The organism is Microbacterium azadirachtae (assembly GCF_000956505.1).
Lineage (GTDB): Bacteria > Actinomycetota > Actinomycetes > Actinomycetales > Microbacteriaceae > Microbacterium > Microbacterium azadirachtae_A.
Window position 1 is genome coordinate 1 of record NZ_JYIX01000028.1, and the last position, 56000, is coordinate 56000.

Below are 56000 nucleotides of genomic sequence, written 5' to 3' on the forward strand. Positions count from 1 at the left end.
CCCCGCGACCGCGCCGCGCGTGCGCCGGCCCGCGACCGCGGCGCCCGCCCGGGGCCCCTTCTACTTCCGGGTCGTCCCCGTGGGCGGACCCCCTGGCGTGCGCTCACGGGGACGACTCGAAGGTGGAAGGGCCGCTGTGCCTCGGGCGCTGGCGCGGGCGGCCCTCCACTTTCGGGTCGTCCCTGTTCTCGCGGCGCCCGCCCGGGGCCCCTTCTACTTCCGGGTCGTCCCTGTGAGCGGACCCCCTGGCGTGCGCTCACGGGGACGACTCGAAGGTGGAAAGGCGGCCGGGGGGCGGGCGCACGCGGGCGCGTTCGCAGACGCGGCGGCAGCATCGGAGCGGATCCGATGAAGCCGATCGATCCGCGGCTGCTGCGGTGGGCGCCCGCCGCGCGGACCTACCTCGCGGTCTCGGCGGGCATCGCGCTCGTGCAGACGGCGGTCACGATCGCGTTCGCGGGGCTGCTCGCCGCGGGGATCACGGACGTGGCGGAAGGGCGCTCGCCACTCGGCCACGTGCCGTGGCTGGCGCTCGTGGTGCTCGTGCGCGCCGTGCTGCTCTGGGTGTCCGAGGCGTGGGGCGCCCGCGCCGCCGCGCAGGCCGGGCGCGAGCTGCGGACGGCCCTGCTCGATGCGATCTCCCGCCGCGGCCCGGCCTGGCTCGGCACGCGCAACCGCGCCGCGCTCGCGGTCACCGCGGGGCATGGGCTCGACGCCCTGGATCCGTATTTCTCCCGGTACATCCCGCAGCTCGTGCTCACCGCGATCGCGACGCCCGTCATCGTCGCCGTCATGTGGTGGCAGGACTGGCCGAGCGGACTCGCCGCGATCGTCACGCTGCCGCTCATCCCGCTGTTCCTCATCCTCATCGGCATCGCGACCCGCAGTGTGCAGCGCAAGCAGCTGCAGGTGCTGCACGCGCTCGCGGCGCGGTTCGCCGACACCGTGCAGGGCCTCGCCACGCTGCGCGTGTTCGGGCGGGAGCGCCGCGCGGCCGCCCGCATGCGCGAGACCGCCGACCAGTACCGCCGCGAGACCATGCGCGTGCTGCGGTACTCGTTCCTCTCCGGCTTCGCTCTCGAACTGCTCTCGTCGCTCGCGGTCGCGATCATCGCCGTCTCGGTGGGCCTGCGCCTGCTGGGCGGCGAGCTGAGCCTCGGCGTCGGCCTGTTCGTGCTGCTGCTGGCTCCCGAGGCGTTCCTGCCACTGCGGCAGGTCGGGGTGCAGTTCCACGCCGCGTCCGAGGGCGTCGCCGCGACGGAGGACGTCTTCGAGGTCCTGGAGTCGGATCCGGCGGCCGAGTCCGGCGTTCACGGTGCGCACCTTGCTGCATATCGGCCCGGAATCCAGCCATTTGCGCGCTTCGAAACAGGACGTGGGATCCGGCTGGTCGTCGACGGGGTCTCGGTGCGGCACGAGGAGCAGCGGCTGCCGGGGGTGTCGTTCACGGCGGAGCCGGGGACGGTCACGCTCATCGAGGGGCGGAGCGGATCCGGCAAGTCGAGTCTGCTCGCGGCCCTGCGCGGGGCGGCGGCGCACGACGGAGCCGTCGCGGCCGAGGGCGCAGCGGATCCGGATCCCACCACGTGGCTCGCCTGGGCGGGCCAGCGCCCCGGGCTCATCCGCGGCACGGTCGATGCGAACGTCGCGCTCGGCGACCCCGCGCCCGACCTCGAGCGCGTCCGCACGGCGCTCGTCGAGGCGGCCGCGCCCGACCTGGATCCGGCGCAGGAGCTCGGCGTGCAGGGGGCGGGACTCTCGGGAGGCCAGGCCCAGCGCGTCGCCGTGGCGCGTGCCCTGTACCGACTCGGATCCGGAGCGAGGGTGCTCGCGCTCGATGAGCCGTCGAGCGCCCTCGACGCCGTGACCGAGCAGCGGCTGTGGGCGTCGCTGCGCCGCGCCGCAGATGACGGGGCGACGGTGCTGCTCGTCTCGCACCGGGAGTCGGCCCGCGCGATCGCCGACCAGGTGGTCCGCCTGGGCGGCCCACCCGTTCCCGCTCAGGTCGCACTTTCGGCTGCACCGGGGCGTCCGGAAGCGCCAAAAGTGCGACCCGAACCGGGGTCCGACCCGGAATCGCGACCCCACCCCGGGGAGGATCCGGATCCGATCCCGGGTCTCCCGGCCTCCGTCGGCGGCATCCTCCGCCTCGCGATGCCCCGCACCCGCCGGTTCCTGCCCGCGATCCTGGCCGGGATCGTCTCGGCGGCGGCCGCGGTCGGCCTGCTGCTCGTGAGCGGCTGGCTCATCGTCACCGCGTCGCTCGTCGACAACCTCGTGCCGCTCTCGGTCGCGATCGTCGGGGTGCGGTTCTTCGCCGTGACCCGCGCCGTCACCCGGTACCTCGAGCGCCTCGTGGGGCACGACGCCGCCCTCGGCCGCCTCGCGGACCTGCGGGCCGCGGTCGTGCGCCGGCTCACTCCTCTGGCCCCGGCGGGACTCGGATCCACGGACCGCGGCTCGGTGCTCGCCGCCCTCGTCGACGACGTGGAGAACCTGCAGAACCTGCCCCTCCGCGTGGTGCAGCCGCTGCTGACCGGGGGCGTCGTGGCCCTCGTCTCGATCGGTGTCCTCGCCGTCATCGCCCCCTCGGCTGCCCTCGCGCTCGCGGTCTGCCTCGTGGTCGCGGTCGCCGGTGCTGTCGTGCTCGGCGGCATCGCCGGAGGCCGGGCCGAACGCGCGCTCAGCCGCGACCGCGCCGAACTCGCCGGAGCCCTCGTCGACGAGCTCACCGCGCTCGACGTGCTGCAGGCGTACGGCGCGGAGCCGGTCGCACGCGGACGGATCCGCGCCGCCGACGAGGCGCTGCGCCGCACGACCACCCGGGCGGCGGTCGCGCAGGCGCTGTCGTCCGCGGTCGTGTCGCTCGCGGCCGGTGCCGCGTCGATCTGGGCGCTCTCCGTCGCGGCGCCAGGGCAGGCAGGAGGCGCCGTCGATGCGCCCTGGTTCGCGGTCGCCGTACTCCTGCCGATGGCGGTGTTCGACGTGTTCTCCGCCGTGCCTCAGGCCGCCTCCGCCTGGCGCGGTGTGCGCGCCGGCGCCGAGCGGATCCACGCGCTGCTGCCCTCCGCTCTGCCGGCGGAGGTGCGCGGCGACGAGGGCGAGGGCCGCATCGAGGACGGCGCTCTTCGCCTCCGCGGCGTGACCGCCTCGTGGCCCGGCGCCCGCACCCCTGCCCTCAGTGACCTCGACCTGGACGTCGCGCCGGGCGAGCGGATCCTCGTCACCGGATCCAGCGGCGCGGGCAAGTCGTCGCTCGCCGCCGTCCTCGTCGGTTTCCTGCGCTTCGGGGGCTCGTATCGCATCGGCGACGGCGACGCGGCCCTGGTGCCGGGACCGGAGCTGCGCCGCCACATCGGACTGTGCGAGCAGGATCCGATGCTCTTCGACGAGGACATCCGGCAGAACCTGCTGTTCGCGCGCGAGACGGCGACCGATGCCGAGCTGTTCGCGGTGCTCGACCGGGTCGGCCTCGGCCCCTGGGTGCAGGAGCGCGGCGGGCTCAACACGCGGGTGGGGGAGCGGGGCGCCCTCGTGTCCGGTGGCCAGGCGCAGCGCATCGCGCTCGCCAGGGCGATCCTGCGCGGATTCCCCGTGCTCGTGCTCGATGAGCCGACAGCGGGGGTGGATCCGGACGCGTCCGATGCGCTGCTGCGCGATCTGCTGGGCGCGGCCGGATCCCAGACCGTCGTCCTGGTCTCGCACGTGGAGCCGCCCGCCGGCACGATCGACCGGACCGTCCGGATCGACGCGGGGCGGATCCGGGCCGTCGAGGCCTGAGCCCTCGCGCTCGAGCCGCCGGGCGCGGCGGGGCTTCGCCGCCGGCCCGTGCGGCCGGGCCCGAACCGTCGGGCCCGGCTGCCGACGCGTGGGTCAGGCGGCGATCCCCGGCACCTCCTCGAGGCTGCGGTAGACCGGGATCCCGCGACCCTCGGCGATCGCGACGTCCTGATCGGCCCCGCGGGATTCTCCGGGCAGGCGCAGCACCGCGTCGCAGTGCTGCAGCAGGCGCTCGGCCGTCGGGTACATCACCTCCGTCGCGAGGGGATCTCCCGGGCCGGTCGCGCCGGCGCTGGACAACACGGGAAGCGCGACCCACTCGCCGATCATCGGGATGTGCCCTGCACGGAAGATCGGCCAGGCCGCCTCTTCGAGTCGGGCCAGGTTCTGCGCCATGAGCGCGGGGTCGCCGCCGGTGCCCGACGCATAGGGGCCGGCGATGAGGATCATGAGTGGCTTCGTCATATCGGGTACAATACAGCAGAAACGTGCATAAATCGGAAGGACTCGGAATGCTTGCTGCCGCGCGCAAGGACATGCTGCTCGAACGACTGCGCCGTGACGGCCGCCTCGTCGCGAAGGACATCGCCGCCGAGCTGGGCCTGTCGGAGGACAGCATTCGCCGCGATCTGCGCGAGCTCGATGCGGCGGGACTCGCGGTGCGCGTCTACGGCGGTGCGCTCCCGGCATCGCCCGCCGTGGTCGACTACGCGCGGCGCACGGCCGTGGCCCCGGACAGCAAGGCGCGGGTCGCTGCCGCGGCCGCAGCCCTCATCGAGCCGGGCGCCACCGTGATCCTCGACGGCGGCACCACGGCGCTCGCGATGGTCGCCGAGATCCCGCTCGCGCTGCCGTGCACGGTCATCACGCACAGTCCTACGGTCGCCGCCGCGCTGCTCGATCATGCCGCCGACGTCTTCCTCATCGGAGGGCAGCTGTTCAAGCACTCCGCCGTGGCGTGCGGGGCGGCGGCCGTCGAGGCTGCACAGCGGATCAGCGCCGACCTGTTCTTCCTCGGGGTCACGGGCGTGCATCCGACGGCGGGGCTGACCACCGGGGATCCGGAGGAGGCGGCCATGAAGCGCGTCCTCTCCTCCCGTGCTGCCGAGACCTACGTGCTCGCGAGCGAGGAGAAGATCGGCACGGCCTCGCGGTTCGGCGTCGTGGCGCTGGACGAGGTGGCCGGCATCGTCACGGACGCGGATCCCGCCGATCCGACGCTCCGCGAACTCGTGGCGGCGGGTGTTCGGCTGATCGCGGCCGACTGATCCGGATCCCGCGGTCCGGATGCCGAGGCCCGGATCCCGAGACCCGGCCCGGATCCAGACGCGCCGTCAGGGCCAGAGTGGAGCGGTGGGCTCGAGCACCTCGCCGAGCGCTTCGAAGGCGTGGCGGCGCTCCTCGATGCGGCGGTGGAGCTCCTGCTGCGCGTCGTCCACGACGTCCGGATCCAGCGGCACCGACGTCACGTCGGAGCGCGCGTGCTCGGCGGCGAGGTGCGCGTCGAGCTCGGGACCCGAGGTCCAGGACGTGATGAGCGCGTAGCGCGGCGCCGTGCCGCGATGCCAGACCGCATGCCAGAAGCGCTGGGTGTCGACGACGATCCGCGAGCCGGCGGGCAGCGGCAGGCGCACTTCGGTGGCCGGATCGAAGCGGTCCTGCCGCAGGATCAGCAGCGACTCCGGGTCGTCGGTGAGGTTGTAGAAGCCGCGCACGACCCAGCCCGTGCCGTCGGGGTTGAGGCGGTTGTTGTCGTCCTGGTGCAGGTTGTAGATCGCGTCGGCGTAGGTGTTCGGCTGAAGCTCGACCACGCGGCAGCGCCCGATGGTCGCGCCGGCCTCCTTCGCGCGCCGCACGAGCGTCGGCGCCAGGGCGGACTGCGCCGCGACCCAGACGCCGTCCTTGTCGGCGCGCGGCGGGGTGCGGTTCCAGAAGCCGTCGCAGTCCGCGTCGCCGGAGTGGCTCGCGAGCGCGGCGAACCGGGTCACGCCCGAGGAGCGCCACGGCGTGTACGCGAGGTCGAGCCATTCGGCCGGGTCCGCGGTCTGGTCGTAAGGGTCCAGCACCACGTATCCGGTCTTCTCCAGTGCGGGCGAGTGGATGTGCGACATGGCGGGGACCTCCGATCCGTCTTCGCAGCCTACTTAGGGCATCCTAACTCGTCGGCGTGCGACGGATGCGGGACGCAACCGTGCAAAACCGGCTCCGGGAACCGTCTTACGCTGTCAGGCATGACCAACCCCCGCGGAGCGCTGCTGGTCGGCAGCGTGAACTACGACGACGCCGAGACCACGATGCGCACCGCCGCCGAGATCCTCGGGCCGCGGTTGCGGCGCATCCCCGACGGCGAGGTCGGCGTCCGCTTCCACTGGATCATGTTCCAGCCCGATGTGCTCGGGCAGGCGCAGGGGATCGAGCGGGTCGGCGCCGAGCGGATCCCCTTCGGCGCGGGTCTCGACGCCCGGCCCCTCCGGATCGCCGATGGCGTGGAGGCGTCCGGGATCGCGCTGCCGCCGCTCGGCTATGTGTCCGCGGCGCTCGAGTCGTACGAGGTCTTCCGCCGCCTGCGCGCGGAGGGTGCGATCGCCGAGGGGGTGCGCTTCCAGGTGTCGCTGCCCACGCCGCTCGCGGTGATCTCTTCGTTCTTCGCGGGCGACGACCGTGCCGCGATCGAGCCGGTCTACACGGCGGCGCTCCTCGGCGAGCTCGACGAGGTCCTGGGCGGGATCCCGCACGCCGACCTCGCGATCCAGTGGGACGTCGCGAGCGAACTGGGCATCATCGAGCGCGCCGCCGGCTACGGCAAGGTCATGGAGGCGTGGTGGCCCGGGGATCCGTTCGACGGCCTCGTCGCGCGCCTGGCGGCGCTCGTCGACGCGGTGCCCTCGGGCGTCGAGGTCGGCGTGCACCTCTGCTACGGCGACGCCGCCGAGAGGCACTTCATCGAGCCGGTCGATGCCGGCACCCTGGTCCGCTACGCGAACGCCGTGGTCGCGGCGGCCGGGCGCCCGCTGACCTGGCTGCATCTGCCCGTCCCGATCGAGCGCGACGACGACGCGTACTTCGCCCCGCTCGACACGCTCGCGCTGGGCGACGGCGTCGAGCTGTACCTGGGCCTCGTGCACCGCGAAGACGGAGCCGAGGGTGCGGAGCGCCGCATCGCCGCGGCCTCCCCGCACGTCGCCGAGTTCGGCGTGGGCACCGAGTGCGGCATCGGACGCGCCCCCGCCGGATCCACGGAGGGCATCCTGCGCACCCACGCCGAGGTCGCCGCGGCCTGGTGACGACGGCGGGGCGCGTCTGTCGTCGCCGAGCGCACGGGATCCCGTCGAGTGCACGGGACGTCGGCGTCGACAAGCCGTGCGCTCGACAGGATCCGGTGGACTCGGCGGGCGGCGCGCCCGTGCGGCATCGCTCGATTCGCGATCGATCCCGCCGTCGCGTAAGCTATTCCGCGGTGACGTGTCCGAGCGGCCGAAGGTGCAACTCTCGAAAAGTTGTGTAGGGTAACCCCCTACCGTGGGTTCAAATCCCACCGTCACCGCCACCAGTAAGGCCCCGACTCTCCTAGAAAACACTGGGAAGTCGGGGCCTATCTCTTTGTCTGGCTCGCGGCGCGGTAACCAAGCGGTAACGGAAGATCGTCGGTTCCGCTGGCGCTCTGTCATCCCGTTGGGTCGACCGCGTCAGCCGCTGGAGATTGCGTTACGCCGGAGGATGTCGTCAAGGGGGGTCGGAGCTGAGCTCGCGAGAGTCACTTGCTGCAGTTCGCTTTCCGAGAGCACGAATGTCCAGGACCAAGGCGTGGAGCATGAGCTGGCGCGGGAGCACAGCGACGCTAGCGGCCTTTCTGATGGCGGCCGTGGAGATACGGGACCACCCACGACACCGACTCATCAGAGTGGTGGCCACGCCCGATCAATCCCGGCCGATTCGCTGTCTTCCGCGGAACATCGGCTTCGCGCCGATAGTGCGGATAACTGTGAATATCGATGGTTTGGATTCGACCCCTTGAAGTGAGATGGGGCTGAGTTGAAGGTTAACGCGGTCAATACTCGAATACGAGTGGATTCGTCGTTCTTACTCGTCTAGAAATCGACGGAGCTTGTCGCAGGCGCGGGAACCGAAAGCATCGGCATCCCGGCCGCCATCGGGGGTAACGCAACGGGGAAACTGTCGTCGCGGCCGCCGGGCGCAGACGACCGAACATGAGGTGGGGCCATCGTCCCGACGGCGACGTGAAGAGCGAAATCTCGTGGCGCGCGCAGAGACTCCAGTGGCGGGAGCAGCTTCAGCAAGTCGCCCGCTTGGCTCGAAGTGATCCAGCGCGTGGCCGTTGCCCCGCGCGCGAGCCTAAGCCACTGAGCGACTCGTGTCTGTAGGCCGAAGTGGGGACAGCGAACGCGTACAGCTTGACCATAGGTTCGAGGTGCGGGCATCGACTCCCGATGCCTGGAGCATCAATTTGGGGGGTACCAAATGAAGTTTCTGAAGAGCCGGTCTGGTCGGGTGGTCGCTGTCGCGGCGCTTGCGACGGCTGCTGTGATCGGCACCGCCTTGCCGGCATCGTCCGCCACGTATGTCTGGATGGACCAGAGCATCGCTCCGAACGGCACGACGTACACCGAAACCGCTATGGCCGGCAATTTCTCTCGTACGGGAATCAGCGCGTCGATCGACAAGGCCGCCGGCTACACGTGGGAGACCACGGTCTGGTACAACGGCTACTCGAACGTCGGCAATTCCACTGCTACGCAGAGCGGTCCTCGCGGGTGGGGCATCACCAAGGCGAAGTTCGTGTACGGGTGGTACGCCCCCGGCGACACGATCAACGTCAGGGCGTGGTTGCTGGACGCGAAGATGAACGGCACGATGAAGGCGTCGTCGGTCGGAATGATTGACGACCAGGCCGCGCCGCCGCCTGCGGCTGCATCAGTCACGGCCGAAGATCTTCGGTCTGGCAGTGCCGATGGCTTCACGTTCACGTCATACGGCCCAACCGCCGGCGGTGAGGTGTGGACGGCCACCGGAAACGGAGCGAACTGCATCTTCGTTGCACAAGGCGAGTACGTCGCGTCGAGCTGCAACCCGACGGAGGTGGCAGCCCAGCATGGCGTCGCCATTCACGCCGTGAGCGCGGATGGCAGTCAGAGTGTTCAGGCTGTGTTCTCGCCGAATGGCGGCGTCACCACCGAGAATGCTGGGATCTCCGGCCTGACGGCGCTGTCTGACCAGGTCGCGGTCAACACCTCCGCGCCTGTCACGGGTGACTTCAGCACGTCTTCCTCCGTCGCGCGAGGAGCCCAGGCTGGGGTTGTGATCCCTCTCCTCAAGGTGGAAGGCTGAAACTCAGAGGCAGGTGAGCCAATGGATCCGGACCGCAACGACGACATGAAGCCCATGCAGCAGGAATTCGGGCAGATGCCGGGAATCAACAACAACCTGATCGGGCCGTCGTTTCGTGAGATGGCACCGGCGGATACCACCAAACGTGGGATGTTGTGGTCTTCGATCGGTGTAGCAGCACTGCTGGTCGGAACCGGGATCTACTTCCTCGGGAGCTGGCTGCATTGGTTCTAGAGCAGTCGTAACCGAAACCGCCCCGCTTCTCATCGAGAGGCGGGGCGGTCATATTGTCTGTCAGTATCTGCGCAGGCTGGCGATCATGCCCATCCGCGCCAGCATGGGCTGTTTCGGCGCGAGGGTCTAGTCCGTGGTGCCCGGCATGAAGAAGGAGCCTGCCCAGGATTTGTTCCTGAGCGGCTCGTGGTTCGAGAGCAGGGCTACTTGCGCACGAGCGAGACCGTCTTGGTGACGCCCATCATGGTGACCTCGTAGGAGACCTTGTCGCCGGCGACAGAGAAGTCCTTGGTCGGGTCGGTCGACGTGAGCAGGGCGTTGTTCGTGGCTTCCTCGTTGCGGGTGGACGTCCAGGTGAAGTCGCCTGGTGCGGTCGGCGCCTGGTAGGTCCCGACCCAGTAGATGGCCGTGGTGTCATCCTTCATGCTCACCCAGTTGATCGAGATCGCGTCGGCGGTGATCGTGGCGGCCATGAACGAGTCGCCGGCGTTCTCCTGGACCCAATCACCAGAGAGGTCGGCGGGCTTGGGCTGCTCCTTCGGCTTGGCCTGCTCCTGGGTGGCGACAGGCTTGCCTTCGGTCGCTGTCGGCGCTGAAGCCGGCGCGGAGCACCCGGCGAGAGCGAGCGCCGCGACGAGCGTGACAGTGGCGGGAGCGAGCTTGCGGATCATGTAACTTGTGCCTTGTCTGAGTGTTGTATGTGTAGTGACTGAATGACAGTATCCGATTGCGATCGGTTCCTGGGCGGCCGCGAGCACAGCAGCATTCGACGGAAACCCGCTCTCTCGAACGATTGGCTCTCCCGTGACCCTGAAGAAGAAGCTGGGCGTTGCCGCCCTGGCCGCCACCCTGATGCTCACCGGTTGCAGCGGCGCGGCCGCCACCAGCACGCAGCCCAAGCCCAACGAGACCGCAGTCGTCGAGGCACCGAAGACGGACATGGCCGTTACGACGTTCAAGGACAAAACCCTCACCACGAAGGACGTCGTGATCAAGATCACCGACGTGAAGACGATCCCGGTGGGGGAGAAGGGCAACGAGTACGGGGAAACCCCTGTGATCGCGTTCTGGTACAACACGACGAACGTGTCCGGCCGCGAGATGGATGCGATGGAGTGGCTGGTCTTGTTCTCCGCGTATCAGGACAACGATCCGAACGTGGAGAACGAACTTCGGGTGGGATTGCTCCCTGATGATGCCTTCCGGCAGTCGCAAACGGCGAAGATCAAGAAGGGGGGCACCGTCCAGAACGCCGTGGCCTACAAGCTCTCCGACACGACGACGCCTGTGAAGCTGGTCGCCGCAACCGGACTCGGCAGCAACGAGATCGGGTCGATGACCTTCGAGCTGAAGTAACGAGTCGTGGCGCGGCAGCCGTCTGGGCCTCGCCTGGACGGCTGCCCTTCAAGACGAAAGCGCTCGCGCGGCGCCGTGATGATCCCGGTCAGGCCGAAGTCGAGGGGGCGACGTTCGCAGCCTCCCTGTTCACGGCTACGATGACCGCATGAGACTTGCCTATGAGGCTGCTGTGGCTGCCGGAGCTGTTCTGGTCCTTCTGCTGACAGGCTGCTCAGCGTCGACCGGGAACGCCGAGTCTGGTGCTGGCTCAAAGCCGACGTCGACGCCGAAGCCGACACCGACGATCGAGGCTGGCCCAGTGGTGCTCAGCAAGGAGCAGGCGGCAGACCGTTATCTCGGGCTCGTCTGCCAGCGCAACGCGGCCAACGCGCGCATCGGCAACGCATTCGACGCCCAACTGGGCGCGTTCCAGTCAGGCGGTACCGCTGACGTCACCGACGTGAAGGCGGCCGCGGTCGAAGCACAGCGGGTGAACCGACTCGCCATCGAACTCATCGACGACGAGTACTTCACCTGGCCAGACAAGGTCCGGCCGCAGCTGCAGATCCTTCGACAGAGCCTCATGGCCTTCCTCAGCTACGAGGACGGTCTCGTCAATTCGTCCGACTTCGCGAGTGCCGCAAGCCAGCAGGTCCCTGACGCCGAAGCAGGTGCTGCGGCCGCGCAGGAGATTCGCTACCAGCTCGGTCTGCCTGCAGACACCACGGCGAGCTGCGTCGGCAAGGAGACGTACACCGACACGCTCCACGCGGCGATGGTCGAGCGAAACGAGTACCTCGCCTCGTTCAAGGACAAGCCCAGCAAATAGGCGTTCTTCGGGAGGGCCCTCATGATCACGTTCGAAAGCTTTCTTACGGTCCCGGAGCCGCAGCTCACGAAGGTGAAGTTCAACATGCGCTCCGGCGACGGCAGCGGTGAGGCCTTGGACTTCCTCATGGACGACCACGAGCGCTGGCTCAATTTTGGTCGTTGGCGCACCAAGCAGACGAACAACAACATGGGCGGCGCTCGCTACCTGCTGTCGTTCGCGCAGTACTACCCCTATGGGCCGCAGTACTTCATCTTCGGCGGCGCGTACGAGGTGACCGAGATCAAGCCCGATCGGATCGACGATCACGGCTACGACCTGACACCGCTACCGCTGCACGAGGACTTCATCAAGCGCCTCATCATCAAGCTCGACAGGCCCATCGGTCGGACCCCATACCTGCGTCACTACGTGGGACTGCAGGACAGCCTGCTCAATCCGGAGGTCTATGAGCTCGCACCGGACGTCAAGCTCGGCACGTTCCCCGGATACCAGAACGTCCGGCTGCGGCACCACGAGCTGCAGAGGATCATCGCCGGCGACGAGCCCAGCTGGAGGGACGCGCTCTCCAGCGTGAAGGGCGTCTACGTCATCACCGATCTCAGTTGCGGGCGGCTGTACGTCGGGTCCGCGTCGGGGGAGGCCAACGGGCTGTGGCAGCGCTGGTCCAACTACGCGCACCTGAAGAACCTCACCGGCGGCAACCGCGAGCTCGAGCAGCTCCGTCAGGACCTCGGCGATGCGCACATCGTGGAGAACTTCCAGTACTCGATCCTGGAGATCTTCGACCCCAAGACCCGGGCCGACTCGATCCTGGCGCGCGAGTCGTTCTGGAAGAACGCGCTGGACAGCCGCGTGCACGGGATGAACCGGAACTGAGCCCGGCTGGGGCAGGGGCGAGCCGGTTGCGCCAGAGCAACCGTATAGGGCATGGTGGGTGCCACCAGACGGGAGCGCACCCGAGCGCGACCCCGCTGGTCGCTGGGGAAGAGGTTCTGGGGAGCCTCACGCGGGATGCTGCGCGTTATGCCTCGGCGTCCTGCCGCGGCATCCCGCGCACCACGGGCACGTTCACACCGCAGAAACAGTATGTGACTCGTCCCAATGGGGATCTGCGGGGCATGCTGTGGGATCCTCAGTCAACGCTCACCAACACATTGCTGGCTCCGACTGCGCGACCGGCGTGCCCGAACGCACCGGGCCTACCGGTCACGTACGCGACAAATCTCACCGACCACCATCACCTTTGTGGCGAGCAGCACGAGCTACTCACTGCAGGCGATGTTCTACGCCCGCGCCAATACCCCGGGGCAGATCAACGACGACATCGGAGTGACGGTTCCGACTCTCGCCTGCTCGGGCCGACCGGACACCGTGGAGCTAGGCGACAGCAGTTCCCGGCGGCCATCGCATGGCTCGGGCGGGTATGAACGGCCTGAAGGTGTTGGCGACCCTGTGTAGCTGGGTTTTGTCAGCGGCCCGTGTCGTTTGGCGGCGGAAAAGCCGAGTACTCGTCAGCTGACCTCATGATGGGCGCTGAGTCGACGCGTCCCAGATAGACATCGTTGATCGTTTCACCAGCGCCGCTGAGATCCTCAGGACGCGGACCGGATTGCTTTCTCGGCAGAATGGCTCTCACCAGGAAGGCCAGTGCAATGACTGCGGCGGGCAGCCAGGACATCACGATGCCGATTGTGGTTCCGATCGAAGACCAGTCGAGCACCTTTGCCAGCACGAAGGTCACAACGCCCGCCACGATGAGAATGATCGCCACAATGGCGAGGATCCGACTGAGCAGATATCGGTTCATCTTCTTCCCCTCCCGTATGCACCGGGCAACTCCAGTGTGCGTGTCAGCTGCTCGATTTCTCAAGGGGCAGCGGATCCGAAACCTGCCCGAAGTGCCGTAACCACTTCGGGTGGTACCCGGGCGACGAGTGCCGGCGGCCGTGGGTGTTCCCGGCGATGACGATGTCGGAGTAGTGCGAAAGCAGGCCGTCCCATCGAGCGTCGCCGGAAGCAGGTTGACGCACGGCGGGGAGTCCGTCGGCGGTGAGGCTCGACTTCCGGGTGTTGCACATCGCGTGCATCGTCGTGAGGTTCTCGATCCCGCTGGAGCCGCCGTTGGCGTGGGCGAGCGTGTGGTCGGCTTCGGGGGCGAGCGCCCAGTACGCGGGGTGCATCGTGCCGCGGCGGTAGTGCGCGTAGTACGGAAATGCTTCGGGGGAATACGTCGCTGATCGCGACGAGGATGCTGCGGGGGATGGTCGGGCCACCGCAGTATGAACACGCAAATCCATCGCGGACGAAGACCTGCGCCCGGATGTGATCAGGTACCGCGCGGGACGAGCGCTCGGCGGTGCCGGGGGCGGTCTTGCCGTGCAGGGTCAGCGAGCCCATCCAGACCTCGCCGGCGACCGGCTCGAGCAGCTGCTCGGCGACGTCGAACGACGTGGGGAGGGCCTTCGCGACGGTCGCGAGGATCGTGCTGTAGTGCACCGCCGCGCCCTCAGGCAGAGCGTGGATCTCGGTGGTCATGCGTGGGGCTCCATCCCGCGGCTCACCGCCGGTAGGGGTGGTAGATGTCCAGCAGGATGACTCCCACGGCCATCACGATCATCAAGATCCCGACGACACGGATCCTGCGGGGACCCGCGTACGGCGGGAAGAAGAAGTCGGCTTCGTCGCCGAACATCCTGCGGGCTGCTGCGTAGAGGAAGCGGTAGATCCAGGGCGCGAAGACGATGCTCAGCGGGCCCGCGATGATGAGCACGATCGCGGAGATGAGACTCTTGGCCGCGAGAACCTGGTCGATCACCCTCCGACGAACCCTCGGGCCCAGTAGGGAAGTCCTTCGGCTTCGCACGCATCGGCCAGCGCCTTCGAGGCATCACCCCAGGCGATGGCTGTCGGATCGGTCGAGTCGCCCCCCAGCGGAGGCTGGATCCCCTTCAAGGTCGCCAGCGCCTTCGCGACCGGTCCTTCACCGCCGGACGGTGCGCGGCCTATGACTCGAAAAGCCAGGTCGTACCAGCCGGTCCGCTCCTGATCGCCGATCGCCTCGTGGTGGAACGAGTAGTCGGTGTTGTGCATGATCGTCAGCATGTCCGAGTAGGTCTCGCAGGTCACCTTGTCGATCGCGGCTGCGGAGGCTGTCGGATCGGCAGCGGGAGGCGTGGTCGTGAGGGACGGCTTCGCAGACGACGTGGGCTCCGCCTTGACGGTCCCCGCTGCGCATCCCGAGATTCCCATGAGCACGAGAGCAGCTCCCGCGGCGACCAGAACGCGTCGTGAATGGATCCTGGCTCGCTCCGTCGTCATGCGCTCATCGTATGTGCACGGGAGCCTCGGGGTTCTTGCCGGCGGCTGCACGCAGGTCGTTCACCGCGGGGAGCATCGGCTGCGGCTCGTGGAGAACCCATTCGAGCTCCGTGCAGCCATCGGGCAGCGCCACATCCCGCCGTGATGGGTTGACGGGCCAGGCGCCCGGGGGCATGGTCGGAGATGAGCTCGAGGAGCCAGCGGGGTCTTCATGGAGGTCGGGCAACGGCTTATTGCCCGAACTCGCGGAGGCCGGGCGGGATCACTCAAATGCCGGGGTCTCCCGCGCGAAGCAGACGAGGTGGGCAGTTCATGACGACCGCTGTCGCAATCCTCTTCCTCATCCTGGCTGTCCTAGGCGTCATCACGATCGCTCTCGCCGCTGCGGGGATTCTGGGACGGAATCGCATCATCGGGATCCGCACCGCGGCGACGTTGAGCAGTGATCAGGCCTGGAAGCGCGCGCATCGCGCAGGCCTGCTGCCGGCAGGGGCGGGCGCGTCCGTCTGTGCGCTCTTCGCGATCACCGCGATCGTGCTTGTCGAGACCCAGAGGTCAGAGATCGTCGCGGAAGTGATGGTGGGCTGTTCCATTGCCGCGATCCTCGCAGGAGGCGTGTGGAGCACGATTCGAGCGAGCCGTCATGCGGCGCCCTGAACTGACGAGGTCGGAACGTCAGACGCAGTGCCGAGGAGACGGCGTGCGAGCCTGGGATCTATCGCGCCCGCCACGTGGGCTTCGCGCCGTTTACCGCGTTCGATGCTGAAGCTGACGCGGTCTACATCCACCTGGTGCCCTAGATCGAGCCCGGTCGCTCTGTGCACGATCGAGGCCCGGACTCCGATGACGAGTGCGGCGATGAGCGGCCCCGGGATCCCTCTTGAAGGGATCAACGGTGTTGATCGTGGTCGGCGGGCTCGTTGCGTCCTCGGTCGCGCTTGGCAACCATTGCTAGCGCTGCCGAGCCGCCGACGACGACCACGAGCGTCGCGACCTTCAACAACGGGAGGTCCGCACTGATCGCGACGGCGAGCCCGGCGGCAAGAACCACGATGAGCGCGACCTGAATTACTGCCCAGTGCCAGAGCTTCATGCGGGAGTCCGTTCTAATAACTTACGCAGCGATTGCCGGCCCCGAGGCCGCTGATCGGATAGGTCTTCAGATTCTGTCGACACAGACCTTTCTGAACGCCGGATGCCGCAGGATCTCGCGATTTTTTGTCGCCGATCGAGCATCGTCCGCCGCACTGCGCATGCTTCGAGGTTATCGGGACCGCTTCGTCGGGCGCTCCGGACTCCCGGCGCGTCATTCGCCTCCTCGGTCAGGGCTCCCAGCACCATGGCCGGGCGGCGCGCGATGCACCCGCCGCGACGTCGCCTCGCCGACCCCGTTCACCACAGTGATGCGATCATCGCCCCGAGCACGGTCAGCAAGAGGGCGAGATAGGTCCCCGCGTGCACACTTTCGGGGATCGGAAGCGGTCGACGGCGTAGAAGGACGATGACGGGGATCGACCCCGCCAGCAATAGCGCCGCGGCTCCGATGTCGACGATCCCCACGGAGAGGAAAGGTGCGTGGACGGGCGCCGCATGCGGGAGCACCATGAACGCAAGGCTCGCAGGAAGGCTGATCGCGAGAGTCAGCGGGTTCGCGAGGGCGGTCGCCTCGCTCATGGGCAGGCCGGAGCGGCGCAGCAGAGGCACCGTCATCACACTGCCGCCGACGCCGAGCAACGAGGCCACGGCGCCGATGGGCAGCCCGAAAGAGGAGGGAATCCGCACCGTCCCCCTCGGTGAACCGTCCTGAGTCGCGCGGCTGAAGAAGCCTGGGCGCACGGACACGTCGACGATCGTCACCGCCAGATAGGCGACGAAACCCCACGAGACCACCGCCGCGGGCACCGCGGTCGCGACAACGGCACCGCACAACCCTCCCAGGGTCAGCAGGAGAAGGAGCACCCCGCGGCCTCGCAGCCGCTCGAGTACGGCGACCGGGGTGGCAGCTGTGGCGATCGCCGCATTGACGACCATGACCAGCGCGGAGGTGGCCACGGCGATCATGACGGCATCGGAACCGACCGCGGCATCTGCCCAGACGATTACCGGAACGGTGACGAAGCCGCCGCCGAAGCCGAACAGAACGGTGGTGAGCCCGGCGAAGGCTCCGATCAGGAGAAGCGTGAAGACTGTCATCCCAACCAGCCCAGCACTGGGCCGCTCGTCCCGCAGTCGAGGATCGGGCATCTTCTTTCGAATCTCGGCCATACGATCGGTTCATGCGCAACGTCTCCCTGGACCGCGTCGATCGACTGCCGGTGTCGGTCCTGCCGATCGCGACCGACTACGCCCCAAGGCACCTGCTGGCGTGGCACGAGCATCGGCGTGCACAGTTCCTGTACGCCGCCTCGGGCACCATGCTCGTCGAGACACGCGACGGCGCGTGGACGGTGCCGGGAGAGCGCGCGGTCTTGATCCCGCCGCGGACCCGCCACCAGGTCCGGATGCTGGATGTGCAGACCAACAGTCTCTACATCGATCCCCGCAGCGCTCCCTGGTGGCCGGATCGGTGCGAGGTGGTCGTGGTCCCGGATCTCCTGCGAGAACTTCTCCGGGCAGCAGCAGATGTCGATGTCGAGGCGTTGACCGAAAGCCGCAGTCAGGCCGTGTTCGCGCTGCTCCTGCACGAGTTGTCCGCGCTCGTCGAAGTGCCGATGTCGATCCCCTTTCCCGAGGACGTCGTGCTGGCGGGTCTGTGCCGCCGCTACATGTCCGCACCGGACCTACGCGTGGACAACAAGGCCTGGGCACATGAGGCCCGCATGAGCGAGCGGAGCCTGACGCGCCGCTTCCGCGCACAGACGGGGATGAGCCCCGCCGCCTGGCGCGCCAAGGCTCTGTTGCTCGCGGCGATCCCACTGCTGGCCCACCGCGCCGTTACTGATGTCGCCGGCGCGCTGGGCTATTCCTCACCTGCCGCGTTCTCCTACGCCTTTCACCGCGCATTCGATGTGACCCCGATGTCGCTGCGTCAGTGACCCCACGGCCTTTCCACCTTCGAGTCGTCCCTATCAGCGGACTCCATAGCGTGCGCTGACGGGGACGACTCGGAAGTGGGGTGTCGGTCGACGGCGGCGGAGGCGACGGCGCCCCATGCTCGCGCCGGCGCACGGGGGCGCACGGGCGCACGCCGCGGCAGCCGGCGCGGACTGCGGTCGCGGCTTCCCGGCGGAGCGCGTTGCGGATTCAGCAAGCGCATTTCGCGGATCGATGCGGCTGCCGATACGTTCGGAAGGCGGTCCGCGGGCCGCACGACTGCCCATCGACGGATCGGATGACCGGTGATTTCCTGACGACGCACCTTCTGCACTGGCGGGCTCGCGCACGCGCGCGAACCCCTGCGACCGCACCCAGAGAATGGAGTGCGATCGTCGTGCGTCGTCCTCAGGGCGTCCGTTCCGGTCGTCCGGCACCTTTGTAATTCCACGTCGGCAGGCCCCTTTCGAGGCCGTCGCCGTTCGACGATCGACGCACCCCACGGGATCCCGACGATCCCGAATCTCACACTCCGGCCCATCGCACACGCACCGGAGAACCGTCGCATGCGTTGGCCCACGGCAGGCGCACGTCCTGAGAGGACCATCGTGACCATCCAGATCATCCCCGCCCCCGTCGTCCGCCAGACGTGGATCGACCCGTTCGCGGGCGGAACCGAGATCCGCGCCCTCCACAGCTTCCGGCTCGCCCACACGGAGAACCCGGAGGAAGGCTTCGCCGTGCAGATCCTCGGGAGGCCGTCGGGCACGAGCGTGCTCGTCTCCTCCGAGATCGCCGAGTTGGAGGGCGTCCGGCAGTCGACGAGCGAGGCGGAGCTGCGGGCTGCACTCACCGCCGCCGGCATCGAGATGAACGGGGCGGACCATCTGTTCTTCCTGCCGGACGTGCGGAAGCAGGAGGTGCGAGCCGCGGACGACGCGCCGCACGTCCGCCGGCTCACCGCCGACGACGAAGGGCTTTTCGAGGCGTTCGTGGCGAGCGCACCCGAGGCGGATGTCGACGAGGCGTGGGTCGAACTCGATCAGTGGGTCGTGTTCGGCGCCTTCGACGGCGACCTCCTCGTCGCCGCCGGCAGCGCCTTGCCCTTCCGCGAGGACAGTCTCCTGGCCGACATCGGCGTCCTCACGCTGCCCAGCCATCGCGGCCAGGGGCATGCGCGAGCGATCGTCCTCGCGCTCGCCCGCCACGCCCTCGCGGAGGGGTATGAGCCGCAGTACCGCTGCCAGCTCGAGAACACCTCGTCCGTCATCCTGGCCGAGCGCTCGGGGTTCCTGAGCATCGGAACCTGGGACGTCCCGCTTCCCGCGGAGGACGACGACGAGGACGAGGACGAGGACTAGGACGCGGGGCCCTTTCCCGGACGGGAGAGGGCCCCTCGTCGACACAAGGGCGAAGGATGACGCGGCGCGTCAGGCGAGGGCGTCGACGATCGGGCGGAACTTCACCCGCGTCTCGAGCAGCTCCGCCTCGGGGTCGCTGCCGGCGACGATCCCGGCGCCGGCATAGGCGGTGAGCGGGATCGGCTGACCGGATCCGGTCCCGGTCACGTCGAACTGCGCGCACCGCAGCGCGATCGCCCACTCGCCGTTGCCGTGCCCGTCGATCCAGCCCACGGGGCCGGCATAGCGCCCCCGGTCGAAGGGCTCGAGTTCGCGGATCGCCGCGATCGCGGCATCGGTCGGGGTGCCCGCGACCGCGGCCGTCGGGTGCAGCGCGGCGGCGAGGTCGAGCGCGGAGGCGCCGTCGCTGAGGCGCGCGCGCACATCGGTCGCCAGGTGGAACAGGTTCGGCAGCTCGAGGATGAACGGGCCGCCCTCCGCGTCGAGCGCGGTCGTGTGCGGGGCGAGTGAGGCCACCACGCTGCGCACCGCGAACGCGTGCTCGTCGTTGTCCTTGGGGCTGTCGGCGAGCGAGGCCGCGGCGCGGGCATCGGTCACGGCGTCGGCACCGCGCGCGGCCGTGCCGGCCAGCACTCGGGCTGTCACCACGCCGTCCTGCGCGGTGACGAGCGTCTCCGGGCTCGCGCCGATGAGGCCGTCCACGGCGAACGCCCATGTGTCGGGGTACTCGGTGCTGAGCGCGCGCACCAGACGGCGCAGGTCGGATCCGGCCGGTACCGTGCCGACGAGATCGCGCGCCAGCACGACCTTGCCGTACCGGGCGTCGGCGATCGCGGCGAGCGCCTCGCGCACCGAGGCCTGGTAGCCCTGCGCCGTCTGCGCGCCGGGGCCGAGGGTGCCCGCCCAGTGCGGGCCGAGGGCGGTGGGCGCCGGAACGCCGTCCACGAAACCGTGGTCTGCCGGCGCGTCGTCCGCATCACCGGCATCCACGATGCGCGTGATCCACGTGCGACCGCCGTGCCGGCCGATCACGGTACGCGGCACGATGAGCACGCTGTCCGCGGCGGAGGCCTCGTCGAAGACCAGCGCGGCGAACGCGACGAGGCCGGTGCCGGGCAGGCGCACCGCGTCGTCGATGCGGGCGGAAGAGCGGATCCCGTCCCAGGCGCGGCTGAGGGCGGCCGTGCGGGGGTCTGCGCCGGAGGAGATCCGGACCACGGCCGCGGTCTCGGATCCGACCGCGACGATCCCGTCGCCGCGGCGCAGCCACGCCCGCGGATCCGCCGGATCCGCGTAGGCGAGCAGGTCGTCGGCGAGGTCGAACTCTCGCGTCTGAACGACCAGGCCGGCACTCACGGATCCAGCCTATTGCGTGCCGACAGCGCCGCCGTGCCGGGGGAAGCGTCAGGGGTGCGCCATAGAGTGGCACCGTGACTCCAGAGCGTCCTGCATTCGGAACCGAGATCGTCTTCCAATGGCGCAAGTGGGACGGATCCCCGCACTGGCGCCACGAGTGCGTCTACCTCGGCGCGGACGAATGGGGCGACTGGGTGGGTCAGCCCGGCGGCTGGGGGAGCGCACGTCCCGGCCGCACCTTCACGGCGTCCGGCTCCAATGTCACGCTGGTGCCGCCGAGCGGTGATTACGCCCTCACGGTGAACCGCGACCACCCCAAGGGCATGCGGATCTACATCGACCTCGCCTGGGATCTGCGTTCCTCGAACCCCGGGGGAGACTCTTCTGAGGACCTCGGAGACCGGATCCCCGGCGCCATCGAGGACAGCGGATCCCTCCTCGAAGTCGCAGGGGCGCCGGTGCTGTTCTCGGGCATCGACATGGACCTCGACGTCGTGCGCATCGAGGGAGAGCGCGGTACCTGGATCGACGACGAGGACGAGTGGGACGAGCATCGCGTCCAGTACGGCTACCCCGCCGACGTGCAGCGTCGCCTGGAGGCCCTCGCCGCCGACCTCGAGCAGCGGGTGCGCGCCCAGCTGCCGCCGTTCGACGACGCCACGGCCGACGTCTGGCTGGACCGGCTCGAGACGCTCGCCCTGCCGGCACGCGGGTAACCGCCGGCGGCGCACGGCGCCCGGCGTGCGCACGGCTCCGCCCGCGTAGGCTGGACGCGTGAGTGCGAACGAACAGCCGAACCGCGCAGACCTCGGCAAGGATCCGTCCCGCGTCAGCGGCATGTTCGACCAGGTCGCGGCCGGCTACGACCGCACCAACACCGTGATGACGGTCGGCAACGATGCGCTCTGGCGCGCGGCGACGACCCGCGCGGTCGCGCCGAGGAAGGGCGAGCGGATCCTCGATCTCGGGGCCGGAACCGCCTCGTCCTCGGCCGCGCTCGCGCGCAGCGGCGCCGACGTGGTCGCGGCCGACTTCTCGCCGGGCATGCTCGCCGAGGGGAAGCGCCGGCACGGCGACCTGCCGAACCTCAGCTTCGTGGAGGCGGACGCGACCGACCTCCCGTTCGACGACGACTCGTTCGACGCGGTGACGATGTCGTACAGCCTCCGCAACGTGCAGGACCCGAAGAAGGCCATCGCCGAGCTGTTCCGCGTCACCAAGCCGGGCGGTCGTGTCGTGATCAACGAGTTCTCCACGCCGCCGGCCAAGCTGCTGCGCGGCTTCTACAAGATCTACAACGCGCAGGTGCTGCCGCGCGTCGCGCGTCTGGCCGGCACGAACAGCGAGGCCTACGACTACCTCAACGAGTCGATCAGCGCCTGGCCGGACCAGCGCACGCTCGCGAGCTGGCTGCGCGAGGCGGGCTGGATCGACGTCGCCTGGCGCAACCTGTCCTTCGGCATCGTCGCGCTGCACCGCGCCCGCAAGCCGAGGGCCTGAGCAGCCGCGGGCCTGAGCGGCCCGGGCCCGAGACGCTCCGGCGCGATCAGTCGCGAGGCGGCGCGGTCAGGAGCGCGGCGATGTCCGCGATCTCCCACGCCTCGGCGATGAGTCCGTCCCTGAGATGGCAGATGATCGCCTGATCCAGCGTGAAGGCGCGGCCGGCGCCGGTGGCCTCCGTGGTGACGCTGCCGAGGTCGCCGACGATCGTCCCGGTCACGATGACCCGCGCCATCTCGGTGTCGCCGTCGGCGAGGATCTCCTGGATCTCGTGCCGCAGCCCGTGCAACGAGGCCAGCGCGTCGCGCCAGACCTGCTTCTCCTCATCCCGGCCGGTGGTGGACAGCCCGGCCGGGGCGTGGACGACGACATCGGCGTGCATGAACCGATCGAACTCGTCGAGGTTCCCGCTGTCCCCGGCGGCGAGCCAGCGCGCCGTGACGGAGGATCCGGAGATCATGGACGACAGCCTAGAACTCGGGCGCTCGGGTGAGAAGAGCGGCGCGGACGCGGGGATCCGGACGTTCCGCGGGTGATCCGCAGATCCCTGCGCTGTCGCGACATGAGGGAACCGGGCACGGGTCGCGCCCAGGTAGGCTGGACGACGTGACTTCGAGCCCCGCCGCCACGGGTTCGCGCCTCGCGAGCCGTCTCGGTTTCAGCGACCGCGTGTTCGTCGGCCCCGCCGCGCGCAAGCTCGCCCGTGAGGTCGAAGCGGGCCTCGACCTGGTCGAAGAGGGCCTCGCCGTCGACCTGCGCGTCGCCGACTCGATCGCCGACGCCCCGAGCCGCTACCTCTACGAGGCGGGCGGCAAGCGCGTGCGCCCCGTGCTCTCGCTGCTCACCGCGCAGCTCGGCGCCGGAAACGTGCCCGCGGTCATCGACATCGCGAAGGCGCTGGAGATGACGCACCTCGGCTCGCTGTACCACGACGACGTCATGGACGGCGCGGACCGCCGCCGCGGTGTGCCGGCCGCACAGACCGTGTGGGGCAACAACATCGCGATCCTCACCGGAGACATCCTGTTCTCCCGGGCGAGCCAGCTCATGTCCCGCCACGGCGACCGCGCGATCCGGCTGCAGGCCGACACGTTCGAGCGCCTCGTCCTGGGGCAGATGCACGAGACGGTCGGCCCGCAGGAGGGCGACGACCCGGTCGAGTTCTACATCCAGGTGCTCGCCGACAAGACCGGATCCCTCATCGCCGCGTCCACGCAGGCCGGCGCGATCTTCTCCGGCGCTCCCGCCGAGTACGAGGAGCCGCTGCGCAACTACGGCGAGAAGGTCGGCGTGGCCTTCCAGCTGCTCGACGACGTGATCGACCTCTCCGCGAAGCCCGAGGACACCGGCAAGGTGCCGGGCACGGATCTGCGTGCGGGCGTTCCGACGATGCCTTCGCTGCTGCTGAGCGTCGAGACGGATCCGGAGTCTGTCGCGCTCGCCGCGGAGATCGACGCCGGCGTGCTGCGGATCGCCGAGGGCGAGGATCCGGCGATCCTCGACGACGCCCTCGCCCGCCTGCGCGACCACGCCGTCACCCGGAAGACCCTCGACCTCGCCCGCAGCTGGACCCAGGGCGCGATCGACGAGCTCGCCGTACTGCCCAAGGGGCCCGTGCGCGATGCCCTGACCCGGTTCGCGGAGTCGCTCGCGGACCGCAGCAGCTGACGTCCTGCTGCTGCCGAAAGGAACCACTATGACCAAGCTCAGGCTTGCCATCGTCGGAGCCGGCCCCGCCGGCATCTACGCCGCCGACCTCCTGCTGAAAGCCGAACGGCGCTTCGACGTCTCGATCGACCTCTTCGAACAGCTGCCCGCGCCGTACGGCCTGGTCCGCTACGGCGTCGCACCCGACCACCCGCGCATCAAGGGCATCATCACGGCACTGCGCGACGTGCTGGACCGCGGCGACATCCGCCTGTTCGGCAACGTGAACTTCGGCACCGACATCACGCTCGAGGATCTGAAGCAGCACTACAACGCGGTGATCTTCGCGACCGGCGCCCGGCGCGACACCGGCATGGACATCCCGGGGATCGACGCCGTCGGATCCTACGGCGCCGCCGACTATGTCAGCTGGTTCGACGGGCACCCCGACGTTCCGCGCGAGTGGCCGCTCGATGCGGCGTCCGTGGCCGTCATCGGCAACGGCAACGTGGCGCTCGACGTGTCGCGCATGCTCGCGAAGCACGCCGATGACCTGCTGGTCACGGAGGTGCCGGCGAACGTCTACGAGGGCATGAAGGCCAGCGCCGTCACCGACGTGCACGTGTTCGGCCGCCGCGGGCCCGCACAGGTGAAGTTCACCCCCCTCGAGCTGCGCGAGCTCGGCGAACTGCGCGATGTCGACATGGTCGTCTACGACGAGGACTTCGACTACGACGACGCATCACGCGACGCGATCGCCAGCAACAAGCAGGTCATGGTCATCGACCGGGTGCTGCAGGCCTGGCGCAAGCGCGACTCGGTGAACAACGCCGGCGGATCCGCGTCTCGTCGTCTGCACCTGCACTTCTGGGCGCGCCCGGTGGAGGTCCGCTCGGATGAGGACGGCCGTGTCGCCGCCCTCGTCTACGAGCGCACGAAGCCGGACGGCACGGGCGGCGCTGTCGGCACGGGAGAGCTGCGCGAGGTGCCGATCCAGGCGCTGTACCGCGCTGTCGGATACTTCGGCTCGCCGCTGCACGGCGTGCCGTTCGACAAGAAGCACGGCGTGATCCCCAACCGCGAGGGCCAGGTGCTCGCGAAGGACTCCAACCAGCGCGTGCCGGGCATCTACGCCACCGGCTGGATCAAGCGGGGACCCGTGGGGCTCATCGGCCACACCAAGTCCGACGCCATGGAGACCGTGCGCCACCTCATCAACGACCAGGGCTCCTGGTGGCAGCCGGAGGATCCGTCCGAAGAGGCGATCCCTGCGCTGCTCGCCGAGCGCGGCGTGCGGTGGACCGACCTCGACGGCTGGCACCGGCTGGACGAGCACGAGATCGCGCTCGGCGCCCCCGAGGAGCGCGTCCGCGTGAAGCTCGTGCCGCGCGAGGACATGATCCGCGTCTCCCGCGGGGAGTGACGTCCCCGGTCGAGCCGGGTCTCTGAGCGAGCCGCAGGGCGGTCCCTCACTTCTTGGCGGTCACCTCGACCGTGAACGCCACGTGCTTGCCCGAGGCGCTGTTGTCCATCGTGACCTTCGTCGTGCCCTCGGCGAGGGCGTCGAGACCCGGGTTGAACTGGGCGGACCCGTCGTCCTTGCCCGGTGCGAACGAGACGATCTTCGCGTCGGCGATATCGGCCGTCCAGTGCGTGAAGTCCTTGTCGTCGCCGGTGAGGTCGATCGTGTTGCCGAGGGGCACCTGGACCGTGGTCCCGTCGATCGAGCCGAGGTCGGCGATGATCGGCGGCAGCGCGCCGGCACCCGTGGCCGAGGGGGCGCTGCTCGTGCTCGCGGCGGGCGTCGTGCCGCCGGAGCAGCCGGCGAGCCCGAGAGCCGCGGTGGCGAGTGCGGTGCCCGCGACGAGGCCGGCGATCGAACGGTGCAGTCGAGTGCGGATCATGATTCCTCCTGTGCGGTGCGCGTCGATGTGCCCAGCGTAGGGGAGGGGTGCCACGAGCGCCGCGGGGCGACGTGGATACTCTGGGTCCATGAGCCGCTCCGATCCCGCCGCCTGGACGGCCGACGTGCTCGGCGACGAGTTCGAGCAGCTCACGCTGCCGCTCGGATCCGATGACGAGGGAGAGGTCGTCGCGACCCTGGTGCGTGCGCTGCCGCACCGCACCGCGTGGCAGCGGCTCTTCGGAGACGGCCGGCAGCTCGCCGACACCGATGTGCTGTACGTGCACGGCTGGTCGGACTACTTCTTCCAGAAGCGGCTGGCGCGGTTCTGGACCGGTCGCGGCGCCCGGTTCTTCGCACTGGATCTGCGCAAGTACGGACGGAGCCTGCGCGACTATCAGACTCCGGGCTACATCGGGAGCCTCGACGACTACGACCGGGACATCGCGGCGGCGCTCGCCGCCATGCAGGCGGGCTCCGACGCGGTCGGCCGCCGGCTGGTGCTGCTCGGTCACTCCACGGGAGGGCTGATCCTCAGCCTGTGGGCCGCACGGAACCCCGGCGTCGCTTCGGCGGTGGTCCTGAACAGTCCGTGGCTGGAGTTCCAGCTGTCGCGCTTCACGCGCGAGACGATCACTCCGCTCGTGGGGCTGCGCGCCAAGTACCGCCCGCTCGATCGGGCGCCCCAGGTCGACCTCGGCTACTACACCCGCGCGCAGCAGGAGGCTGCTGACCCCGCGGATCCCATGGACGTGAACCTCGCCTGGCGGCCGGCGCAGACGATGGCCGTGCACGCCGGCTGGCTGCACGCGATCTTGGCCGGGCACGCGACGATCGCCGCAGGGATCGCGATCGGCGTTCCGGTGTGCGTGCTCCTCTCGCAGCGCAGCGCCGTGCCGACGGCCTGGTCGGACGACCTCACCCGCGCGGACAGCGTGCTGGTCGTCGACGACATCGCCAGGGCCGCGCTGAAGATCGGCCCCTCGGTCACGATCGAGCGGATCGACGGCGCGCTGCACGACGTCTTCCTGTCCCGGCACGATGCGCGCGAGCTGGCCTACGACCGGCTCGGCTACTGGGTCGACGGCTGGTCCGCCGCGGATCGCGCCGCGCGGCGGACGTCACCCGCCTGACGGACGCCCCGGACGCGGATCCGGCCCGGACTCACTCCACGAGGTGCATGGCGCGCATGAGGTGCTCCGCCGTGTGGCCGTCGCCGGCGAGGATCGCCTCGGACAGGGCGGCATGCCGCCCGCGCATGACGTCGCGCTGCGACGCGTCGACGGACCACGGCCGCAGGTTGCGGGACAGCGGCATGCTCGTCTCGTCCAGGACGGAGCTGAGGATCTCGTTGTCGCACCGCTCCGCCAGATAGTGCAGGAGCGCCCAGCGCTCCGCCGAGAGCGCGGCCGGATCGTCGAGGCCGTCGTCCAGGGCGCGAGCCAGGGCTGCGGCCTCCTTGCGCTCGGCGGCGCTCAGCCGGGGCACGGCGATCGCCGCGACCGCCCCGCCGAGATAGCCCGCGTACTCCAGGGTCTTCGCCGTGAGTTCGGGCGGGACCTCGGTGACCTGCGTGTACCGGCTCGGATACATCTCGACCAGGCCGACCCGCTCGAGACGCTGGAGCGCCTCGCGGATCGGCATCCGTGAGACGCCGAACTTCTCGGCCAGATCCGCATCCCTGATGCGCGATCCCGCCGGCAGCGTGCCGTCGATGATCGACGCACCGACCTGCTGATACACCTCTTCAGCGAGAAGCTGTTTCGTCGCCCCCAGCGGCGACCGTACTACGCCAGTCAACGGACCGCGTTCGCCCATCACTACCCCCAAGTAGTTACCCCAGAACAGCACTATCTCACTGGGAGGGGGCAAACCCAAATACCGGTATCGAAGTGATGAACATGCCGTGCATTCGGCGACATCGAGCGGTGTTTCCGCGACGTTCCGGCGGGGTGCACGGTGGGAACGGCGATCGGGGCGGAGATCGGCGCGGGACGGCTCAGCTGCGTCGGCGGGTCAGATGCACGGCGACGTCTTGTCCCTCCGCCTTGCCGATCGCGCGGCGGATCGTGCTCGAGACCGGGAGCTTGTGCGTGCCGTCGCCCAGGGCCATGAAGGCTCCGTCGAACGGGTGCCCGTCGACGGTTCCGGACACCTTGACGAGTCCCCGCGTCCCGAAGATCGTCGCGGAGTCCGGCAGCTGCACGCAGATCCAGGTGTCGCCCTCGCGGACGCGCCCGAGCGTGGCGGTGAAGGCGATGTCCAGCGGCCCGATCGTGCTCATGACGCGATCCTCTCACCGGCGCTCTGATCCGTCGTCTGGTCAGTGCTCGTGATCGAGAACGCATTGCCGTCCGGGTCGCGGAACGCGAACATCGCCGGCACTCCGGGCCACCGCAGGATCTCGTCGACGTCGATGCCCTCGGCGAGCATCGCGGCATGGGCGGCGTCGACATCGTCGGACGTGAACCGGATCCCGATCGATCCGCGGTGGACGGCGGGATCCGCCGGTTCGAGCGTGAGGATCACGTTCCCGCTCCCGGGGGCGAGCTCGATCCAGCGCCCGTTCGGCGTCGGTGCGTCGCGCAGCACCGCGAAGCCGAGCCGGCGGTAGAACCGCAGCGCGTCGTCCTGGTCGTTCACGGGGATGCTGACCGTGCGGACCCCGGTGATGTGCATGCTGTCCATGAGTGTCCCTTTCGGATCGGAGGTTCCGTTCAGAAAGGTGACGATCGAGGACGCGCGCGATCGACATGCCGCCTCGGATTCGAGGCGGTGCGCCGGCTCAGCGGAAGTTGATGAACTGCAGATCGAGATCCAGATCGGATCCCTTGAGCAGCGCGATCACGGCCTGCAGGTCGTCGCGGCTCTTGGACTGCACGCGCAGCTCGTCGCCCTGGATCTGCGACTTCACCGACTTCGGGCCCTCGTCGCGGATGATCTTGCCGATCTTCTTGGCGTTCTCGGAGCTGATGCCCTCCTTGAGGGTCGACTCGAGGCGGAACTCCTTGCCGCTCGCGGTCGGCTCGCCGGATTCCAGGCTCTTCAGCGAGATGCCGCGCTTGATGAGCTTGGTCTGGAACACGTCCAGCACGGCCCGCACGCGCTCGTCCGAGTTCGCCAGGATCACGATCTTCTCGCCGCTCCACGCGATCGAGGCGCCGACTCCCTTGAAGTCGTAGCGCTGCTCGATCTCCTTGCGCGCCTGGTTGAGGGCGTTGTCGGCCTCCTGGCGATCCACCTTGGACACGATGTCGAATGAGCTGTCAGCCATACAGGCAGTGTAACGAGCGTCGGCGTCAGGCGGTTCCGTGCACGGCGCCGCCCGGGCGTGCCGTCGAGGAGCGCACCACGAACCGCGGAGTGAGCGTGCGGTGCTCGGGGGCCGCACCCGGGTTGTCCAGCTGGGCGAGCAGCAGGTGCGCGGCGAGACGGCCCTGGCCGGCAGGATCCTGGGCGAGCGTGGTCAGCCCGAAGAACGCCGACAGCTTGTGGTCGTCGATGCCGACGACGGACAGGTCGTCCGGCACGCGCAGGCCCAGGTCGCGCGCGGCGAGCATGCAGCCGATCCCGATCTCGTCGCTCGCGGCGAAGATCGCGGTCGGCCGGTCGTGCGCGAGCAGCGCCTTCGCGGCCGCGTACCCGGACGGGATGTCGAAGTCCGCCTCCCAGAACCCTGTCCCCTCCACCTCGAGCCCCGCGGCCCGCATGGCCGACAGCCAGCCGTCGTACCGGGCGTCGCCGAGCTGGAACGCGCTGGCGATCGTCCGACCTGCCCCGACGTACGCGATCCGGGTGTGCCCGAGCGAGAGCAGGTGCTCGGTGGCGAGGGTCGCCATCCGGGCATTGTCGACGTCGACCGCGGTCGCGCCCTCGATGTAGCCGCCGATGCTGACCACGGGCTTGCCGAGCGCCCGCAGCGCACGGATCTCGTCGGGCGTCAGTTCGATGCTCGCGGCGATCAGGCCGTCGATGCTCGCCCGGCGCAGCGAGCTGCCGAACACCTGATCGCGCTGGGATTCGTTGCCCTGCAGGTCGTACAGGGTCACGTCGTACCCCTGACTGAGCAGCACGGACTCGATGCCGGTGAGCAGGTCCGTGAAGAACCAGCGATCGATGAACGGCACCATGAAGCCGATGTGCCTGGTGCGCCCTGAGGCGAGCCCCGAGGCGTTCGACGAGACCACGTAGCCGAGCTCCGCCGCCGCCGCCAGGACCTTCTCCCGCGTCGCGGCTGAGGCGGTCTTCCCGTTCAGGGCGCGCGAGACCGTGGCGGTGGACACACCGGCGAGACGCGCCACATCGGCGATGTCAGCCACGAGGCCTCCTGGGAAGTCGGGTCAAGGAAGGGTACCGGTCCGACCCGGCGCGCAAGGGTCGCAGGAGAGATCTGCGGTGGTCGTTCGGATCATTGTTGTAAACGCTTCCGTGCAATGCAAGCCCGAGTCCGTTACGTCTGGATCCCAATGGAGACAAAGAAATCACCGAGGCATCATCGCCGGAGGCGAGGCAAGCAAGGGTTGCGCGAAGGGGATCGGATCCGCATACTGTAAACGCTTGCGTTCTGGCAGGCGGGGCGCGCGCCGATCCGGCGCACGATCGGAGCCGATCGCGCTCCCACTAAGCACCGAGAGAGGTACACCGATGAAGGTGAACAGGAAGAGCGTCGTCGCGTTCGGCGCACTCCTCGTGGCCGGCGCACTGGCGCTGACCGGCTGCGGCAGCAACGGCAGTGGCAGCGGATCGTCCGCGGGCGGCGACAAGACCACGAGCTCGCTCACGGTCTGGGTCGACTCCAACCGCGCGGCCGCGATGAAGCAGGTCGCCGCCGACTTCAAGAAGGACAAGGGCATCACCATCAACCTGGTGGTCAAGGACTTCGGCAAGATCCGCGACGACTTCACCGCCCAGGTCCCCACCGGCAAGGGCCCCGACATCACGATCGGCGCGCACGACTGGATCGGATCCTTCGTCAAGGACGGCCTGGTCGCGCCGATCGAGCTGGGCGACTCCGCCTCCAAGTTTGAGAAGGTCGCGATGTCGGCCGTCACCTACGACAGCAAGGTCTACGGCCTGCCCTACGCGATCGAGAACATCGCGATCCTGCGCAACACCGCTCTCGCCGACTCGACCCCGGCCACCTACGACGAGATGATCGCGAAGGGCAGGACTGCGGGAACCAAGTACCCGTTCCTGATCGGACTCGACGCCGCCACGGGCGACGCGTACCACACGTACCCGTTCGAGACCTCGTTCGGCGGCCAGGTCTTCGCGCAGAACACCGACGGCAGCTACGACGCCAAGAAGCTCACGATCGGCGACGAGTCGGGCCAGAAGTTCGCCACGTGGCTGGGCGCGCAGGGCGCGGCCGGCATCTTCAACCCCGGCCTGACCGGCGACCTCGCGAAGGCCGCGTTCAACGCGGGCGAGGCCCCGTACTTCATCAGCGGCCCGTGGAACCTGCCCGACGCCGAGAAGGCCGGCATCAAGGTCTCCGTCGACCCGATCCCCAGCGCCGGCGGCCAGGAGGCCCGTCCGTTCGCCGGCGTGCAGGCGTTCTTCGTGAACGCGAAGTCGAAGAACACCCTCGCCGCGAACGAGTTCCTGGTGAACTACCTCGCCACCCCCGCCGTGCAGACCGCGCTCTACAAGGCCGGCGGACGTCCGCCGGCACTGACCGAGTCGTTCCAGGCCGCGCAGTCCGACCCGGCCGTGGCCGGCTTCGCCAAGGTCGGCGCGAACGCCGTGCCGATGCCCTCGGTGCCCGAGATGGGCTCCGTGTGGGACGACTGGGGCAAGTCCGAGGTCGCCATCATCAAGGGTGCGGACCCGGCGAGCACCTGGACCACCATGGCCCAGGCGATCCAGACGAAGATCGGCTGACCCGGTCCGGAACCCGGTGCGGGGAGGCACGCGATCGTGTGCCTCCCCGCACCACCGCCCGCTGACGACGTTGTGAAGGGGTCGAGATGACGGGTCCTGCCGTGCAGGAGAAGACGGCCATGTCCGCTGAGGACAGGGCCAGGAGCCGCCGCCAGCGGCGCGCCGCGGCCTACGCCGAGGCCGCATCTGCCGGCTGGAAGGTGTGGCTGGTCAAGATCGTCGCGCTCGCGGTGATCGACGCCCTCGCGCTGTACGCCGTGTTCGCGCTCGCCGCGAGCGCGCAGTGGACCCCGGCCGTGCTGGTCGCCGTGGGCGTCCTCGCGATCAACGCGGTCTACCTCATCCCCGGGCTCCTGCCCGCGAAATACCTCACGCCGGGCCTCGTCTTCCTGCTGATCTTCCAGATCTTCGTGGTGCTCTACTCCGGATACGTCGCCTTCACGAACTACGGATCCGGGCACAACTCCACCAAGGACGACGCGGTCCAGGCGCTCCTGCTGCAGTCGCAGACCCGCGTCGCCGACTCCCCGACGTTCTCCGTCAAGGTCCTCGAGAAGGACGGCAAGTTCTTCTTCCTCACCTCGGAGCCCGGCAGCGCCGCGCCGCTCATCGGCGGCGCCGATCGCCCGCTCTCGACCGAGCCCGGCATCACCGCCGACGGAGCCCCCGGCTTCACGACCCTCGACTTCCCGAGCGTGATCGCCCACCAGGACGACATCGCCGCCCTCGCCGTGCCGCTCTCGCGCGACCTGAACCAGGGCTATCTCAAGACCACCGACGGATCCAAGGCCTACCTGTTCACCTCGACGCTGTCGTGGGATCCGAAGGCCGACACGATGACCGACACCAAGACCGGCGTCGTCTACAGCGACACCGGCAAGGGCGCGTTCACCGCGAAGGACGGCAAGGCCCTGCTGCCCGGCTGGCAGGTCTGGGTCGGGATGGACAACTTCGTCCGCGCCTTCTCTGACCAGTCGATCCGCGGCCCGTTCTTCGCCGTGCTGCTGTGGACGTTCGCGTTCGCGATCCTCTCGGTCGCGACGACGTTCATCCTCGGCCTGTTCCTCGCGATCGTGTTCAACGATCCGAAGATGCGCAGCCGCAAGTACTACCGGCTGATCATGATCCTGCCGTACGCCTTCCCGGCGTTCCTCTCGGCCCTGGTCTGGGCGGGTCTGTTCAACAAGGACTTCGGCTTCATCAATCAGGTCGTGCTCGGCGGGGCGTCCATCCCGTGGCTCACGGATCCGTGGCTCGCCAAGGGGGCGATCCTCATCGCGAACCTGTGGCTCGGCTTCCCGTACATGTTCCTCGTGACGACCGGTGCGCTGCAGTCGCTGCCAGACGATGTCGTCGAGGCCGCGCGGGTGGACGGGGCGAGCGTGTGGCAGACATTCCGGCTCATCAAATTCCCGCTGCTGCTCGTGGCGGTGGCCCCGCTGCTGATCGCGTCGTTCGCGTTCAACTTCAACAACTTCGGGCTCATCTTCCTGCTCACCAACGGCGGCCCGCAGTTCACCGATGCGAGCATCAACGTGGGATCCACAGACCTGCTCATCTCGATGGTCTACAAGGTCGCCTTCGTCGGCTCCGAGCGGGATTACGGCCTCGCCAGCGCCTTCTCGATCATCATCTTCGTGCTCGTCGCCGTGATCTCCCTGATCGGCTTCCGGCAGACCAAGGTGCTGGAGGATCTGAACTGACATGACCGACATCGCATCGACCTCCGTCCCGACGGCCACCGCGGCGCTGCTCGCTCCTCCGGCGCCGCGCACCCGCCGTCCGTTCGGCCGCTGGTTCCGGGAGACCGGCTGGCGCCACATCATCGGCATCGTCATGCTCGTGTTCGCCGGCTTCCCGCTGGTGTACGTGCTGTCCGCCTCGCTGAACCCCGGCGGCACGCTGCTCAGCACGAACGGGCTGTTCTCGAAGATCAGCCTGGACAACTACGTGCAGCTGTTCCAGGATCCGTCCCGCCCCTACGGCGCCTGGTTCCTGAACACGCTCTTCATCGGCGTGCTCGCCGCGGTGTCCAGCGTCTTCCTGTGCGCGCTCGCCGCATATGCCTTCTCGCGCATGCGCTTCCGCGGACGCCGCACCGGGCTGATGACCCTGCTGCTCGTGCAGATGTTCCCGCAGCTGCTGGCGATCGTGGCGATCTTCCTGCTCATGTCCGCGATCGGCGACATCTTCCCCGCGCTCGGCCTGAACTCGCAGATCGGCCTGATCCTCGTCTACCTGGGCGGCGCACTGGGCACGAACACCTTCCTGATGTACGGCTTCTTCAACACGATCCCCGCATCGATCGACGAGGCGGCGAAGATCGACGGCGCGGGCCATGCGCGGATCTTCTTCACGATCACCCTCCGCCTGGTCGCCCCCATCCTCGCGGTGGTCGGACTGCTGGCCTTCATCGGCATCACGGGGGACTTCCTGATCGCGTCCACCGTGCTCATCTCCCCGGAGAAGCAGACGCTCGCGGTCGGCCTCTACCAGTACGTCTCGACCGACGCGAAGAACTACGCGGTGTTCGCGGCCGGGGCCGTCCTGGCGGCGATCCTGCCGATGGTCCTGTTCCTCTCGCTGCAGAAGTACATCGTCGGCGGGCTCACCGCCGGTAGCGTGAAGTAGCGATCCTCGAAACACAACTCAAGGGCTCTGTCACGGCACCGGTCGTGCAACCACGTCGACTCCCGGCGGGCTGCCGCCGCACTCGGAAAGGCCTGACATGACCGCTCTCCTCCCGCACCACGACGGATCCCCGCTGCACGTCTCGGATGACGCTCCCGCCCTCGGCGACATCGTCCGGGTGCGGCTGCGCGTGCCAGGGGGCTACGGTCCGCTCGCGGCGGTCCGCACCCGCTCCAACCCCGACCACGAGCCGGAGTGGACCGACGCCGAGCGGATCGGCGCGGCGGACGGCTGGGACTGGTGGGAGGCGCCGGTCACCGTGCGCAACCCGCGGCACGGGTACCGCTTCCTGCTTCAGCACGAGGACGGCCGGATCGAGTGGCTGAACCAGACCGGCATCCACGGCCTGGAGACGCTCGACGCCGAGGACTTCGCGCTCGTCGCCGAGCCCGCCCCTCCGGCCTGGCTGCACGAGTCGGTGATGTACCAGGTGTTCCCCGACCGCTTCGCCCGTTCCGCCCAGGCCGATGAGCACCGGACTCCGGACTGGGCGATCCCGGCGGACTGGGACACCCCGGTGGATCCGGTCATGCCCGGCCGTGCGCACCAGTTCTACGGAGGAGACCTCCCCGGGATCATCGAGCACCTCGACCACCTCGTCGGGCTCGGCGTCAACCTGCTCTACCTGACGCCCGTCTTCCCCGCCGCGTCCAACCACCGCTACGACGCCTCGAGCTTCCTCCGCGTCGACCCGCTGCTGGGAGGTGACGAGGCGTACGCCCGCCTCATCGAGGAGGCGCACGCCCGAGGCATCAGGGTGATCGGCGACCTGACCAGCAATCACTCCGGCGACCGCCACGAGTGGTTCCGCGCGGCGTTCGGGAACCCCGGAGCGACCGAGGAGGCGTTCTACTACTTCACCGACGACGACAACACCGAGTACGAGTGCTGGCTGGGCGCGCGCAGTTTGCCCAAATTCGACTGGTCCAGCGAGGAACTGCGCGAGCGCTTCATCACGGGCGAGGACTCGGCCGTGGCGCGGTGGCTCAAGCCGCCGTACGGGGCAGACGGCTGGCGCGTGGACGTCGCGAACATGACGGGCCGCCTCGGCGCGATCGACCTGAACGCCGACGTGCGCCGGCTGCTGCGCGACACGGTGCGGGGGATCAACCCGGACGCGATCCTGCTCGGGGAGTCGACGAACGACGCCACGAGCGACCTCCAGGGCGACGGCTGGGACGGCGCGATGACGTACCCGTCCTTCACCCGCCCGGTATGGGCCTGGCTCAGCGAGCCGAACGGCGAGCCGTACCTCACCGCGGAGGGGGAGGAGCGCACCGAGAGCTGGTTCTTCGGCATGCAGACCGGCGGGATCCCGCGCTACACCGCGCGCGACGTCGTCGACTCGATGACCCGGTTCACCGGAGGGATCCCGTGGAGGGTGCGGCTCGGGAACATGCAGCCACTGGACACGCACGACACCGCACGGTTCGCCACGAACGCCGCACCCGGCACCGTCCCGGTCGCCGTCGGACTGTCGATGACGCTGCCGGGGGTGCCCGTCGTGTTCGCCGGCGACGAGTTCGGGCTGACCGGAGTGGACGGAGAGGCCAGCCGCACGCCGATCCCGTGGGGCACCGAGGAGCAGCCGGAGACCGCGGAGCGGATCGCGCTCTACCGCGACCTCGTCGGGGTGCGCCGGGCGCACCCCGCGCTCGGCACCGGCGGGCTGCGCTGGCTCCACGTCGACGACGAGTGCCTCGCGTTCGTGCGGGAGTCCGAGTCCGAGACCGTGCTCGTGCTCGCGGCGCGCGGAGACGTCGACATCGAGCTCCCGCCCGGGGCGTTGACCGGAACAGCAGCGGCCGAGGCCCTGATCGGGGACGCGACGTTCGCGGTGTCCGAGGGCGGCGCCGTCGCGCTCGCCGCGGACGGCCCTGTGTTCGCAGCATGGGCGCTGCCCGGCGTGGCTGCGCCCGACGCCGGCTGAGCGCTGCGACAGGGTCCCCCGCCGCCCATTGAGGGCGCGGGGAGCCCCCTCCGCCGCGCGCCGCCCGAGCCCTCGCGCTTCACGCTCGTACCCTCGAGGTATGGCACGGATCGGGGGGCGCAACACCGGGATCGCGTGGCTCGCGGGCGTCGTCTGCGCCGGGGTCATCGCGGGGCTCGTGTACCTCGCCGCGCCCATGGGGCCCGTGATGGTGAACTACTTCGCGGGCCTGCTGCGATAGCGACGCGGATCCGCCCGCGATGCGGATCCGGATCAGGCATCCGCACTTTTCCGGCACGTCTCCGCGACGGCGCCCCGCCTCGGAGATAGCCTCGAATCACCGTATCCGTATGGAGGAGCTCACATGAGTGACCACGAGGTTTCGAAGCCGGCGCAGGCGCACGACGTCGACGACGCCGTGGCCGCAGCGCCCGAGACGGACGCCCAGGGCGTCGACACCCCGGCCGTGCCCGCGGAGGCCGCCGACGTGCAGCCGGCCCCGGCCGAGGCCGCCGAGGCGCAGGCCCCGACTGCCGACGCCGCATCCCAGGACGCCGGCGAAGGCGTTGCCGGTGCGGCGCAGCCCGACCATGCCATGGTCGCGCAGAGCGCGAACGACAGCCTCGCCCAGGCCGAGCGCGCCGCCGAGGGGGCGACCGCGCGAGGCGAGGCCGCCGCCGCGGACCAGAAAGCCGCCGTCGACGCGGATCTCGCCGCCTTCGAGGCCGCCGAGGCCGCGTACCCCGGCACGTTCGGCGGCACCTTCACTCCGCCGTCGCCCGCCGAGACGCCCACCGTCGTCGCTGCGGCGGCCGCCACGGAGACCGCGACATTCGAGCACGCGACGACCCGCGTCGACCCCGTCGCCGAAGCGCCGACGCAGGTGCTCGCGCCGGCCGTCATCATCCCGGGCGCGAGCGACGTGCCGCCGCCCATCTTCGTACAGGCGCCGGAGCCTCCGCGCGAGCGCGGCAACCGCGGCGCGATCTTCGGCATCGGCCTGCTGGCGGCCGTCGCCTTCGCGATCCTCTACCTCGGCACCGCCCTCGGCATCGCCGCGTTCGACGGCAAGGTCACCACTGACAGCATCGGCACCTATCTGCTCGACCAGGCCCGCAGTGCAGGCCTGTGGATCCCGGTCGTCGTGTTCGCGATCGGATTCTGGCTGCTCGGCGGCATCATCAACCGCGGTCGCTGGGGCTACTGGGTCGTTTTCGGCATCATCGTCGGCGGATTCGCGTACGGCGGGCATCTGCTCGGCGCGATCGGATCCGTCGAGTTCTGGAAGCTCGGCGCGACCCAGCTGGCCGAGAACGTGAACGGACAGCTGCTGGCGCCGCTCGCGATCGCCGCCTTCATCTTCGGCCGCGAGCTCACCATCTGGTTCGGCGCATGGGCCGCCCGCACCGGCGCCCGCCGCACCGCTCAGAACGAGGAGGCGCAGCGCGAGTACGAGCGCGTCCTCGAAGCCGGACCCCAGCTGCCGTAGCGGCGCCGGCCTGCCCCGCAGGAGAGCATCACGAACGAGACCCCGCCGAACCCCCGCGAGCCCCGGCCCGCGGGGGTTCGGCCTGTCCTCGCCTGGGCGATCGGGGTCATCTCGTTCTTCGCGCTGGCCATCATGGGCCTCGGCGTGCTGAGCCTCTTCGCCGAGCGCGACCTCATCTCCGTGCCACGACTCGGCCAGCTGCCGGGCATCGTCGGCATGGTGCTCGCCGTGGCGGTCTTCGCCCTGGCGCTGCGGGGAGTGCTCGCGAATCCCCATCCGTCGTTCGTCGCGACGGTGTTCCTCGCGCTCGGCGCGGCTCTCGTCCACCTGGGTGGACTCTGGGCCGCCGCGGTGGCGGAGGGCGCGGGCGCGATCGACGCCACGGCGGCCGCGGGCCAGCTCGTGCTGGGCGGGGCGAGCGCCGTGATCGTGGTGGCGGCGCTCATCGCGGCGTGGGTGGCGATCGCGCTGCGGCGCACGGAGGCGAGGGCTCCGCGCTGGCCGTGGGAGAAGGACGACGACGAGCAGCCCTGACCTGCGCTCCTCGTGAGCGCCGCGGCACCCGATCTCGCGTGCCGCGGCCACCCGGGCGTGTCCGCCCCGTACGCTGGAGGCGTGGAGCGCTCGCTGGAGACGCAGGTGGACCAGGCCGTCGAGGCCTGGCTGCGCTGGGTGCCGCGCTGGGAGCCCTCCACGCACCGCGGGCGGGTCGCGCCGTGCCGTCGCTGCCTCGGCTCTCCTGTGCTCTCGGCCGCGGGCATCGGCGGGAACGTGCCGCACGGCGTGCAGCACGGGCTCTCCACGCGCATCAAGACCATCGTCGATCACTCGGTCGCCGAGTACACGGCGCGGAATCTGCCGATGCTGCAGGGGGAGCTCGACCAGCAGGCCGCGCGCAACCGCGCCCGCGCGTACCGGCCCACCGAGGATCTCGAGCCCGAGTACGAGGGCATGCCGCTGGATCCGGATCCGGTCCCGGGGGCGCCGTTCCTGTTCACGCTCGCCGGCATGGCCGATGCGGACGCGGGGGAGCTGCCCCCGCTGCCGCCGCTGAGCGACGACGCGAAGGCCGCGCTGCGTCACGAGGTCGCGCTCGCCGACGACTATGCGAACGTCGTGGGCCGCGAGATCTGCGGGCTGCTGCTGCGCCATCGCCTGCGGGTGCAGGCCGCGATCAGCGAGTTCGTCGAGCCGCAGATCGAGGCGATGCTCGCCGAGCTCACCGAGGCGCTGGACTCGCCCTTCGATCCCGACACCCTCTGATCCCGGGAAACCGAGCGTTCGCTGGGAGCCGCGGTGCGGACTGGCATCCGTCTGCGCGCATGGCTATCGTTTTTCGATAGATACAGATCGCTTTTCGATAGGAGCGCCATGCAACCCCGGATCACCGCCGCACTCAAGGCGCTCATCGTCGTGCTGCTCGCGCTGCTGCTGGCGACCCAGGGGGCGCTCATCCCCGGCGTCGCGCTGCTCGCCGCCGAGCGCAACCCCGAACTCGCGTATCTGACCGGTCCGGGGATCGTCGGCGGGATCGTGCTGGTGGCGTTGATCGAACTCGTGCTCGTCTGCGTCTGGCGGCTCCTGTCGCTCGTGCGTCAGGACCGGATCTTCAGCTCGGGGGCCTTCCTCTACGTCGACATCATCATGGTGACGATGGCCGCCTCGGCGGTGCTGATCGCGGCGGCGGTGGTCGTGCTCCTGCTGGGGCACGCGGTGAACCCCTCGATCCTGTTGCTGGGCGTGGTCGGCGTCGTGATCGGCATCGCCCTCGCGCTGCTGGTCGGCGTGATGCGCGGACTGCTGCGCAAGGCGCTCGAGCTCGAGCAGGATCTGTCCGAGGTCGTCTGATGCCCATCGTGATCGATCTCGACGTGCAGCTCGCGAAGAAGAAGATGAGCGTGCAGGAGTTCGCCGACGCCATCGGCATCACGCCGGCGAACGTCGCGGTGCTGAAGAACGGCCGCGCCAAGGCCGTCCGGTTCACGACGCTCGACGCGATCTGCCGGGTGCTGGAGTGCCAGCCCGGCGACATCCTGCGCTGGACGGCGGAGGCCGAGGCATGACCGCCACCGCAGCCTGGGCGGCGACGGCGCTCGGCCGGCTGCGCGACGACGAGCACTGCCCGGTCTGCGACGCCGCGGTCGTCGCGCCGACGTGCCCGGCGTGCGGGGCCGACTTCCGCGGGCAGGAGGCGCAAGACCTGTGGTCGGCCTCGCAGCAGGCCGCGGTCGCGCTCGCCCACCGCGAACAGCTGGTGGCCGCGCTTCCTCGGGTGAGCGCTGCGGAGGCCGCGGCGCCGCTCGCGCCGCGGGCAGACGTGTCGAGCCCGGCCGTCCCGGTCGCGGGGGTCCCTGGGACGCCGATCTTCCCGCCGCCGGCGCTGGGCGCCCCCGCGCCCGAGCGGAGCACGTCGCTCCAGTCGCTGCTGTCCGTCGCGGGAGCAGGGCTGTTCGGCACAGCGGCGATCGTGTTCAGCTTCTTCACCCCGGATCTCGCGGCCGCGGCGCGCACGGCCATCGTCGGGGCGACGGGGGCTCTGTTCGTCGCCGGCGCGGTGCTGCTCGCCCGGCGGGGGCTGCGCTTCTCCGCGGAGACCGTCGCGGCGCTCGCGCTGGTCTTCGCCGGGCTCGCCGCGCAGGGCGTCGTCGCGGCCGCCACAGGCGCGGATCCGTGGCTGCTCAGCGCGGTGCTGACCGCGGCGGGCTCGGCCGCGCTCCTCGCGGTCGCCGGCCGGGCGCGGCTGCGGGTCTGGTTCTGGGCGGGCACGGTCGGGCTCGCCGTGGCCCCGGCGATGTTGGCGGGGGTCGCGGGCATCGGTGACGGGGGGCTGCTCGCGATCCTCGCCGTCGCCTTCGTGGCGCTCGCCGAGGTCGCCGCGCTGCCGCGGCTGGGCGCGCGGTTCCTCGTCGCGGATGCGACGGAGCGCCCGGATACGGCGGAGCGCCCGGATGCGGCGGATCGCGCAGATACGGCGGAGCGTCCGGACGCGATCGGATCCTCGGAAGCCGAGCAGGGTCCGTCCGCTCCCTCCCGCGCGGCCGCGCCGTTCGACCTCGAACGCGGGTCGCTGATCGTGGCGCAGGCGGTCGCGGTGACGATCGTGATGCTGATGAGTGCCGGCCGGCTGATGACGATCTCCGGAGCGATGCCCGTGCTCGCCCTGACCGCGATGCTCGTCTGCGTCCAGGCGCTGCTCGCCACGCGCAACGGGGGAGCGATCGTGTGGAGCATCGTCGCGGGGGTCGCCGGTGCCGGCGCTCCCGTGCTCGTGGCGTTGAGTATCGCACCCCGAATGGGCATCCCCTGGTTCCTGGTCTCCTGCGCCGGGGGCGTCGGACTCGGGCTCGTCCTGCTCGGCGCCGTGCTGCCGCTGCCCCGCACCGCACGTCCGGTGGCGGTCGTCGGTGGTGCCCTGGGCGTCCTCGCCGCGGCGCTCGCGCCGGGAGGGCTCTTCACCGCACTCGCGGGCGGATCCGTCCTGGCCCGGCTGAGCGGGGATGCGGCGTTCGCCGACGGCCCGGTCGCGGAACTGTCCGCCGAGCTGGGCTGGGCCCTGGTCGCGAGTCTCGTCCTCGGTGCGGCCGCCCTCGGCGCGGTCGCGGTGCTGGCGCGCCGCAGGACCGTCGCCTTCCGGGCGGTGTTCGCCGCGCTGGCGATCGTGCCCGCCGCGCTCGCGGTGCTGGCGCTCGGGGCTTCGCCGCTGCTTGCGACGCCGATCCGCATCGGCCTGCTGCTCGTGGCGGCGGTCTCGATGTCGCTGGTCGTGCGGGTGCCGCGGCGAGTCGGGGAGGTGCCGCGGATCCTGCTGCTCATCGCGGCCCACATCGCGGTCGTCCTCGCCGCCTTCGTCGGCGCCGAGGATCCGATGCTCATGCCTCTCGCGGGCGCGGCGACCCTCCTCTCCCTCCTCGCGCTCGGCGCCGCACTCCCGCGGGGCGCACGGTTCCTGCTCGTCGGCGCGGGCTTCGGCTACGCGCTCGTGGTGCTCTCGTCGGCGCTCGCGCTCACCGGTATCGGCGGCGTCGCGCTGCTCAGCCTCACCGCGACGACGGGTCTGCTCGTGGTCGCGGCGGTCACGGCGCTGCGGTCGGTGCCCGCCCGCTCCTGGCAGGCCATGCTCGCGGTGGCCTCGGTGCCGTTCGCGATCGGCGTGGCCCAGGTGCTGATCGAGCGCAGCGGCTGGACCGCTCTGCCCACCGCGGCGATGGCCGTGCTCGCCGCGCTGCTGCTGCAGACGCGGCGCGAGGGTGCGTCGCCCGCAGTGCGACTGCTCGCGGCCGCCGTGATCGTACCGGCGCTGGCGGTGTCGGTGCTGTGCCTGGGCGCACAGGTGCTGCCGATGAGCGCCTCCCCGGTGGTGCTGCCGGTGATCGCCGCACTCGTGGCGGCCGTGCTGCCGTGCACCCGGCGGATCCGCCGTGCTCTCGCGGACCGCGGAGTGGGGCGCATCGTCGCGGCCCGGATCCAGACCGCGCTCGAAGCGGGTGCGCTCCTCACCGGAGCGCTCGCCGTCGTGCTGGCGCTCGTGCGCGAGGCCGCGGGTTTCGGCACGGCCTGCGCCGTGCTGGCGCTGCTGTCGGCGGGTGCCGGGGTCGCCGCTGCGACGACCGGGCGCCGGCACCTGCGTGCGGTCGCGGCGGTCGCCGCCACAGGTGCGCTGTGGTCGGGGTGGGCCGCGCTCGGAGTGACCCTGGCCGAGGCCTACCTGCTGCCGCCCGCGCTCGCCGCGGTGGCGTTCGGAACCGTGCGCGCGCTGCGGGGCGGGGCCGGGGCGGTGTTCGCGGCGGTCGGATCCGTAGGAGCGGTCGTTCCGGTGCTCGCGCTCATCGGCGCCGGCACCGCGCAGGCCTCGCTCTGGCGCGCCGGGGCGCTGCTCGCGGCGTCGTGGCTGCTCGCTGCGGTCGTGGGTGTGCTCGTCCGGAGCCTGCGTCGCAGCGATGACGCCGAGGGCAGCACGGCGCCGCGGGCATCCGTGGCCGCCCGCCGCCTGCGTCCTGTGGCGTCGTGGCTGGCGGCGGCCTCGCTCGTGGCGGGCCTGGCGGGAGCGGCGCAGGCGATCCTGCTGGCCCGGGGGGAGGGGCTCGCCGGGCTGCTCCCGGCACCGCTGACCGCCGGTGCGCTGTTCTTCGCGTGCGTCGGGCTCGCGGCCGTGGGCGGCGCCGGCATGGCGGCGGGTGCCGCCGCGCTGCGGGCGATCACCACGTCGACCGCCGTGCGCGGCTCGCGCTGGCTGTTCGTGCCGGCCCTCGCGGCGACCACGGCGGGGGTGTGGCCCGCGATCCAGCGGGACTGGCTCTCGATCTGGGGGATGTGGTCGCTCATGCTCGTGCTGCTGGCCGCGATGGTGCTCACCGCACGCCGTGCCGTCCGCGGTGCGTCCACGGTCGCGCCGGTGTGGATCCTGTTCGCGTTGGCGTTCGTGACCGCGGTCGTCGCGTGGAGTCCGCGGGATCTGCGCGTGGAGTGGTTCTCGCTCCCGCTCGGGCTGTTCCTGATCGCGGCGGGGATGCAGGGCCGCTTCGGGGGCGGCGGGGCGGTGGCGCCCGCCGAGGCCGGGCGTGCTGCGCCGGACTCGGGACGCGTGACCCCTTCGTTCGCCGCCCTTCACGACTGGCCGAGGGGTGCGAGCGGATCCTGGGCGCTGCTCGCCCCCGGCATCGTGGTGACGATGATCGCCTCGGTCGTATCGACGTTCACGGATCCGCTCACGGAGCGCGCGATCCTGGTCATGGTGTGCGCGCTGATCGCGATCCTCGTCGGCGCGACCCGGCGGCTCGCGGCGCCGTTCCTCATCGGGCTGATCGTGCTGCCGATCGAGAACGTGTTCGTGTTCGCGGTGCAGATCGGCCGGGGGATCGAATCGATGCCATGGTGGATCACGCTCGCCGTGATGGGGGCGGTGCTGTTGATCATCGCGACGACCGCCGAGCGCCGGGCCGAGCACGCGCCGGTGGCGGCCCGTCTCCGCGACCTGCGCTGAGCCTCCCCGCGCCCCGGCGCGCCGTCCGAGCGCATTTGACCGGGCGTGTTACCGCGCATTACCATAGAGCGGGTATGCGTGCGTCTTGACGCGCGCGTACCGGGCACCGGCACTCGCCGGCTCCGCCCCCACGGCATACCCACCACTCAAACGCACGTCGTTCTCGGCGTGCGGGCGGGTTTGATGTGAAACCCATCACGCTGTCACCGTGCAGCACAACAAGGAGAAGCAGTGCCAACTATTCAGCAGTTGGTTCGCAAGGGTCGTTCGCCGAAGGTCTCCAAGACCAAGGCTCCCGCCCTGAAGTCGAACCCGCAGCAGGCCGGCGTGTGCACCCGCGTGTACACCACCACCCCGAAGAAGCCGAACTCGGCGATGCGCAAGGTCGCTCGTGTGAAGCTCCGCAACGGTACCGAGGTCACGGCCTACATCCCCGGTGAGGGCCACAACCTGCAGGAGCACTCGCTGGTGCTCGTGCGCGGTGGTCGTGTGAAGGACCTCCCCGGTGTCCGCTACAAGATCGTCCGCGGCGCCCTGGACACCCAGGCCGTCAAGAACCGTAAGCAGGCTCGTTCCCGCTACGGCGCGAAGAAGGGTTGAGTTAGATGCCTCGTAAGGGCCCCGCCCCCAAGCGCCCCGTTGTCAACGACCCGGTCTACGGTGCTCCGATCGTCACCTCGCTGGTGAACAAGATCCTGGTCGACGGCAAGAAGTCCCTCGCCGAGTCGATCGTCTACGGCGCCCTCTCCGGCGTCGAGGCGAAGAACGGTCAGGACGCCGTCGCCACCCTGAAGAAGGCGCTCGACAACGTGCGCCCGACCCTCGAGGTCCGCAGCCGCCGCGTCGGTGGCTCGACCTACCAGGTTCCGGTCGAGGTGAAGCCGCACCGTGCGAACACCCTCGCCCTCCGCTGGCTCGTCAGCTACGCCAAGAGCCGTCGTGAGAAGACCATGACCGAGCGTCTCCAGAACGAGATCCTGGACGCCTCGAACGGCCTGGGTGCCGCGGTCAAGCGCCGCGAGGACACTCACAAGATGGCCGAGTCGAACCGCGCCTTCGCGCACTACCGCTGGTAAGAACCAGTCGGGCCGGGATCGGCACTTCGACAGGATCAGCGACCGACTGAGGTCCCTGAGCCTGTCGGAGGGCCGGCCCGGCACCCCACACTTTCCTTCGTCGCGTGACGACAGCAAGAAGATAAGGACACCCCCGTGGCACAAGAAGTGCTCACCGACCTGAGCAAGGTCCGCAACATCGGCATCATGGCGCACATCGATGCCGGTAAGACCACGACGACCGAGCGCATCCTGTTCTACACGGGTGTGAACCACAAGATCGGCGAGACCCACGACGGCGCCTCGACGACCGACTGGATGGAGCAGGAGAAGGAGCGCGGCATCACGATCACGTCTGCCGCCGTGACCTGCTACTGGAACAAGAACCAGATCAACATCATCGACACCCCCGGTCACGTGGACTTCACGGTCGAGGTGGAGCGCTCGCTCCGCGTCCTCGACGGTGCGGTCGCCGTGTTCGACGGCAAGGAGGGCGTCGAGCCCCAGTCCGAGACCGTGTGGCGTCAGGCCGACAAGTACAACGTCCCCCGCATCTGCTTCGTCAACAAGATGGACAAGCTGGGCGCCGACTTCTACTACACGGTCGACACCATCGTGAACCGCCTCGGTGCCAAGCCCCTCGTGCTGCAGCTCCCGATCGGCTCCGAGAGCAGCTTCGTCGGCGTCGTCGACCTCATCGAGATGCGCGCGCTCGTCTGGGCGGGAGACTCGAAGGGCGACGTGACCATGGGCGCGTCCTACGAGGTGCAGGAGATCCCGGCCGACCTCAAGGACAAGGCCGAGGAGTACCGTCAGGCACTGCTCGAGACTGTCGCCGAGAGCGATGACGCGCTGCTCGAGAAGTTCTTCGGCGGCGAGGAGCTCACCGTCGCCGAGATCAAGGGCGCGATCCGCAAGATGACCGTCGCCTCCGAGATCTACCCGGTGCTGTGCGGTTCGGCGTTCAAGAACCGCGGCGTCCAGCCGATGCTCGACGCCGTCATCGACTTCCTGCCGAACCCGCTCGACGTGGGTTCGATCGAGGCGCACGACCCCAAGGACTACGACACGATCATCGAGCGTCACCCCGACGCGAATGACCCGTTCGCGGCCCTCGCGTTCAAGGTCGCCGTGCACCCGTTCTTCGGTCGCCTCACCTACGTGCGCGTCTACTCGGGACACCTCGACTCCGGTGCTCAGGTCATCAACTCGACCAAGGGCAAGAAGGAGCGCATCGGGAAGATCTTCCAGATGCACGCCAACAAGGAGATCCCGGTCCCCGCGGTCACCGCAGGCAACATCTACGCGGTCATCGGTCTGAAGGACACCACCACGGGTGACACCCTCACCGACCCGGCATCGCCGGTCGTCCTCGAGTCGATGACGTTCCCGGAGCCGGTCATCGAGGTCGCGATCGAGCCGAAGACCAAGGCCGACCAGGAGAAGCTGGGTGTCGCCATCCAGAAGCTCGCCGAAGAGGACCCGACGTTCCGCACGGAGCTCAACCCCGAGACCGGTCAGACGACCATCAAGGGCATGGGCGAGCTGCACCTGGACATCCTCGTGGACCGCATGAAGCGCGAGTTCAACGTCGAGGCCAACGTCGGCAAGCCGCAGGTGGCGTACCGCGAGACGATCAAGAAGGCCGTCGAGAAGCACGACTACACGCACAAGAAGCAGACCGGTGGTTCGGGTCAGTTCGCGAAGATCCAGTTCACGATCGAGCCCCTCGATCTCGCTGCGGAGAAGTCGTACGAGTTCGAGAACGCCGTGACCGGTGGTCGCGTGCCGCGCGAGTACATCGGATCCATCGACGCGGGCTTCCAGGACGCGATGAACGTCGGCGTGCTGGCCGGCTACCCGATGGTCGGAGTCAAGGCGATCCTGACCGATGGTGCCGCGCACGACGTCGACTCCTCGGAGATGGCGTTCAAGATCGCCGGATCCATGGGCTTCAAGGAGGCCGCGCGTCGCGCGAACCCCGTGCTGCTCGAGCCGCTGATGGCCGTCGAGGTCCGTACTCCGGAGGAGTACATGGGCGACGTCATCGGCGACCTGAACTCGCGCCGTGGCCAGATCCAGTCGATGGAGGACGCCCAGGGCGTCAAGGTCGTGCGCGCGTCGGTCCCGCTGTCCGAGATGTTCGGCTACATCGGTGACCTGCGTTCGAAGACCTCTGGCCGTGCCGTCTACTCCATGGAGTTCGACAGCTACGCCGAGGTCCCGCGCGCCGTCGCCGACGAGATCATCCAGAAGACCAAGGGCGAGTAAGCCCTAGGAGCCTGGCGGATCCGGAGCTCCGGCCCCGGATCCGCCAGGCACTCAGACAACTTCACATCGTCTCTCTACTAAACTGAGAATCAAACCCGTAGGAAAGCGGTCACAATCCAGTGCCCGGTGCCCCTACATGACGTCCTGAGGAGGACCCAGTGGCTAAGGCCAAGTTCGAGCGGACCAAGCCGCACGTGAACATCGGAACGATCGGTCACGTCGACCACGGCAAGACCACGCTCACCGCTGCGATCTCGAAGGTGCTCGCCGACAAGTTCCCGTCGGCCACCAACGTTCAGCGCGACTTCGCGTCGATCGACTCCGCTCCCGAGGAGCGTCAGCGCGGTATCACGATCAACATCTCGCACGTCGAGTACGAGACCCCGAAGCGTCACTACGCTCACGTCGACGCGCCCGGTCACGCCGACTACATCAAGAACATGATCACCGGTGCCGCTCAGATGGACGGCGCGATCCTCGTGGTCGCCGCCACCGACGGCCCGATGGCGCAGACCCGTGAGCACGTTCTGCTCGCCAAGCAGGTCGGCGTGCCGTACCTGCTCGTCGCGCTGAACAAGGCCGACATGGTCGACGACGAGGAGATCCTGGAGCTCGTCGAGCTCGAGGTCTCCGAGCTGCTCGCCAGCCAGGGCTTCGACGAGTCCGCGCCGGTCGTGCGCGTCTCGGGTCTGAAGGCTCTCGAGGGTGACGAGAAGTGGACGCAGTCGATCCTCGACCTCATGGAGGCCGTCGACAACTCGATCCCGGACCCCATCCGCGACAAGGACAAGCCGTTCCTGATGCCGATCGAGGACGTCTTCACGATCACCGGTCGTGGCACGGTCGTCACCGGTCGCGCCGAGCGCGGCACCCTCGCGATCAACTCCGAGGTCGAGATCGTCGGCATCCGCCCGACGCAGAAGACCACGGTCACGGGTATCGAGATGTTCCACAAGCAGCTCGACGAGGCGTGGGCCGGCGAGAACTGCGGTCTTCTCCTCCGTGGCACCAAGCGCGAGGACGTCGAGCGCGGCCAGGTCGTGGTGAAGCCGGGTTCCATCACCCCGCACACCAACTTCGAGGGCACCGCGTACATCCTGTCCAAGGACGAGGGTGGGCGTCACAACCCCTTCTACACGAACTACCGCCCGCAGTTCTACTTCCGCACCACGGACGTCACCGGCGTCATCTCGCTGCCCGAGGGCACCGAGATGGTCATGCCCGGTGACACCACCGACATGTCGGTCGAGCTGATCCAGCCGATCGCCATGGAAGAGGGCCTCGGCTTCGCGATCCGTGAGGGTGGCCGCACCGTCGGCGCCGGCACGGTGACGAAGATCGTCAAGTAAGCATCTGCTTCCGCGCAAAGGGGTCGAGCCTTCGGGCTCGGCCCCTTTGTCGTATCCGTGACGCGCGGCGTCACCTCGCGGGAAAAGTGCTTCCTTTCGCGCGCGGGCCCGGGCAGAATGGCCACGTGCGGGCCGACCGCCGGCTCGATCTAGGGAGGGAACCCCATGGGTCTCGAAGACGCCATCAACGACGCCGTGAACAAGGGCAAGGATTTCATCGAGCAGAACAAGGACAAGATCGACGAGGTCCTGCACAGCGAGCAGGCTGAGGGCATCAGCGACTCGATCCTCGGTGGCGCTGCGGATCTCGCCAAGAAAGTCGCGCCCGGTGCTGCCGAGCAGATCGACGGCGTCCGCGACAACCTCGACAAGTCCGTGGGCAACGAGTGACCTCGAACTGACTCCCGCCGAAGGGCGGAGCGCTGCGGCGCTCCGCCCTTCGGCGTCCCCAGACGCGGTGATCTCGTGCGATGCCGCGGTCGATTTGGTCTTTCGCGGGGGCATGCCGTAGCGTCTTCAGAGGATTCATCGTCTCTGCACGGGAAACGCACCTGATCTCTGGGGTCTGGGTGACAGCCTGAGCAGGACGGGATCCATGGCTCGCACGGGGAGTGCGAACCGCAGGGAACTCACGGGAAATGGGTTCCCGAACATCGGGCCGGGGGACGGTCCGCTGGGGAGAAGAGAGCCGAGCGATCGGCTCTCGTGAAGGACGTTTCGCTGGGAGCGAAGCGACCTTCGTTGTGGCTGGGGAGCACAATGAAGTCTGGGGAGTACTTTGCGCGCGCCGTCGTGGCGCTGGGTCTGAGCATCGGGCTCGCGTTCGTCGCGACGCCGATGGCGCAGGCTGCGATCGCACCTGCCGCTGCGCCGGTCTCTGCGCACGCGGAGACGTCGGAGACGTCGGTCCGTGCTGCGGCATCCGGGCCGATGGCCGCGCGCGTCGCACCGAGCGCGACCGCAGGGCTGGTCTGCGCGACCGGCACGTTCTACGCCGTCTCCGGATCGGGGCAGCTGCAGCGCGTCTCGAACGGGAACGTCACGAACGTCGGATCCGCGGCGTCCAGGGTCTCGTCCTTCAACGGCCTCGGCATCGGAGCGAACGGTGCCACCGCCCTCGCCTACGAGCGCACCAACAACTCCGCTACCGCGACCATCTGGTACTTCGACGGCTCCGCGTGGAAGTCCACCGGCGACAGCTACAACACCTCGGCTTCGCTCGTGGCCGGCGCCGTGGACCTGAAGACGGGCAACTACTTCTTCGGCGGCTTCTCCAACGGCAGCTTCTACATCTACCGGTACGTGCCCGGCACCGGCGCATTCTCGCTGGTCGGCACGATCGACACGTCCTCCGCGGGTGGCACCAACGGTGACATGGCGTTCGATGCGAGCGGCAACCTCTACGTCGCGGGAAGCGGTACGACCACGACCGTCTACTCGGTCACCGCAGCCTCGATCGCCGGTGGCACGGGCGGGCGGCTCCCCGCGTCGCAGTCGTTCGCCTTCGCCCCTTCCGGGTTCTCCTCCATCAACGGCATGGCGTTCAACACGACCGGTTCGATGTACCTCGGCAACGGCACCACGGTGCGCGAGTACAACGCGTCGACCGGCGTGCAGATCGGCAGCGACGTCACGTCGGCGCTGAACAGCACCGACCTCGCGAGCTGCAACTCGCCGGCGAACCTGACGGTCAAGAAGAACGTGGTCGCCCGCGGTCACGCCGGTGACCAGTTCCGCCTCTCCGTGAAGAGCGGAACGACGGAGTCGGGCACCGCCACGACCACTGGCACGTCGAACGGTGTGCAGGTCGCGCAGGTGGGTCCGCTCCCGGTGATCCAGAACGGCGTCTACACCGTGTCCGAGACGATCGCGGCCGGATCCCCCGGCACGCTCTCCGACTACGCGAGCTCGACGGTCTGCGTCGACGAGACCGGTGCGACGGTGCCGACGAACGCCGCGGGCCAGCTCACGATCCCGAACCGCTCCGGCGCCAGCGTCGAGTGCACGATCACGAACTCGCCGCTGCTCGCGACCGTCGCGGTGCACAAGACGGTGCTCGACATCAACGGCAACAGCCCGGCAGCCGGTGCGGGCTGGACCCTCGGCGCGGCGACGACCGCGACCACCGGATCCGCCACGCCCACGCCTTCCGCAGGCACGCAGGTCACGCCCGCCTCCGGTGATGCGAACTGGACCGTCGTGTTCGACAAGCAGACGTCGCGGGCGACCGTGCGGGTCTCCGAGACCCAGAAGAGCGGGTGGGACTTCGTCAGCGGCAGCTGCGTCGTCACGCCCCTGGGCGGCTCGCCCCGCACCGTGACCCTGCCCGGGGTCACCGGCGCCGATGTCACGGGCGTCGCCCCCGGCGACGCCGTGGCGTGCACGATCACGAACAAGCCGTCGGCCGCCGCGCTCACGCTCAAGAAGCAGGTCGATAACACCTACGGCGGCGGTTCGGTCGTCTCCGATTGGACGCTGACCGCGACCGGGGCGAAGACCATCACCGGCAAGACGGGCGACCCGAGCGTGACCGCTGCGGTCGTCGCGCCCGGCACCTACGCGCTCACCGAGAGCGGCAGCCCGGCGGGCTACGCCGCGGGCGCCTGGACCTGCACCGGCGCGACGGTGAGCGGATCCTCCGTCACCGTGGCGGCGAACGCGAACGCGGTCTGCACGATCACGAACGCGAGCAAGCCCGGATCCGTCGTCTGGACCAAGACGTCCAAGAACACCGGCGAACAGCTCGCCGGATCCGAATGGACCCTCACCGGTCCTGGCCTGCCCGCACAGGGCGTCGTCGTCAAGGACTGCACGGCCGGCCCCTGCACCGGTCCCGATCAGGATCCGGCACCCGGCGCGTTCCGACTCGACAAGCTCGTTTGGGGCGCCTACACCGCCAAGGAGACTCTGGCTCCCGCGGGCTACATCGCGGCAGGGTCCTTCACCTTCACCGTGAGCGCCGCGAACGCCGGCACCACGCTGAACATCGGCGCTCAGCAGAACGAGCAGCAGGCCGGTGCCGTGCTCCCGCTGACCGGCGGTCTCGGCAGCGACGCCTTCCTGCTCGGCGGCGGCGCTCTCCTCTTCTCCGCGCTCGCGGTCCTCGGGGTCCTCCGACTCCGCCGGAACGCGCGCCGCGCCTCCTGACTCACCACCCACCTCACCGACAGCAGGACAACTGTCGGCCGGCGGGTGCCGGTCGACGAACGACAAAGAAAGCAGGAACGGCAATGACCACCAGGTCTCTCGGGCTGCGCAAGATCGCAGCAGGCCTCGGAGTCGCGGCTCTCGCCGCGCTCGGCGCCCTCGCAGTGTCGCCGGCCGCAAACGCCGCCGACGCCCCGAGCCCGTCGAACATCACGGGGACAACGGGCACCCTGACCATCCACAAGCACGCGGGCGACCCCGGGGCTGCCGGCGACGGCACCCAGATCACCGACGCCGGCAAGCTCGCCGCGCTCGGCCAGGGCCTCGAGGGCGTGCAGTTCAGCGTGCAGCGCGTGAGCGCGAACGGCACGCCGATCGACCTCACCACCGCAGCCGGCTGGGACCAGGCGAAGCCCGCGACCCCGGCGAACGTGTCGTCGGCGCCGTTCTCGGTGGCCGCCGGCGCCACGGCGACCACGGACGCCACCGGGCAGGCCGTCGTCTCGAACCTCCCGTACGGCCTGTACCTCGTGACCGAGACCAGCCCCGGTGCGAACCCGATCGTCTCGCCGGTGCAGCCGTTCCTCGTGTCGGTCCCGTACCCGAACCAGGGCACCTGGCTGTACAACGTGCACGTCTACCCGAAGAACAAGCTGAACACCACGGAGCCGACCAAGACGGTCGCCGACCCGAAGGCGCCCGTGCTGGGCTCGCAGATCGTGTGGACGGTCAACGCGCCGATCCCCGCCCTCGCCGCCGGTGACAGCTACCGCAGCTTCTCCATCACCGACAACCTCGACGCGCGGCTGACCTACGTCGGCGCGGTCGTCAAGGTCGACGGCACCACGCTGACCGAGGGCACGGACTACACCGTCTCCGGCAACGCCGTGATCACCTTCACCGGGACCGGCCTCGGCAAGCTCGCCGGCAAGACGGCCGTGACCGCGGACATCACCACGACCGTGACCTCGCTCGGCGCCGACGGCCAGATCCTGAACACCGCCGTCGTCAACACCAACGGCTCCGACCGCACCACCAACACGCCGCAGACCAACTGGGGCGCGCTGAAGGTCGTCAAGCAGGACGCCACGTCGAAGAACACCCTGAAGGGTGCGATCTTCGAGGTGTACGACGCCAAGAACGGCACCAAGGTCGCCGGCGCGTTCACGACGAACGACGCCGGAGAGCTCCTCGTCGACGGCCTGTGGGTCGGCAACAACGACGTGAAGAGCAAGGACTACTGGCTCAAGGAGACCCAGGCGCCGGCCGGCTACGTGCTGCCCGCCGACCCGTGGACCAAGGTCACCGTCACCGCCGCGGGCTCCGCGACGCCGACGGCGCTCACGATCTCGAACACGCAGCAGCAGGGACCGAACCTGCCGCTGACCGGTGGTGCGGGCAGCACCCTGTTCGCGATCGTCGGTGGCGCACTGGTCGCCGCAGGACTCGGCACCATCGTGGTGCGTCGCCTGCGCGCACGTCGTCAGTGATGACAGCTCCGTCAGCGGCCGCGCTCAGGCGTGACCGCTGACGGACAGGAGGAGGGCGGGACGCGAGTTCCCGCCCTCCTCCCTGCTTCGTCCGGATCGCAGTCCGGACGAACGGCCGTGGTCCCGAACCCGGATTCGTTCCGAACCGCACCCTGAGGAGGGCGTCATGACGCAGACCGCACCGCTGCGCCGTCGCGACATGCGACCGGCCGCCGCCCCGCGCTGGCGCATGCCCTGGGGCACCGCCATCCTCGCAGCGATCGCCTTCGCCGGCCTCCTCCTTCTGATGTATCCGACGGTGGCGAGCTGGTGGTCGCAGTACAACCAGTCGCAGCTCATCGTCAAAGTGGATTCCGAGGTCGGTGGCTCTGCGGTCGATACCCGCGAGAAGGCACTCGACCAGGCCAGGGCGTACAACAAGGCGCTGGTCGGAGGCGCTCTGCTCGGGGCGGGATCCCGTGTGCCGACCAGCTCGGCCGGAGCTCCGGGATTCGACTACCCGAGCCTGCTCCGCGCGGATGCCGACGGCGTCATGGCCCGGCTGCGCGTCCCCTCGATCGGCGTCGATCTGCCGATCTACCACGGCACCTCCGACGCCACGCTCACCAAAGGGGTCGGCCACCTGGAGGGCACCTCGCTCCCGATCGGCGGCGCCGACCAGCACTCCGTGCTCACGGCGCACCGCGGGCTCGCCGGGGCGACGCTCTTCGACAACCTCGACCAGGTCAAGATCGGCGACACCTTCACCGTCGAGGTGTTCGGCCAGGTGCTGACCTACCGGGTGCGCGATACCCAGGTGGTCCTCCCGGAGGACACGCAGACGCTGAGCCCGCAGGCGGGGGAGGACCTGGTCACGCTGGTCACCTGCACCCCGCTCGGCATCAACAGCCACCGGATCCTGGTCACGGGAGAGCGCGTGACGCCCACTCCGCAGAAGGACCTCGACGCGGCCGGCGCGACGCCTGACATCCCCGGATTCCCGTGGTGGGCGCCGATCATCGGCGGTGCCCTGATCATGCTCACGGGCTTCGTCTGGGCGACGGGACGACCCCGCCGCGAAGCGGTCGAGGAGACCGCGACGGACGAGGGCTGACGTCGGTCGGCATCGACACGCCGGACACGCCGCCGCGACACGCCCGAGTTTGCGACACGCCCGGGCTGCACGTAGACTGTTGAGGTTCCACATTCCGGTACGCGTCCTGACGCGCGCCGGATCACTGCCAGGGCAGTGCACAGACGGCGCCCTTCCTCCGGGAAGCGGTCGCAGGGATCTGGGCCGCGGGCAGCAGAACAGACAACCGACACCTCTTCACCGAGGCCCTGCCATGTGCGGGGGTCGGCTTCCGCCGGTCGCAAGGCCCCGGGCTGACAGCAGAACAGTGGTGCGCCCCTTCGAGAGGCCTCGATCCGCAAGGATCCGGGCCAGGAGGAGGAGTGCGAAGGCGCAGAACGCGCCGTCGCGCGTCCAATGCCCCCGGATCACCCGGTCCGGGCAGGTAAGACGCTTAATGAGAGAGAGCAGACAATGGCGGGACAGAAGATCCGCATTCGCCTGAAGTCGTATGACCACGAGGTCATCGACACGTCGGCCCGCAAGATCGTCGACACCGTGACCCGTGCGGGCGCGACCGTCGTCGGCCCGGTGCCGCTTCCGACCGAGAAGAACGTCGTGTGCGTCATCCGGTCACCCCACAAGTACAAGGACAGCCGCGAGCACTTCGAGATGCGCACCCACAAGCGTCTGATCGACATCGTCGACCCGACGCCGAAGGCCGTTGACTCGCTCATGCGTCTCGACCTTCCTGCTGACGTCAACATCGAGATCAAGCTGTAAGGGGATCACGATGGTCGACATCAACGCAAAGATTTCCAAGGGCCTGCTCGGCACCAAGCTCGGCATGACCCAGGTCTGGAACGAGAACGGCAAGCTGATCCCGGTCACCGTGATCGAGCTGGCCCCGAACGTGGTCACCCAGATCCGCACCCCCGAGAAGGACGGCTACAACGCCGTGCAGATCGCGGCCGGTCAGATCGACCCGCGCAAGGTCACGCAGCCCCTCGCCAAGCACTTCGAGGCCGCCGGGGTCACCCCGCGTCGCCACGTCACCGAGATCCGCACCGCGGACGCCGGCGACTACGCGCTGGGCCAGGAGCTCACCGTTGACGGCACCTTCGAGGCCGGCCAGCTGGTCGACGTCGTCGGCACCAGCAAGGGCAAGGGCTTCGCCGGTGTCATGAAGCGCCACAACTTCAAGGGTGTCTCCGCTTCCCACGGTTCGCACCGCAACCACCGCAAGCCCGGTTCCATCGGTGCTTCGTCGACCCCGAGCCGTGTCTTCAAGGGCATGCGCATGGCCGGTCGTATGGGTGGCGAGCGCGTGACCGTCCTCAACCTCACGGTGCACGCCGTCGACGCCGAGAAGGGTCTGCTGCTCGTCAAGGGCGCCGTCCCCGGTGCACGCGGCCGCATCGTCTACGTCCGCAACGCAGTGAAGGGTGCCTGAGTCCCATGGCTGACACCACTCTGACGCTCGACGTGTTCGCCGGCGGCAAGAAGACCGGTACGGTCGACGCCCCCGCCGCGATCTTCGACGCCAAGACCAACGTTCCGCTGATCCACCAGGTCGTCGTCGCGCAGCTCGCCGCGGCACGCCAGGGCACCCACTCGACCAAGCGTCGCGGTGAGGTCTCCGGTGCCGGTCGCAAGCCCTTCAAGCAGAAGGGCACGGGTAACGCCCGTCAGGGCTCCATCCGCGCGCCGCACATGACCGGTGGTGGCATCGTCCACGGCCCGAAGCCGCGCGACTACTCGCAGCGCACCCCCAAGAAGATGATCGCCGCCGCCCTCGTGGGTGCGCTGAGCGACCGCTTCCGCGGTGAGCGCCTGCACGTCGTCGAGTCCTTCGGCATCGAGGGCAAGCCGTCCACCAAGACGGCCGCCGCCTACCTGAAGGCGCTTCCGGGCAAGAACATCCTCGTGGTCATCGACCGCGAGGACGACCTCACCGCCCTGAGCGTCCGCAACCTGGTCTCCGTGCACGTGCTGTACTCGGACCAGCTCAACGCC

56 protein-coding genes and 1 tRNA gene (1 of these 57 running past the window's edge) are annotated in these 56000 nt (G+C 69.5%); 39 read left to right on the top strand and 18 right to left on the bottom strand.

Features of this window, described 5'->3' with window-relative positions:
* Positions 1 to 348 precede the first annotated feature (348 nt).
* Entirely contained in the window at positions 349 to 3780 is a 3432-nt protein-coding gene (gene cydD, locus RS86_RS20905; protein WP_082076559.1) for a thiol reductant ABC exporter subunit CydD, read from the top strand.
* Positions 3781 to 3873: 93 nt separating this feature from the next.
* On the opposite strand, the gene RS86_RS04295 is transcribed toward cydD, so the two are convergent.
* Positions 3874 to 4245, bottom strand: coding sequence for a DUF4406 domain-containing protein (locus RS86_RS04295; protein ID WP_200892746.1), 372 nt, complete (start codon positions 4243 to 4245; stop codon positions 3874 to 3876).
* A 47-nt stretch (positions 4246 to 4292) separates the two neighbouring features.
* Here RS86_RS04295 and RS86_RS04300 point away from each other — a divergent pair, with 47 nt between their 5' ends.
* Entirely contained in the window at positions 4293 to 5048 is a 756-nt protein-coding gene (locus RS86_RS04300; RefSeq protein ID WP_045270998.1) for a DeoR/GlpR family DNA-binding transcription regulator, read from the top strand.
* Positions 5049 to 5114: 66 nt separating this feature from the next.
* Here the strand turns inward: RS86_RS04300 and RS86_RS04305 are convergent, their stop codons facing one another.
* Positions 5115 to 5891: a hypothetical protein gene (locus RS86_RS04305; RefSeq protein ID WP_045270999.1), complete on the bottom strand. Its 777-nt coding sequence runs from the start codon at positions 5889 to 5891 to the stop codon at positions 5115 to 5117.
* A gap of 120 nt (positions 5892 to 6011) precedes the next feature.
* On the opposite strand from RS86_RS04305, the gene RS86_RS04310 reads away from it, so the two are divergent.
* From RS86_RS04310 to RS86_RS04325, 4 genes are all read left to right on the top strand, one after another.
* The gene (locus tag RS86_RS04310) at positions 6012 to 7064 is read left to right on the top strand and encodes a hypothetical protein (RefSeq protein ID WP_045271000.1); all 1053 of its coding nucleotides are present in this window, start codon (positions 6012 to 6014) and stop codon (positions 7062 to 7064) included.
* Between the two features lie 172 nt (positions 7065 to 7236).
* Positions 7237 to 7327, top strand: a tRNA-Ser gene (locus tag RS86_RS04315).
* Positions 7328 to 8259: 932 nt separating this feature from the next.
* Positions 8260 to 9126, top strand: coding sequence for a hypothetical protein (locus RS86_RS04320; protein WP_045271001.1), 867 nt, complete (start codon positions 8260 to 8262; stop codon positions 9124 to 9126).
* A 21-nt stretch (positions 9127 to 9147) separates the two neighbouring features.
* A complete protein-coding gene (locus RS86_RS04325) occupies positions 9148 to 9360 on the top strand; it encodes a hypothetical protein (protein ID WP_045271002.1) in 213 nt (70 codons plus the stop codon).
* A 203-nt stretch (positions 9361 to 9563) separates the two neighbouring features.
* Here the strand turns inward: RS86_RS04325 and RS86_RS04330 are convergent, their stop codons facing one another.
* Entirely contained in the window at positions 9564 to 10031 is a 468-nt protein-coding gene (locus tag RS86_RS04330) for a hypothetical protein (RefSeq protein WP_045271003.1), read from the bottom strand.
* Positions 10032 to 10164: 133 nt separating this feature from the next.
* On the opposite strand from RS86_RS04330, the gene RS86_RS04335 reads away from it, so the two are divergent.
* From RS86_RS04335 to RS86_RS04345, 3 genes are all read left to right on the top strand, one after another.
* Complete coding sequence (locus RS86_RS04335) at positions 10165 to 10716, top strand: DUF5067 domain-containing protein (RefSeq protein ID WP_052680070.1); 552 nt, start codon at positions 10165 to 10167, stop codon at positions 10714 to 10716.
* Between the two features lie 148 nt (positions 10717 to 10864).
* Positions 10865 to 11527, top strand: coding sequence for a hypothetical protein (locus RS86_RS04340; protein WP_152642066.1), 663 nt, complete (start codon positions 10865 to 10867; stop codon positions 11525 to 11527).
* A gap of 21 nt (positions 11528 to 11548) precedes the next feature.
* The gene (locus RS86_RS04345) at positions 11549 to 12406 is read left to right on the top strand and encodes a GIY-YIG nuclease family protein (RefSeq protein ID WP_045271005.1); all 858 of its coding nucleotides are present in this window, start codon (positions 11549 to 11551) and stop codon (positions 12404 to 12406) included.
* Positions 12407 to 12998: 592 nt separating this feature from the next.
* Here RS86_RS04345 and RS86_RS04350 read toward each other — a convergent pair.
* The 5 genes from RS86_RS04350 to RS86_RS20580 form a co-directional block, all read right to left on the bottom strand.
* A complete protein-coding gene (locus tag RS86_RS04350) occupies positions 12999 to 13337 on the bottom strand; it encodes a hypothetical protein (RefSeq protein WP_045271006.1) in 339 nt (112 codons plus the stop codon).
* A gap of 43 nt (positions 13338 to 13380) precedes the next feature.
* Positions 13381 to 13803, bottom strand: coding sequence for an HNH endonuclease (locus RS86_RS04355; protein ID WP_152642067.1), 423 nt, complete (start codon positions 13801 to 13803; stop codon positions 13381 to 13383).
* Between the two features lie 284 nt (positions 13804 to 14087).
* On the bottom strand, positions 14088 to 14345 hold the full coding sequence (locus RS86_RS04360; RefSeq protein WP_045271008.1) for a hypothetical protein: 258 nt from the start codon (positions 14343 to 14345) through the stop codon (positions 14088 to 14090).
* A complete protein-coding gene (locus tag RS86_RS04365; protein ID WP_045271009.1) occupies positions 14342 to 14848 on the bottom strand; it encodes a hypothetical protein in 507 nt (168 codons plus the stop codon). Before RS86_RS04365 ends, RS86_RS04360 begins: the two co-directional genes overlap by 4 nt.
* Before the next feature lie 4 nt (positions 14849 to 14852).
* A complete protein-coding gene (locus RS86_RS20580) occupies positions 14853 to 15023 on the bottom strand; it encodes a hypothetical protein (protein ID WP_160299666.1) in 171 nt (56 codons plus the stop codon).
* 137 nt (positions 15024 to 15160) lie between these two features.
* On the opposite strand from RS86_RS20580, the gene RS86_RS04370 reads away from it, so the two are divergent.
* Positions 15161 to 15505 (top strand): SdpI family protein, encoded by a 345-nt coding sequence (locus tag RS86_RS04370; protein ID WP_045271010.1) that lies wholly within the window; start codon positions 15161 to 15163, stop codon positions 15503 to 15505.
* A 232-nt stretch (positions 15506 to 15737) separates the two neighbouring features.
* Here RS86_RS04370 and RS86_RS04375 read toward each other — a convergent pair whose 3' ends face one another.
* Positions 15738 to 15941, bottom strand: a complete 204-nt coding sequence (locus RS86_RS04375; RefSeq protein WP_045271011.1) for a hypothetical protein — start codon at positions 15939 to 15941, stop codon at positions 15738 to 15740.
* A 299-nt stretch (positions 15942 to 16240) separates the two neighbouring features.
* Positions 16241 to 17113, bottom strand: coding sequence for a sulfite exporter TauE/SafE family protein (locus tag RS86_RS04380; RefSeq protein ID WP_235281609.1), 873 nt, complete (start codon positions 17111 to 17113; stop codon positions 16241 to 16243).
* 11 nt (positions 17114 to 17124) lie between these two features.
* Here RS86_RS04380 and RS86_RS04385 point away from each other — a divergent pair, with 11 nt between their 5' ends.
* Entirely contained in the window at positions 17125 to 17883 is a 759-nt protein-coding gene (locus RS86_RS04385; protein WP_045271013.1) for a helix-turn-helix domain-containing protein, read from the top strand.
* A gap of 606 nt (positions 17884 to 18489) precedes the next feature.
* Complete coding sequence (locus RS86_RS04390) at positions 18490 to 19242, top strand: GNAT family N-acetyltransferase (protein ID WP_052680071.1); 753 nt, start codon at positions 18490 to 18492, stop codon at positions 19240 to 19242.
* A gap of 69 nt (positions 19243 to 19311) precedes the next feature.
* Here RS86_RS04390 and RS86_RS04395 read toward each other — a convergent pair whose 3' ends face one another.
* Entirely contained in the window at positions 19312 to 20598 is a 1287-nt protein-coding gene (locus tag RS86_RS04395) for an isochorismate synthase (protein ID WP_152642068.1), read from the bottom strand.
* Positions 20599 to 20672: 74 nt separating this feature from the next.
* Between RS86_RS04395 and RS86_RS04400 the strand changes: the two genes are divergently transcribed.
* Together RS86_RS04400 and RS86_RS04405 are read left to right on the top strand one after the other, a co-directional pair.
* Positions 20673 to 21314, top strand: a complete 642-nt coding sequence (locus RS86_RS04400) for a hypothetical protein (RefSeq protein WP_045271014.1) — start codon at positions 20673 to 20675, stop codon at positions 21312 to 21314.
* Positions 21315 to 21372: 58 nt separating this feature from the next.
* The gene (locus RS86_RS04405) at positions 21373 to 22098 is read left to right on the top strand and encodes a class I SAM-dependent methyltransferase (RefSeq protein ID WP_235281610.1); all 726 of its coding nucleotides are present in this window, start codon (positions 21373 to 21375) and stop codon (positions 22096 to 22098) included.
* A gap of 46 nt (positions 22099 to 22144) precedes the next feature.
* Here RS86_RS04405 and RS86_RS04410 read toward each other — a convergent pair whose 3' ends face one another.
* Positions 22145 to 22558, bottom strand: coding sequence for an ester cyclase (locus RS86_RS04410; protein WP_045271015.1), 414 nt, complete (start codon positions 22556 to 22558; stop codon positions 22145 to 22147).
* A 146-nt stretch (positions 22559 to 22704) separates the two neighbouring features.
* Here RS86_RS04410 and RS86_RS04415 point away from each other — a divergent pair, with 146 nt between their 5' ends.
* Positions 22705 to 23766: a polyprenyl synthetase family protein gene (locus RS86_RS04415; protein ID WP_045271016.1), complete on the top strand. Its 1062-nt coding sequence runs from the start codon at positions 22705 to 22707 to the stop codon at positions 23764 to 23766.
* Positions 23767 to 23794: 28 nt separating this feature from the next.
* Entirely contained in the window at positions 23795 to 25168 is a 1374-nt protein-coding gene (locus RS86_RS04420) for an FAD-dependent oxidoreductase (RefSeq protein WP_045271017.1), read from the top strand.
* 46 nt (positions 25169 to 25214) lie between these two features.
* Here the strand turns inward: RS86_RS04420 and RS86_RS04425 are convergent, their stop codons facing one another.
* The gene (locus RS86_RS04425) at positions 25215 to 25649 is read right to left on the bottom strand and encodes a hypothetical protein (RefSeq protein WP_045271018.1); all 435 of its coding nucleotides are present in this window, start codon (positions 25647 to 25649) and stop codon (positions 25215 to 25217) included.
* A gap of 88 nt (positions 25650 to 25737) precedes the next feature.
* Here RS86_RS04425 and RS86_RS04430 point away from each other — a divergent pair, with 88 nt between their 5' ends.
* The gene (locus RS86_RS04430) at positions 25738 to 26781 is read left to right on the top strand and encodes an alpha/beta hydrolase (RefSeq protein WP_045271019.1); all 1044 of its coding nucleotides are present in this window, start codon (positions 25738 to 25740) and stop codon (positions 26779 to 26781) included.
* Between the two features lie 31 nt (positions 26782 to 26812).
* Here the strand turns inward: RS86_RS04430 and RS86_RS04435 are convergent, their stop codons facing one another.
* The 5 genes from RS86_RS04435 to RS86_RS04455 all read right to left on the bottom strand — a co-directional run bounded on the left by RS86_RS04435 (position 26813) and on the right by RS86_RS04455 (position 29967).
* Positions 26813 to 27391 carry a GntR family transcriptional regulator gene (locus RS86_RS04435; protein WP_052680072.1) on the bottom strand — a complete coding sequence of 193 codons (579 nt, stop codon included), beginning with the start codon at positions 27389 to 27391 and terminating at the stop codon, positions 26813 to 26815.
* Between the two features lie 256 nt (positions 27392 to 27647).
* Positions 27648 to 27932: a DUF1905 domain-containing protein gene (locus RS86_RS04440; protein WP_045271021.1), complete on the bottom strand. Its 285-nt coding sequence runs from the start codon at positions 27930 to 27932 to the stop codon at positions 27648 to 27650.
* On the bottom strand, positions 27929 to 28336 hold the full coding sequence (locus RS86_RS04445) for a VOC family protein (RefSeq protein ID WP_045271022.1): 408 nt from the start codon (positions 28334 to 28336) through the stop codon (positions 27929 to 27931). The genes RS86_RS04440 and RS86_RS04445 overlap by 4 nt, the downstream gene beginning before the upstream one ends.
* Positions 28337 to 28433: 97 nt before the next feature.
* The gene (locus RS86_RS04450; RefSeq protein WP_045271023.1) at positions 28434 to 28922 is read right to left on the bottom strand and encodes a YajQ family cyclic di-GMP-binding protein; all 489 of its coding nucleotides are present in this window, start codon (positions 28920 to 28922) and stop codon (positions 28434 to 28436) included.
* A 25-nt stretch (positions 28923 to 28947) separates the two neighbouring features.
* Positions 28948 to 29967 carry a LacI family DNA-binding transcriptional regulator gene (locus tag RS86_RS04455; RefSeq protein WP_045271024.1) on the bottom strand — a complete coding sequence of 340 codons (1020 nt, stop codon included), beginning with the start codon at positions 29965 to 29967 and terminating at the stop codon, positions 28948 to 28950.
* A 325-nt stretch (positions 29968 to 30292) separates the two neighbouring features.
* Here RS86_RS04455 and RS86_RS04460 point away from each other — a divergent pair, with 325 nt between their 5' ends.
* From RS86_RS04460 to rplD, 22 genes are all read left to right on the top strand, one after another.
* Entirely contained in the window at positions 30293 to 31531 is a 1239-nt protein-coding gene (locus RS86_RS04460) for a sugar ABC transporter substrate-binding protein (RefSeq protein WP_045271025.1), read from the top strand.
* Between the two features lie 86 nt (positions 31532 to 31617).
* The gene (locus RS86_RS04465; protein WP_045271026.1) at positions 31618 to 33234 is read left to right on the top strand and encodes an ABC transporter permease subunit; all 1617 of its coding nucleotides are present in this window, start codon (positions 31618 to 31620) and stop codon (positions 33232 to 33234) included.
* 1 nt (position 33235) lies between these two features.
* Positions 33236 to 34162 carry a sugar ABC transporter permease gene (locus tag RS86_RS04470; RefSeq protein WP_045271027.1) on the top strand — a complete coding sequence of 309 codons (927 nt, stop codon included), beginning with the start codon at positions 33236 to 33238 and terminating at the stop codon, positions 34160 to 34162.
* 97 nt (positions 34163 to 34259) lie between these two features.
* Positions 34260 to 36152 carry a glycoside hydrolase family 13 protein gene (locus RS86_RS04475; RefSeq protein ID WP_045271028.1) on the top strand — a complete coding sequence of 631 codons (1893 nt, stop codon included), beginning with the start codon at positions 34260 to 34262 and terminating at the stop codon, positions 36150 to 36152.
* Between the two features lie 100 nt (positions 36153 to 36252).
* Entirely contained in the window at positions 36253 to 36393 is a 141-nt protein-coding gene (locus RS86_RS20720; RefSeq protein WP_200892747.1) for a hypothetical protein, read from the top strand.
* 123 nt (positions 36394 to 36516) lie between these two features.
* A complete protein-coding gene (locus RS86_RS04480; RefSeq protein ID WP_152642069.1) occupies positions 36517 to 37641 on the top strand; it encodes an ABC transporter in 1125 nt (374 codons plus the stop codon).
* A gap of 144 nt (positions 37642 to 37785) precedes the next feature.
* Positions 37786 to 38175: a hypothetical protein gene (locus tag RS86_RS04485; RefSeq protein WP_235281612.1), complete on the top strand. Its 390-nt coding sequence runs from the start codon at positions 37786 to 37788 to the stop codon at positions 38173 to 38175.
* A gap of 81 nt (positions 38176 to 38256) precedes the next feature.
* The gene (locus RS86_RS04490) at positions 38257 to 38904 is read left to right on the top strand and encodes a hypothetical protein (RefSeq protein WP_045271030.1); all 648 of its coding nucleotides are present in this window, start codon (positions 38257 to 38259) and stop codon (positions 38902 to 38904) included.
* A gap of 108 nt (positions 38905 to 39012) precedes the next feature.
* Entirely contained in the window at positions 39013 to 39489 is a 477-nt protein-coding gene (locus RS86_RS04495) for a DUF2975 domain-containing protein (RefSeq protein WP_045271031.1), read from the top strand.
* On the top strand, positions 39489 to 39704 hold the full coding sequence (locus RS86_RS04500; protein ID WP_045271032.1) for a helix-turn-helix domain-containing protein: 216 nt from the start codon (positions 39489 to 39491) through the stop codon (positions 39702 to 39704). Before RS86_RS04495 ends, RS86_RS04500 begins: the two co-directional genes overlap by 1 nt.
* A complete protein-coding gene (locus RS86_RS04505) occupies positions 39701 to 43621 on the top strand; it encodes an SCO7613 C-terminal domain-containing membrane protein (protein WP_045271033.1) in 3921 nt (1306 codons plus the stop codon). Before RS86_RS04500 ends, RS86_RS04505 begins: the two co-directional genes overlap by 4 nt.
* Before the next feature lie 231 nt (positions 43622 to 43852).
* The gene (rpsL, locus tag RS86_RS04510; protein ID WP_013584051.1) at positions 43853 to 44221 is read left to right on the top strand and encodes a 30S ribosomal protein S12; all 369 of its coding nucleotides are present in this window, start codon (positions 43853 to 43855) and stop codon (positions 44219 to 44221) included.
* 5 nt (positions 44222 to 44226) lie between these two features.
* Positions 44227 to 44697: a 30S ribosomal protein S7 gene (gene rpsG, locus RS86_RS04515; protein ID WP_045271034.1), complete on the top strand. Its 471-nt coding sequence runs from the start codon at positions 44227 to 44229 to the stop codon at positions 44695 to 44697.
* 135 nt (positions 44698 to 44832) lie between these two features.
* Positions 44833 to 46947: an elongation factor G gene (fusA, locus tag RS86_RS04520; protein WP_045271035.1), complete on the top strand. Its 2115-nt coding sequence runs from the start codon at positions 44833 to 44835 to the stop codon at positions 46945 to 46947.
* Between the two features lie 158 nt (positions 46948 to 47105).
* Entirely contained in the window at positions 47106 to 48296 is a 1191-nt protein-coding gene (gene tuf / locus RS86_RS04525) for an elongation factor Tu (RefSeq protein ID WP_045271036.1), read from the top strand.
* A gap of 165 nt (positions 48297 to 48461) precedes the next feature.
* The gene (locus tag RS86_RS04530) at positions 48462 to 48686 is read left to right on the top strand and encodes a hypothetical protein (RefSeq protein WP_045271037.1); all 225 of its coding nucleotides are present in this window, start codon (positions 48462 to 48464) and stop codon (positions 48684 to 48686) included.
* A 369-nt stretch (positions 48687 to 49055) separates the two neighbouring features.
* Positions 49056 to 51443 (top strand): SpaA isopeptide-forming pilin-related protein, encoded by a 2388-nt coding sequence (locus RS86_RS20585; RefSeq protein WP_160299667.1) that lies wholly within the window; start codon positions 49056 to 49058, stop codon positions 51441 to 51443.
* Between the two features lie 83 nt (positions 51444 to 51526).
* Positions 51527 to 52933: a SpaH/EbpB family LPXTG-anchored major pilin gene (locus tag RS86_RS04540; protein ID WP_045271039.1), complete on the top strand. Its 1407-nt coding sequence runs from the start codon at positions 51527 to 51529 to the stop codon at positions 52931 to 52933.
* 166 nt (positions 52934 to 53099) lie between these two features.
* Entirely contained in the window at positions 53100 to 54026 is a 927-nt protein-coding gene (locus RS86_RS04545) for a class C sortase (protein WP_235281615.1), read from the top strand.
* Between the two features lie 432 nt (positions 54027 to 54458).
* Positions 54459 to 54767 carry a 30S ribosomal protein S10 gene (rpsJ, locus tag RS86_RS04550; protein ID WP_017201594.1) on the top strand — a complete coding sequence of 103 codons (309 nt, stop codon included), beginning with the start codon at positions 54459 to 54461 and terminating at the stop codon, positions 54765 to 54767.
* 10 nt (positions 54768 to 54777) lie between these two features.
* Positions 54778 to 55437, top strand: coding sequence for a 50S ribosomal protein L3 (gene rplC, locus RS86_RS04555; RefSeq protein ID WP_045271040.1), 660 nt, complete (start codon positions 54778 to 54780; stop codon positions 55435 to 55437).
* A 5-nt stretch (positions 55438 to 55442) separates the two neighbouring features.
* Positions 55443 to 56000, top strand: partial view of a 50S ribosomal protein L4 gene (gene rplD / locus RS86_RS04560; RefSeq protein WP_045271041.1) — the 5' portion only. Its footprint extends 99 nt past the window's final position; only the first 558 of its 657 coding nucleotides appear in the window; it begins with the start codon at positions 55443 to 55445; its stop codon lies off the right edge, out of view.

Excerpts from the sequence above, each read along its gene's own strand:
- cydD (WP_082076559.1), top strand. The coding sequence starts at position 349 with ATGAAGCCGATCGATCCGCGGCTGCTGCGGTGGGCGCCCGCCGCGCGG.
- RS86_RS04295 (WP_200892746.1), bottom strand. The coding sequence starts at position 4,245 with ATGACGAAGCCACTCATGATCCTCATCGCCGGCCCCTATGCGTCGGGC.
- RS86_RS04300 (WP_045270998.1), top strand. The coding sequence starts at position 4,293 with ATGCTTGCTGCCGCGCGCAAGGACATGCTGCTCGAACGACTGCGCCGT.
- RS86_RS04305 (WP_045270999.1), bottom strand. The coding sequence starts at position 5,891 with ATGTCGCACATCCACTCGCCCGCACTGGAGAAGACCGGATACGTGGTG.
- RS86_RS04310 (WP_045271000.1), top strand. The coding sequence starts at position 6,012 with ATGACCAACCCCCGCGGAGCGCTGCTGGTCGGCAGCGTGAACTACGAC.
- RS86_RS04320 (WP_045271001.1), top strand. The coding sequence starts at position 8,260 with ATGAAGTTTCTGAAGAGCCGGTCTGGTCGGGTGGTCGCTGTCGCGGCG.
- RS86_RS04325 (WP_045271002.1), top strand. The coding sequence starts at position 9,148 with ATGGATCCGGACCGCAACGACGACATGAAGCCCATGCAGCAGGAATTC.
- RS86_RS04330 (WP_045271003.1), bottom strand. The coding sequence starts at position 10,031 with ATGATCCGCAAGCTCGCTCCCGCCACTGTCACGCTCGTCGCGGCGCTC.
- RS86_RS04340 (WP_152642066.1), top strand. The coding sequence starts at position 10,865 with ATGAGACTTGCCTATGAGGCTGCTGTGGCTGCCGGAGCTGTTCTGGTC.
- RS86_RS04345 (WP_045271005.1), top strand. The coding sequence starts at position 11,549 with ATGATCACGTTCGAAAGCTTTCTTACGGTCCCGGAGCCGCAGCTCACG.
- RS86_RS04350 (WP_045271006.1), bottom strand. The coding sequence starts at position 13,337 with ATGAACCGATATCTGCTCAGTCGGATCCTCGCCATTGTGGCGATCATT.
- RS86_RS04365 (WP_045271009.1), bottom strand. The coding sequence starts at position 14,848 with ATGACGACGGAGCGAGCCAGGATCCATTCACGACGCGTTCTGGTCGCC.
- RS86_RS20580 (WP_160299666.1), bottom strand. The coding sequence starts at position 15,023 with ATGCCCCCGGGCGCCTGGCCCGTCAACCCATCACGGCGGGATGTGGCG.
- RS86_RS04370 (WP_045271010.1), top strand. The coding sequence starts at position 15,161 with ATGACGACCGCTGTCGCAATCCTCTTCCTCATCCTGGCTGTCCTAGGC.
- RS86_RS04375 (WP_045271011.1), bottom strand. The coding sequence starts at position 15,941 with ATGAAGCTCTGGCACTGGGCAGTAATTCAGGTCGCGCTCATCGTGGTT.
- RS86_RS04380 (WP_235281609.1), bottom strand. The coding sequence starts at position 17,113 with ATGGCCGAGATTCGAAAGAAGATGCCCGATCCTCGACTGCGGGACGAG.
- RS86_RS04385 (WP_045271013.1), top strand. The coding sequence starts at position 17,125 with ATGCGCAACGTCTCCCTGGACCGCGTCGATCGACTGCCGGTGTCGGTC.
- RS86_RS04410 (WP_045271015.1), bottom strand. The coding sequence starts at position 22,558 with ATGATCTCCGGATCCTCCGTCACGGCGCGCTGGCTCGCCGCCGGGGAC.
- RS86_RS04420 (WP_045271017.1), top strand. The coding sequence starts at position 23,795 with ATGACCAAGCTCAGGCTTGCCATCGTCGGAGCCGGCCCCGCCGGCATC.
- RS86_RS04425 (WP_045271018.1), bottom strand. The coding sequence starts at position 25,649 with ATGATCCGCACTCGACTGCACCGTTCGATCGCCGGCCTCGTCGCGGGC.
- RS86_RS04430 (WP_045271019.1), top strand. The coding sequence starts at position 25,738 with ATGAGCCGCTCCGATCCCGCCGCCTGGACGGCCGACGTGCTCGGCGAC.
- RS86_RS04440 (WP_045271021.1), bottom strand. The coding sequence starts at position 27,932 with ATGAGCACGATCGGGCCGCTGGACATCGCCTTCACCGCCACGCTCGGG.
- RS86_RS04445 (WP_045271022.1), bottom strand. The coding sequence starts at position 28,336 with ATGGACAGCATGCACATCACCGGGGTCCGCACGGTCAGCATCCCCGTG.
- RS86_RS04450 (WP_045271023.1), bottom strand. The coding sequence starts at position 28,922 with ATGGCTGACAGCTCATTCGACATCGTGTCCAAGGTGGATCGCCAGGAG.
- RS86_RS04460 (WP_045271025.1), top strand. The coding sequence starts at position 30,293 with ATGAAGGTGAACAGGAAGAGCGTCGTCGCGTTCGGCGCACTCCTCGTG.
- RS86_RS04465 (WP_045271026.1), top strand. The coding sequence starts at position 31,618 with ATGACGGGTCCTGCCGTGCAGGAGAAGACGGCCATGTCCGCTGAGGAC.
- RS86_RS04470 (WP_045271027.1), top strand. The coding sequence starts at position 33,236 with ATGACCGACATCGCATCGACCTCCGTCCCGACGGCCACCGCGGCGCTG.
- RS86_RS04475 (WP_045271028.1), top strand. The coding sequence starts at position 34,260 with ATGACCGCTCTCCTCCCGCACCACGACGGATCCCCGCTGCACGTCTCG.
- RS86_RS20720 (WP_200892747.1), top strand. The coding sequence starts at position 36,253 with ATGGCACGGATCGGGGGGCGCAACACCGGGATCGCGTGGCTCGCGGGC.
- RS86_RS04480 (WP_152642069.1), top strand. The coding sequence starts at position 36,517 with ATGAGTGACCACGAGGTTTCGAAGCCGGCGCAGGCGCACGACGTCGAC.
- RS86_RS04495 (WP_045271031.1), top strand. The coding sequence starts at position 39,013 with ATGCAACCCCGGATCACCGCCGCACTCAAGGCGCTCATCGTCGTGCTG.
- RS86_RS04500 (WP_045271032.1), top strand. The coding sequence starts at position 39,489 with ATGCCCATCGTGATCGATCTCGACGTGCAGCTCGCGAAGAAGAAGATG.
- RS86_RS04505 (WP_045271033.1), top strand. The coding sequence starts at position 39,701 with ATGACCGCCACCGCAGCCTGGGCGGCGACGGCGCTCGGCCGGCTGCGC.
- rpsG (WP_045271034.1), top strand. The coding sequence starts at position 44,227 with ATGCCTCGTAAGGGCCCCGCCCCCAAGCGCCCCGTTGTCAACGACCCG.
- RS86_RS04530 (WP_045271037.1), top strand. The coding sequence starts at position 48,462 with ATGGGTCTCGAAGACGCCATCAACGACGCCGTGAACAAGGGCAAGGAT.
- RS86_RS20585 (WP_160299667.1), top strand. The coding sequence starts at position 49,056 with ATGAAGTCTGGGGAGTACTTTGCGCGCGCCGTCGTGGCGCTGGGTCTG.
- RS86_RS04540 (WP_045271039.1), top strand. The coding sequence starts at position 51,527 with ATGACCACCAGGTCTCTCGGGCTGCGCAAGATCGCAGCAGGCCTCGGA.
- RS86_RS04545 (WP_235281615.1), top strand. The coding sequence starts at position 53,100 with ATGACGCAGACCGCACCGCTGCGCCGTCGCGACATGCGACCGGCCGCC.
- rpsJ (WP_017201594.1), top strand. The coding sequence starts at position 54,459 with ATGGCGGGACAGAAGATCCGCATTCGCCTGAAGTCGTATGACCACGAG.
- rplC (WP_045271040.1), top strand. The coding sequence starts at position 54,778 with ATGGTCGACATCAACGCAAAGATTTCCAAGGGCCTGCTCGGCACCAAG.